Origin of the sequence: Tessaracoccus massiliensis (assembly GCF_000826065.2) — a bacterium.
GTDB classification, from domain to species: Bacteria; Actinomycetota; Actinomycetes; order Propionibacteriales; family Propionibacteriaceae; genus Arachnia; species Arachnia massiliensis_A.
The window spans coordinates 1-56,230 of sequence record NZ_LN623541.1 but is presented as its reverse complement, the minus strand read 5'-3'; the positions used below and the strand labels follow the sequence as shown (position 1 = coordinate 56,230).

At 69.5% G+C, this 56,230-nt stretch carries 55 protein-coding genes and 1 pseudogene (1 of these 56 cut by a window edge); 30 read left to right on the top strand and 26 right to left on the bottom strand.

Annotated elements, in window-relative coordinates:
* From BN1186_RS04455 to BN1186_RS04430, 6 genes are all read right to left on the bottom strand, one after another.
* Positions 1-363: the start of an ABC transporter permease gene (locus tag BN1186_RS04455; RefSeq protein ID WP_040282894.1), read on the bottom strand. It extends 810 nt beyond the left edge of the window; the window shows 363 of its 1,173 coding nt (coding positions 1-363); the start codon lies at positions 361-363; its stop codon lies off the left edge, out of view.
* A gap of 156 nt (positions 364-519) precedes the next feature.
* Positions 520-1,269 (bottom strand): succinate dehydrogenase/fumarate reductase iron-sulfur subunit, encoded by a 750-nt coding sequence (locus BN1186_RS04450; RefSeq protein WP_040282892.1) that lies wholly within the window; start codon positions 1,267-1,269, stop codon positions 520-522.
* Positions 1,266-3,266, bottom strand: a complete 2,001-nt coding sequence (locus BN1186_RS04445) for a fumarate reductase/succinate dehydrogenase flavoprotein subunit (protein WP_082031112.1) — start codon at positions 3,264-3,266, stop codon at positions 1,266-1,268. Before BN1186_RS04445 ends, BN1186_RS04450 begins: the two co-directional genes overlap by 4 nt.
* Positions 3,176-3,826 (bottom strand): succinate dehydrogenase cytochrome b subunit, encoded by a 651-nt coding sequence (locus tag BN1186_RS04440; protein WP_040282939.1) that lies wholly within the window; start codon positions 3,824-3,826, stop codon positions 3,176-3,178. Before BN1186_RS04440 ends, BN1186_RS04445 begins: the two co-directional genes overlap by 91 nt.
* A 112-nt stretch (positions 3,827-3,938) precedes the next feature.
* Positions 3,939-4,529 (bottom strand): uridine kinase family protein, encoded by a 591-nt coding sequence (locus tag BN1186_RS04435; RefSeq protein WP_040282938.1) that lies wholly within the window; start codon positions 4,527-4,529, stop codon positions 3,939-3,941.
* Positions 4,530-4,550: 21 nt separating this feature from the next.
* On the bottom strand, positions 4,551-6,350 hold the full coding sequence (locus tag BN1186_RS04430; protein ID WP_052459785.1) for a DUF2207 domain-containing protein: 1,800 nt from the start codon (positions 6,348-6,350) through the stop codon (positions 4,551-4,553).
* Positions 6,351-6,440: 90 nt separating this feature from the next.
* On the opposite strand from BN1186_RS04430, the gene BN1186_RS04425 reads away from it, so the two are divergent.
* Positions 6,441-7,082, top strand: coding sequence for a LuxR C-terminal-related transcriptional regulator (locus tag BN1186_RS04425; RefSeq protein ID WP_040282891.1), 642 nt, complete (start codon positions 6,441-6,443; stop codon positions 7,080-7,082).
* On the opposite strand, the gene BN1186_RS04420 is transcribed toward BN1186_RS04425, so the two are convergent.
* Together BN1186_RS04420 and BN1186_RS04415 are read right to left on the bottom strand one after the other, a co-directional pair.
* Entirely contained in the window at positions 7,079-8,743 is a 1,665-nt protein-coding gene (locus BN1186_RS04420; RefSeq protein WP_040282890.1) for a phospho-sugar mutase, read from the bottom strand. The genes BN1186_RS04425 and BN1186_RS04420 overlap by 4 nt on opposite strands.
* Positions 8,743-9,552, bottom strand: coding sequence for a purine-nucleoside phosphorylase (locus BN1186_RS04415; protein ID WP_040282888.1), 810 nt, complete (start codon positions 9,550-9,552; stop codon positions 8,743-8,745). The genes BN1186_RS04420 and BN1186_RS04415 overlap by 1 nt, the downstream gene beginning before the upstream one ends.
* A 43-nt stretch (positions 9,553-9,595) precedes the next feature.
* Here BN1186_RS04415 and BN1186_RS04410 point away from each other — a divergent pair, with 43 nt between their 5' ends.
* Positions 9,596-10,999 (top strand): NAD(P)H-quinone dehydrogenase, encoded by a 1,404-nt coding sequence (locus BN1186_RS04410; protein WP_040282882.1) that lies wholly within the window; start codon positions 9,596-9,598, stop codon positions 10,997-10,999.
* A 217-nt stretch (positions 11,000-11,216) separates the two neighbouring features.
* Here BN1186_RS04410 and BN1186_RS04405 read toward each other — a convergent pair whose 3' ends face one another.
* The 5 genes from BN1186_RS04405 to BN1186_RS04385 form a co-directional block, all read right to left on the bottom strand.
* A complete protein-coding gene (locus BN1186_RS04405) occupies positions 11,217-12,890 on the bottom strand; it encodes an AMP-binding protein (protein ID WP_040282881.1) in 1,674 nt (557 codons plus the stop codon).
* 302 nt (positions 12,891-13,192) lie between these two features.
* Positions 13,193-14,047 (bottom strand): hypothetical protein, encoded by an 855-nt coding sequence (locus BN1186_RS04400; protein ID WP_139650839.1) that lies wholly within the window; start codon positions 14,045-14,047, stop codon positions 13,193-13,195.
* A gap of 147 nt (positions 14,048-14,194) precedes the next feature.
* Entirely contained in the window at positions 14,195-15,973 is a 1,779-nt protein-coding gene (locus BN1186_RS04395) for an acetyl-CoA carboxylase biotin carboxylase subunit (protein ID WP_246043237.1), read from the bottom strand.
* Between the two features lie 94 nt (positions 15,974-16,067).
* On the bottom strand, positions 16,068-17,525 hold the full coding sequence (locus BN1186_RS04390) for a mechanosensitive ion channel family protein (protein ID WP_052459782.1): 1,458 nt from the start codon (positions 17,523-17,525) through the stop codon (positions 16,068-16,070).
* Between the two features lie 10 nt (positions 17,526-17,535).
* Positions 17,536-17,958 (bottom strand): hypothetical protein, encoded by a 423-nt coding sequence (locus BN1186_RS04385; RefSeq protein ID WP_040282879.1) that lies wholly within the window; start codon positions 17,956-17,958, stop codon positions 17,536-17,538.
* Between the two features lie 73 nt (positions 17,959-18,031).
* Between BN1186_RS04385 and BN1186_RS04380 the strand changes: the two genes are divergently transcribed.
* On the top strand, positions 18,032-18,736 hold the full coding sequence (locus tag BN1186_RS04380; protein WP_040282877.1) for a hypothetical protein: 705 nt from the start codon (positions 18,032-18,034) through the stop codon (positions 18,734-18,736).
* A gap of 32 nt (positions 18,737-18,768) precedes the next feature.
* On the opposite strand, the gene BN1186_RS04375 is transcribed toward BN1186_RS04380, so the two are convergent.
* The 3 genes from BN1186_RS04375 to BN1186_RS04365 are packed head-to-tail and all read right to left on the bottom strand — an operon-like array spanning position 18,769 to position 21,165.
* A complete protein-coding gene (locus tag BN1186_RS04375; RefSeq protein ID WP_040282875.1) occupies positions 18,769-19,380 on the bottom strand; it encodes a Maf family protein in 612 nt (203 codons plus the stop codon).
* Positions 19,381-19,384: 4 nt separating this feature from the next.
* Positions 19,385-19,594, bottom strand: a complete 210-nt coding sequence (locus tag BN1186_RS04370; RefSeq protein WP_040282874.1) for an acyl-CoA carboxylase epsilon subunit — start codon at positions 19,592-19,594, stop codon at positions 19,385-19,387.
* Entirely contained in the window at positions 19,591-21,165 is a 1,575-nt protein-coding gene (locus tag BN1186_RS04365) for an acyl-CoA carboxylase subunit beta (RefSeq protein WP_040282873.1), read from the bottom strand. Before BN1186_RS04365 ends, BN1186_RS04370 begins: the two co-directional genes overlap by 4 nt.
* 93 nt (positions 21,166-21,258) lie before the next feature.
* Between BN1186_RS04365 and BN1186_RS04360 the strand changes: the two genes are divergently transcribed.
* The 4 genes from BN1186_RS04360 to purE are packed head-to-tail and all read left to right on the top strand — an operon-like array spanning position 21,259 to position 24,243.
* The gene (locus BN1186_RS04360; protein WP_218975400.1) at positions 21,259-22,047 is read left to right on the top strand and encodes a biotin--[acetyl-CoA-carboxylase] ligase; all 789 of its coding nucleotides are present in this window, start codon (positions 21,259-21,261) and stop codon (positions 22,045-22,047) included.
* A gap of 26 nt (positions 22,048-22,073) precedes the next feature.
* Complete coding sequence (locus BN1186_RS04355; RefSeq protein WP_040282868.1) at positions 22,074-22,580, top strand: PH domain-containing protein; 507 nt, start codon at positions 22,074-22,076, stop codon at positions 22,578-22,580.
* A gap of 9 nt (positions 22,581-22,589) precedes the next feature.
* Positions 22,590-23,750: a 5-(carboxyamino)imidazole ribonucleotide synthase gene (locus BN1186_RS04350; RefSeq protein WP_040282866.1), complete on the top strand. Its 1,161-nt coding sequence runs from the start codon at positions 22,590-22,592 to the stop codon at positions 23,748-23,750.
* Positions 23,743-24,243 carry a 5-(carboxyamino)imidazole ribonucleotide mutase gene (gene purE, locus BN1186_RS04345; RefSeq protein ID WP_040282865.1) on the top strand — a complete coding sequence of 167 codons (501 nt, stop codon included), beginning with the start codon at positions 23,743-23,745 and terminating at the stop codon, positions 24,241-24,243. Before BN1186_RS04350 ends, purE begins: the two co-directional genes overlap by 8 nt.
* A gap of 113 nt (positions 24,244-24,356) precedes the next feature.
* On the opposite strand, the gene BN1186_RS04340 is transcribed toward purE, so the two are convergent.
* Both BN1186_RS04340 and BN1186_RS04335 read right to left on the bottom strand, forming a co-directional pair.
* A complete protein-coding gene (locus BN1186_RS04340) occupies positions 24,357-25,715 on the bottom strand; it encodes a hypothetical protein (RefSeq protein ID WP_040282864.1) in 1,359 nt (452 codons plus the stop codon).
* Between the two features lie 291 nt (positions 25,716-26,006).
* Positions 26,007-27,098, bottom strand: a complete 1,092-nt coding sequence (locus BN1186_RS04335; protein ID WP_052459781.1) for an LCP family protein — start codon at positions 27,096-27,098, stop codon at positions 26,007-26,009.
* Positions 27,099-27,229: 131 nt separating this feature from the next.
* Here BN1186_RS04335 and BN1186_RS04330 point away from each other — a divergent pair, with 131 nt between their 5' ends.
* From BN1186_RS04330 to BN1186_RS04315, 4 genes are all read left to right on the top strand, one after another.
* Positions 27,230-28,765: an LCP family protein gene (locus tag BN1186_RS04330; protein ID WP_052459780.1), complete on the top strand. Its 1,536-nt coding sequence runs from the start codon at positions 27,230-27,232 to the stop codon at positions 28,763-28,765.
* A gap of 70 nt (positions 28,766-28,835) precedes the next feature.
* Complete coding sequence (locus BN1186_RS04325) at positions 28,836-29,792, top strand: glycosyltransferase family 2 protein (protein WP_246043257.1); 957 nt, start codon at positions 28,836-28,838, stop codon at positions 29,790-29,792.
* A gap of 57 nt (positions 29,793-29,849) precedes the next feature.
* Entirely contained in the window at positions 29,850-31,229 is a 1,380-nt protein-coding gene (locus tag BN1186_RS04320) for a coiled-coil domain-containing protein (protein ID WP_139650837.1), read from the top strand.
* Positions 31,226-32,317, top strand: a complete 1,092-nt coding sequence (locus BN1186_RS04315; RefSeq protein ID WP_052459779.1) for a coiled-coil domain-containing protein — start codon at positions 31,226-31,228, stop codon at positions 32,315-32,317. The genes BN1186_RS04320 and BN1186_RS04315 overlap by 4 nt, the downstream gene beginning before the upstream one ends.
* Here the strand turns inward: BN1186_RS04315 and BN1186_RS04310 are convergent.
* A complete protein-coding gene (locus tag BN1186_RS04310; protein ID WP_052459778.1) occupies positions 32,314-32,961 on the bottom strand; it encodes a TIGR03089 family protein in 648 nt (215 codons plus the stop codon). The genes BN1186_RS04315 and BN1186_RS04310 overlap by 4 nt on opposite strands.
* 32 nt (positions 32,962-32,993) lie before the next feature.
* Between BN1186_RS04310 and BN1186_RS04305 the strand changes: the two genes are divergently transcribed.
* From BN1186_RS04305 to BN1186_RS04285, 5 genes are all read left to right on the top strand, one after another.
* Positions 32,994-34,073: a mannose-1-phosphate guanylyltransferase gene (locus BN1186_RS04305; protein WP_040282925.1), complete on the top strand. Its 1,080-nt coding sequence runs from the start codon at positions 32,994-32,996 to the stop codon at positions 34,071-34,073.
* Between the two features lie 45 nt (positions 34,074-34,118).
* The gene (locus BN1186_RS04300; RefSeq protein WP_218975399.1) at positions 34,119-34,538 is read left to right on the top strand and encodes a hypothetical protein; all 420 of its coding nucleotides are present in this window, start codon (positions 34,119-34,121) and stop codon (positions 34,536-34,538) included.
* A 96-nt stretch (positions 34,539-34,634) separates the two neighbouring features.
* Positions 34,635-34,889, top strand: a complete 255-nt coding sequence (locus BN1186_RS04295) for a WhiB family transcriptional regulator (protein WP_040282856.1) — start codon at positions 34,635-34,637, stop codon at positions 34,887-34,889.
* 6 nt (positions 34,890-34,895) lie between these two features.
* The gene (locus BN1186_RS04290; protein WP_139650835.1) at positions 34,896-37,874 is read left to right on the top strand and encodes a glycosyltransferase family 2 protein; all 2,979 of its coding nucleotides are present in this window, start codon (positions 34,896-34,898) and stop codon (positions 37,872-37,874) included.
* Positions 37,871-39,118 (top strand): DUF5719 family protein, encoded by a 1,248-nt coding sequence (locus BN1186_RS04285; RefSeq protein WP_040282853.1) that lies wholly within the window; start codon positions 37,871-37,873, stop codon positions 39,116-39,118. The genes BN1186_RS04290 and BN1186_RS04285 overlap by 4 nt, the downstream gene beginning before the upstream one ends.
* A 15-nt stretch (positions 39,119-39,133) precedes the next feature.
* Here the strand turns inward: BN1186_RS04285 and BN1186_RS04280 are convergent, their stop codons facing one another.
* Positions 39,134-39,571 (bottom strand): metallopeptidase family protein, encoded by a 438-nt coding sequence (locus tag BN1186_RS04280; protein WP_040282852.1) that lies wholly within the window; start codon positions 39,569-39,571, stop codon positions 39,134-39,136.
* 19 nt (positions 39,572-39,590) lie between these two features.
* Between BN1186_RS04280 and BN1186_RS04275 the strand changes: the two genes are divergently transcribed.
* The 7 genes from BN1186_RS04275 (at position 39,591) to BN1186_RS04245 (ending at position 44,829) form a co-directional block, all read left to right on the top strand.
* Positions 39,591-39,986 (top strand): DUF3499 domain-containing protein, encoded by a 396-nt coding sequence (locus tag BN1186_RS04275; RefSeq protein WP_040282850.1) that lies wholly within the window; start codon positions 39,591-39,593, stop codon positions 39,984-39,986.
* Between the two features lie 22 nt (positions 39,987-40,008).
* Positions 40,009-41,355: a phosphohexomutase domain-containing protein gene (locus BN1186_RS04270; protein ID WP_040282848.1), complete on the top strand. Its 1,347-nt coding sequence runs from the start codon at positions 40,009-40,011 to the stop codon at positions 41,353-41,355.
* Between the two features lie 40 nt (positions 41,356-41,395).
* On the top strand, positions 41,396-41,584 hold the full coding sequence (locus tag BN1186_RS04265; RefSeq protein WP_040282846.1) for a Trm112 family protein: 189 nt from the start codon (positions 41,396-41,398) through the stop codon (positions 41,582-41,584).
* Positions 41,581-42,600 carry an SIS domain-containing protein gene (locus BN1186_RS04260; RefSeq protein ID WP_040282844.1) on the top strand — a complete coding sequence of 340 codons (1,020 nt, stop codon included), beginning with the start codon at positions 41,581-41,583 and terminating at the stop codon, positions 42,598-42,600. The genes BN1186_RS04265 and BN1186_RS04260 overlap by 4 nt, the downstream gene beginning before the upstream one ends.
* Complete coding sequence (locus BN1186_RS04255) at positions 42,593-43,021, top strand: type II 3-dehydroquinate dehydratase (protein WP_040282842.1); 429 nt, start codon at positions 42,593-42,595, stop codon at positions 43,019-43,021. Before BN1186_RS04260 ends, BN1186_RS04255 begins: the two co-directional genes overlap by 8 nt.
* Before the next feature lie 67 nt (positions 43,022-43,088).
* On the top strand, positions 43,089-44,513 hold the full coding sequence (gene ahcY, locus BN1186_RS04250) for an adenosylhomocysteinase (RefSeq protein ID WP_040282841.1): 1,425 nt from the start codon (positions 43,089-43,091) through the stop codon (positions 44,511-44,513).
* 25 nt (positions 44,514-44,538) lie between these two features.
* Positions 44,539-44,829 carry a DUF4342 domain-containing protein gene (locus tag BN1186_RS04245; protein ID WP_052459776.1) on the top strand — a complete coding sequence of 97 codons (291 nt, stop codon included), beginning with the start codon at positions 44,539-44,541 and terminating at the stop codon, positions 44,827-44,829.
* A 62-nt stretch (positions 44,830-44,891) separates the two neighbouring features.
* Here BN1186_RS04245 and BN1186_RS15705 read toward each other — a convergent pair whose 3' ends face one another.
* From BN1186_RS15705 to BN1186_RS04230, 4 genes are read right to left on the bottom strand one after another with little or no spacing between them, the layout of a single operon-like run.
* Complete coding sequence (locus tag BN1186_RS15705) at positions 44,892-45,338, bottom strand: cation transporting ATPase C-terminal domain-containing protein (RefSeq protein WP_040282839.1); 447 nt, start codon at positions 45,336-45,338, stop codon at positions 44,892-44,894.
* Complete coding sequence (locus BN1186_RS15700; protein ID WP_281278435.1) at positions 45,293-45,790, bottom strand: HAD-IC family P-type ATPase; 498 nt, start codon at positions 45,788-45,790, stop codon at positions 45,293-45,295. Before BN1186_RS15700 ends, BN1186_RS15705 begins: the two co-directional genes overlap by 46 nt.
* 12 nt (positions 45,791-45,802) lie before the next feature.
* Positions 45,803-46,045, bottom strand: a complete 243-nt coding sequence (locus BN1186_RS04235; RefSeq protein WP_180349016.1) for a DUF3039 domain-containing protein — start codon at positions 46,043-46,045, stop codon at positions 45,803-45,805.
* Between the two features lie 32 nt (positions 46,046-46,077).
* Positions 46,078-47,196 (bottom strand): serine/threonine-protein kinase, encoded by a 1,119-nt coding sequence (locus tag BN1186_RS04230; RefSeq protein ID WP_180349015.1) that lies wholly within the window; start codon positions 47,194-47,196, stop codon positions 46,078-46,080.
* A gap of 69 nt (positions 47,197-47,265) precedes the next feature.
* On the opposite strand from BN1186_RS04230, the gene BN1186_RS04225 reads away from it, so the two are divergent.
* The 5 genes from BN1186_RS04225 (at position 47,266) to BN1186_RS04205 (ending at position 53,339) form a co-directional block, all read left to right on the top strand.
* On the top strand, positions 47,266-48,033 hold the full coding sequence (locus BN1186_RS04225; RefSeq protein ID WP_052459774.1) for an RDD family protein: 768 nt from the start codon (positions 47,266-47,268) through the stop codon (positions 48,031-48,033).
* 10 nt (positions 48,034-48,043) lie between these two features.
* Entirely contained in the window at positions 48,044-50,194 is a 2,151-nt protein-coding gene (gene malQ / locus BN1186_RS04220; protein ID WP_040282918.1) for a 4-alpha-glucanotransferase, read from the top strand.
* Between the two features lie 158 nt (positions 50,195-50,352).
* On the top strand, positions 50,353-51,276 hold the full coding sequence (locus tag BN1186_RS04215) for a PfkB family carbohydrate kinase (protein ID WP_040282917.1): 924 nt from the start codon (positions 50,353-50,355) through the stop codon (positions 51,274-51,276).
* An 18-nt stretch (positions 51,277-51,294) separates the two neighbouring features.
* On the top strand, positions 51,295-52,797 hold the full coding sequence (locus BN1186_RS04210; RefSeq protein WP_040282837.1) for a purine-cytosine permease family protein: 1,503 nt from the start codon (positions 51,295-51,297) through the stop codon (positions 52,795-52,797).
* On the top strand, positions 52,794-53,339 hold the full coding sequence (locus tag BN1186_RS04205; RefSeq protein WP_040282836.1) for a cysteine hydrolase family protein: 546 nt from the start codon (positions 52,794-52,796) through the stop codon (positions 53,337-53,339). The genes BN1186_RS04210 and BN1186_RS04205 overlap by 4 nt, the downstream gene beginning before the upstream one ends.
* Here the strand turns inward: BN1186_RS04205 and BN1186_RS04200 are convergent.
* Positions 53,326-54,687 (bottom strand): nicotinate phosphoribosyltransferase, encoded by a 1,362-nt coding sequence (locus tag BN1186_RS04200; RefSeq protein ID WP_281278444.1) that lies wholly within the window; start codon positions 54,685-54,687, stop codon positions 53,326-53,328. The genes BN1186_RS04205 and BN1186_RS04200 overlap by 14 nt on opposite strands.
* Positions 54,688-54,708: 21 nt before the next feature.
* On the opposite strand from BN1186_RS04200, the gene clpS reads away from it, so the two are divergent.
* Both clpS and BN1186_RS04190 read left to right on the top strand, forming a co-directional pair.
* Entirely contained in the window at positions 54,709-55,002 is a 294-nt protein-coding gene (clpS, locus tag BN1186_RS04195; RefSeq protein WP_040282833.1) for an ATP-dependent Clp protease adapter ClpS, read from the top strand.
* Positions 54,999-55,598 (top strand): DUF2017 family protein, encoded by a 600-nt coding sequence (locus BN1186_RS04190; protein ID WP_040282831.1) that lies wholly within the window; start codon positions 54,999-55,001, stop codon positions 55,596-55,598. The genes clpS and BN1186_RS04190 overlap by 4 nt, the downstream gene beginning before the upstream one ends.
* Positions 55,599-55,841: 243 nt before the next feature.
* Here BN1186_RS04190 and BN1186_RS04185 read toward each other — a convergent pair.
* Positions 55,842-56,230: pseudogene (locus BN1186_RS04185) on the bottom strand (IS1380 family transposase); the annotation flags it as partial.

Here is a 56,230-nt window from a genome sequence, read left to right as displayed (position 1 = left end):
TGCGGCATGGACGGGAATGCCGGTCGGCGGCTTCCCCAAATCATCGGAGGGCACCGTGCGACTGACCCACAGTGGGGTCTCCGACGATACCTGCCACGTCCACCCGGCGGAGTCGACACCGTCGATTCGGATGATCCGGGCCAACCCCTCCGGCGTGAAGCCGACAGTGCCGAAGCTGGGGTCCTTGGGCTGGATCTCGAGCAAGGTGGCGCGCAGAAACGAGAACCGATCGTCGATCTGGCCTTGGGCGCTGGTGGTCAGGCCGAGCACCGCCACCAGCGTGGCGATGCCGACGACAGTGCCGGCGACGGTGAGCGCGACACGCAGCGGTCTGGTGCCGACGACACGCGTTCTGTCCAGCACCGAGGGCCTAGGCCCCCAGATTCGGCCGAAGAAGAACCTCGACGCCGAGCGTCCGGGGATACGCGAGCGGATCTACCGCACCGTCGCGATGGGCACATGGCCGAGGCGTCGAACATGCTGAGAGGTTTCGACGTGGGCTCAACCAGCGTGCGGGGGTCAACTAGCGCGGCCGCGGAAAGCGGCGCGAAGCTTTTCGCGGTGGACCGCGGCCACTGCGGTCAGCGGGATCCCCGCCGGGCAGACCTCGACGCACTCCCCATAGCTGGAGCACGGGCCGAACTCGCCGTCGAGCTGATCGACGACGGCCTTGGCTCGCCTGCCGCGTTCCTGTTTGCCGTGGGGGAGCAGCGCCAGGTGCGCGAGCTTTGCGCCGGCGAACAGGTGCGCCGCCCCGTTGGGGCAGGCCGCGACGCAGGCGCCGCAGCCGATGCAGGCGGCGAAGTCCAGCGCCAGCTCCGCGTCGTCGTGGCCGATGAGCACGTCGTCGGCGTCCGGAGCGGTGCCCGTCATGACGTCGACATGCCCACCGGCCTGGATCAGCCGGTCCAGGGAGGAGCGGTCGATCACCAGGTCCCGCACGACGGGGAACGCGGCTGAGCGCAGCGGTTCGATTCGCAGCTTCGTGACGTTGCCGAACGCCCGAAGATGCTGGCGGCACGACGGGGTCTGCGGCACCGGACCGTGCGGCGTGTCGTTGACTGTGACGCCGCACGCCCCACAGGCACCCTCGCGGCAGTCAGACTCGAACTGGATCGGCTCAACGCCGCCCTCGGCGAGCTGGTCGTTGAGCCGGTCGAGCAGCTCCAGCAGGCTCATCTCGGGCGTGGCGTCCTCGACGACGTGCGTCTCGAAGCGGCCCTCGGCCTCTGGCGAATCCTGCCGCCAGACCTCGATCTCAACCCTCATCGGTAATTCCTCACAGCCAGCGGCACCAGGTCGAAGCTCAGTTCCTCCAGGTGCCGGATGTGGTCGCCGTCCGCGGTGGTCTCCCACGCGGAGACGTTGCACCAGTTCTCGTCGTCGCGGGCGGCCTCGCCATCGGGCAGGGCGTATTCCTCGCGGAAGTGTGCGCCGCAGGATTCGGTGCGGTCCAGCGCGTCGAGCACCATCACCTCGGCCAGCTCTAGGAAATCAGCCACGCGACCGGCGCGCTCCAACTCCTGGTTGAGGCGGTCCGCCGCCCCCGCAACGCGCACGTCGCGCCAGAACTCCTCGCGCAGCCCCCGCACCGCACCGAGGGCCTCGCGCAGCCCGGCTTCGGCGCGGGAGACCCCGCAGCCGCGGTAGAGGATCTCGCCCAGCCGGCGGTGGAACTCCACGGGGCGCACGGTGCCGTCGTTGGTGCTGAGCCGTTCGATGCGGGCGTTGACCTCGCGCATGGCGGCGACCGCCTCCGGCGCGTCCAGATCCATGGGGGCGCTGCCGGCGAGGCCCGCCAGGTAGTTGGGCACGCTCAGCGGCAGCGTGAACCAGCCGTCGACGCAGGCGCTCAGCAGCGAGTTCGCGCCCAGCCGGTTGGCGCCGTGGTAGTTGTTGCCCGCCTCGCCGCCGACGAACAGGCCGGGGATCGTCGTCATCTGGTCATAGTCGCTCCACAGCCCGCCCATGGTGAAGTGCGCACCCGGCGCGATCCGCATGGGCTCGGTGTACGGGTCCTCGCCGGTGACGTCGACGTACATCTCGAACAGGTTGCCGTAGCGCTCCTCGATGGTGGCCCTACCCAGCCGCGCGATGGCGTCGCGGAAGTCGAGGTACACGGAGTTCTTCAACGGCCCGACGCCGCGGCCGGCCTCGATCTCGTCGCGGGCGGCGCGCGAGGCGATGTCGCGGGGGGTGAGGTTGCCGAAGGCGGGGTAGCGGCGCTCGAGGTAGTAGTCGCGTTCGGCCTCGGGGATCTCGCCCGGCGGACGGGTGTCGCCGGGTAGCACGGGCACCCAGATGCGGCCGTCGTTGCGCAGCGACTCGCTCATCAACGTGGTCTTCGACTGCCACGCAGAACTCACCGGCAGTGCGGTGGGGTGGAACTGCACGAACGAGGGGCTGGCGAACAGCGCGCCGCGGCGGTGTGCCCGCCAGGTGGCGGTGGTGTTGGAGTTGACCGCCAGCGTGGAGTGGAAGTACACCGAGCCGTAGCCGCCGGTGGCCAGCACGACGGCGTGGCCGGGCGTGAAGGACACCTCGCCGGTGACCAGGTTGCGGCTGACGATGCCCTGCGCCCTGCCGTCGGCGACGACCAGGTCCAGCATCTCGGTGCGAGTGTGGAGGTTCAAGGTGCCGCGGGCGACCTGCCGCAGCAGCGCCTGCGCGGCGGCCACCTGCAGTTGCTGGCCGGTCTGGCCGCGCGTGTAGTAGGTGCGCGAGACCTGCACGCCGCCGAACGAACGGGTGGCAAGCTGGCCGCCGTACTCGCGGGCGAAGGGTGCCCCGATGGCTTGGAGGTGGTCGATGACCCGCACGGATTCCGAGGCGAGCCGCACGACGTCGGCCTCGCGGCCGCGGAAGTCGCCGCCCTTGATGGTGTCGGTCACGAAGCGGGCCAGGGAGTCGCCGTCGACCTTCCGCGCCCGGGCCGCGTTGATGCCGCCCTGCGCCGCGACCGAGTGCGCCCGCCGTGGCGCGTCATGGAAGGTGAAGCATTCGACGTTGTAGCCCAGCTCTCCCAGCGCGGCGGCAGCGCCGGCGCCGGCCAGGCCCGTGCCCACCACGATCACGGTCATCTTCCGCCGGTTGGCGGGGCTGACCAGGCGGTACTCGGCCACCCGGCGCGCCCAGGCGGTGGCGGGGTTGCCGGCGGGGGTGCGCGCGTCGAGGATCACGCGATCACCCCCACCAGCACGAGCACCGGGATGGCGGCGTTGCCCAGGACGATCGCCAGCGCGAGAAGCGCCCCGACGGTGGCCCACGCGGCGCGGAACCTCCGGCCGGTGACACCCCAGTCCTGCAGCAGCGTGCGCCAGCCGTGCCACACGTGCACGCCGATCACCAGCATGGTGAAGGTGTAGAACGCGGCCATCCAGGGTCGGGAGAAGCTGGCCACCAGGTTCGCGTAGGCGGGGATCAGCCCGTCGGGGCCCATGTGGGAATACGAGTCAGGTGCCACGATGGCCCCGATCGTGAGATCGAGCAGGTGCACCACGATGAAGATCAGGATCACCGCGCCGCCGGGCAGCATGGTGCGCGCGCCCCACGCCATGGGCCGCGGCATGGCCCGACGGCGGTGCCGTCCACGCGCGGCACGTCCCCGGAGCCAGAGGGTCACGGCCGCCCAGACGTGCGCGACGAGACTGACCAGGAGGGTGACGCGAAGCGCCCACAGCACGCCCTTATGCGGGATGAGGGGATAGCCCACCTCGCGCAGCCACGTCGCGTAGCCGTCGAGGGATGCCTGGCCGCCGTAGACCTTGAGGTTGCCGATCATGTGGACCACCACGAAGGCCACGAACACGACGCCGGTGACGGCCATGACCTGTTTGAGCGCGAAGGTGCTCGGCCGGTGCGTCGCTGCGGCCGGTCGGTCTAGTACGGCGGTCATACCTCGACAGTAGCCGAGCCGGATCAGCCGGTGGCAACCGGGGTCATCGTCGACGCACCGAGGCCAGCGCCTTCTTCATCGACATGCCCGTGAAGCCCGCCTCGAGGGCCTGCCGACGCAGGGCGGGCTCGGCGTGGTACAGCGCCACGCCACGGCGCAGCAGCACCAGCGGGGGCTTGCGGTGCTCCTTCAGGTCGCGGCTGAGGCGGCGCACGAAGTTGGCGGCCCGGCGGCGGTCCAGCCACAGCGCGGTCACCGGGAGCCCCGCCGCCCGCGCGGCGGCGAAGGCCTGGATGGCGAAGATCCCTTCGGCCAGGACTACCTCGGCGTTGGTGATGTCCAGCGTGCGGGTGCCCACCCGGCGGGACTGCGAGATGTCGTAGACGGGTAGCTCGGCGCGGCCCTCGGTCAGCAGCACCCGCAGCGTCTCGACGGCGTACTCCAGGTCCCAGCACGCCACGTCGTCCCAATCAGGGATGCCGGTGGGGGCCATGGGGAGGCCTGGATGGCCGAGGTCGAGGTAGAAGTCGTCGAGGGAGAGCGCGACGACGCGCTCACCGTCGGCAGCCTGCGTGGTGATGCGGGACTTCCCGCTGCCGGAGGGGCCAGCGATCAGTACCAGGGTGCGCGCCATGGTCACGCATCATATCGCCGGTCACCAGCTGCCACCGCCACCGCCGCCGAAGCCACCGCCGCCGCTGAAGCCCGAGAAGCCGGACGAGCCGCCGGTGGCCTGGCTCATGCCGTCCATCCGGGCCTGGTTCATCACGTCGCTGAACGAGTGGGTGATGTTGTTCATGGCGCTGGCGAAGTAGTAGCCATGCATGAGATCCGCGCCGATGTACCAGGAGGTGTCGGCCTGGTAGATGCCCTCGGCGCCCAGTTGGGCGAACAGCTTGGACCAGCGCTCGGCCACGCCGAACACGATGGCGTAGGGGAGGTACTTGGAGAAGATGTCCTCGTTCTCCTCGAACCGGAGCGTCTCCTTCTCCGCGGTGCGCAGGTACAACTCGAAGCCCTTGGCCTGCGCCAGGTAGGCCGAGCCGGTGGCGGTGCGCTTGCGGAACCCGCCGGAGATCACCATCAGGCCGATGCCGAACACGGCCAGCGGGATGGCGAGCAGGCCCCAACCGAAGGAGCCGAGGAAGAAGCCCATGCCCAGGGCGGTGAGAAGGATCAGGACGCCGATGACAATGGGCACCATCTGGGCGGCCTGCGGGTTGTTCTTGAACCACCCCTTCGCCACCACGGCGTCGTACAGGCCCTGGCGGGCGTCTGGCAGCACGGACTGGAACTTCGCCTTGCTCAGCTCGCGGGAACGGCGCACCGGCTGACCCTTGAAGATGTTGGCCAGCAGCTTCTGCTCGTAGGGCAGCAACTGGTCCCCGCGCGGGGGCGTGGTGGCGTAGAGGGTGAAGTCCTTGCGACCATCGGATTCGATCTGCAGGTAGCCGCGCACCGCCAGGTCGATGATGGTGGCCGAGACATCCACGTTGTCCGCCGTGGCGTCGATCAGCGTGCCGATCTCGCCGGGCGTGGCGCCCTTCGGCGGGTGGAACTGCACCGTGACGGGGGCCTTGCCGCGCTGCGGGCCGACGTTGCCCTTTTCCCCGGCTGCGGGCGTCAGGCCGGGGGTGAGGCCGAGGAAAACCTCATCTCGGGTGTGCCGACGGCGCACGCCCAGGATGGCGCCAATGGCCAGCAGAAGGCCGGCGCCGGTGACCGCGCCCGTGGCGGGGGTCAGTTCGAACGGGTTGACGATCTCCTCCACGTTCTGAGTGACGCCGGGGAAGGTGCCGGCGGGGAAGCCTGTCACCACCTGCATGGGGGTGTTGGAATCCAACGCGGCCACCGAGAAGCTTGCCGTGCTGCCGCTGGAGGAGTGCTCGCAGGGCGTCTGATCGTTGTACGGGCCGTAGAAGCAGGCCGTCCGCTCGACGCCGGCGGGGCCGGTCACCGTGACCTGCACGTCGCGGAAGCTCGATTCCCAGGCAGGGCCGATGACGTCCCAGTTGAACTCGTCGAGCCCGGACTGGGGGTGGTCAGGTGCGATGAGGCCCGACACGTCGTAGGTCACGACGTAGTCCTGCGGCGTGGTGTTGACCACGTTGGGGTTGCCGATCCGCAGCCGGAAGCCGTCGCGGTTGGACTCCCGCTGGGTCTCGGTGCGCGCGCCCGTGGGGGAGTCCACGGTGATGTTGGAGTACTCGAAGAGGAAGCGTTGACCCTGGCCCTCCTGCTGGGTGGGAAACAGGAAGTAGGGGCCGCGGCCGTTGACCACGGAGAAGTCCATCGTGAAGTCCACCTTGACCTGGGCCACGCCCTGTTCGGTGAGGTTCACGTCCACGTGGTATTTGGTGATGGGGGCACCACCATCTGCGGACGCGGGCACCACCGTCCAGGCGGTGAACAGGACCAGCAGAAGAGCGGTGAGACCGGCGCGCAGCTTCAACATGATTCCAGGGTACCGAGCGGCCCCAACGCGGAAGGCGCGCAGCGCACACCCCTGGCGACGATGTCGGGTGAGAGTGGGTATTGTTTCACTGTGCAAGAAGTGTCCAGCCCCATCTCCGTGGCCATCGTCAACGACTACCCAGTGGTCGTTGAAGGCGTGGCGCAACTGCTGGCGCACGACCGGCGCCTCAGCCTCGTGGAACTGGACACGATGGCAGACCCGAAGCGAAGCGTGGACCTGGTGCTCTTCGACGCCTTCGGCCAGCGCAACGCCCACGACGATCTCGGCCGCCTGGTCCGCAACGGGAAGTACGGTCGCCTGGTGCTCTACACCTGGAACGTGGAGCCCTTTCAGGTGGACAAGGCCATTGAGGCCGGGGCGCACGGCTACGTCTCCAAGGCCGTCGACGCGCAGACCCTCTGCGACGCTCTGGTGCGCGTGCACGGGGGCGAGCAGGTGATCGAGCCCCAGCAGGTGCCTGAGGAGGTCACCACCGGAGACTGGCCCGGGCGCGCGGAAGGCCTGTCCGCCCGTGAGTCAGAGGTGGTCAGCCTCATCACGCAGGGCGTCACCAACGAGGAGATCGCCAAGACCTGCTACCTCAGCATCAACTCCGTCAAGAGCTACATCCGCTCCGCCTACCGCAAGATGGGCGTCGAGCGGCGCAGCCAGGCCGTGCTCTGGGGAGTGGAGCACGGCATGCTGCCCACCCGTCAACGCCGCGAGGTTTAAGCGTCGACGCCCAGCGCCGCGGCCATCTCCTGCCGCAGCGTCGCGAGCTTCTCCGCCGCCTTCGCCCGTGCCGCAGGCACGTCCTGGGACTCCTCGAGCCCCAGGCGCACCTCGAGGTAGCACTTGAGCTTCGGCTCCGTGCCGGACGGCCGGGCCACCACGTGCACCGTCTCACCCGTCAACTCGATCGCGTCGGTGGGTGGCAGCTTGTCCGTACCCTCTGACAGGTCCGCCACGACGACGGGCTCACCCAGCAGCGTGGCCGGCGGGTTGCCGCGCAGCCGCGCCATGGCGTCGGCGATCAGCGACAGATCCGCCACGCGCACCGACAACTGTGACGTGGCCGTCAGCCCATGTGCCTGCGCGATCTCGCTGAGCCGGTCCGCGATGGTGCGGCCCTCTGCCTTCAGCTCGGCCGCGATCCGCAGCACGGTGAGCGCGGCGGTGATGCCGTCCTTGTCCGGCACCGCGCGCGAGTCGCAGCAGTAGCCGATGGCCTCTTCGTAGCCGAAGGCGAGATCCGGCACGCGGCCGATCCACTTGAAGCCGGTCAGCGTGGTGGTGTGCTCGCGGCCGGCGGCACGGGCCATGCGGCCCAGCTCGGTGGAGCTCACCACGGAGTTGGCGAAGATGCCCGGCACGCCGCGGCGGATGGCGTCGTCGCCCAGCAGCGAGCCCAGCTCGTCGCCGGTGAGCATGCGCCACTGCCCGTCCACGACGGCGGCCACCGCGCAGCGGTCCGCGTCAGGGTCGTTGGCGATGACCACGTCTGCGCCCACCTCCTGGGCCTTGGCCAGGGCCAGGTCGATGGCGCCCTTCTCCTCCGGGTTGGGGAACGCGACGGTGGGGAAGTTGGGATCCGGCTCGGCCTGCTCCGCCACCTCGTGGCCGGCGGGCAGGGCCACGGCCTCGACGGCGGAGCGGACGGTGGCCGAACCCACTCCGTGCATGGCGGTGTGCACCCAGACCAGGTCGCGGGGGGCGTGGGTGGGGTAGAGGCTCGCGGCTCGCGCCACGTAGGCTTCGCGCAGTTCGCCGGTGACGTCCGTGCGCGCCTCACCGCGGGGGAGGTCCGTCCAGTCGCGGGCGGCGACCTTGGCGATCTCGGCGGCGATCTCCGCATCGGTGGGCGGCACGATCTGGGAGCCGTCGCCCAGGTAGACCTTGTAGCCGTTGTCCTGCGGCGGGTTGTGGGAGGCGGTCACGACGACGCCGGCCGCGCAGCCGAAGTGCTGGATGCCGAACGCGATCACGGGGGTGGGGGTGGGTTCGGTGACCCACAGCACCTCGAAGCCCGCGCCGGCCATCACCTGGGCGGTGTCCTCGGCGAAATCGGCCGACTTGTGACGCGCGTCATAGCCGACGATGACCTTGCCACCGTCGAGGCCCTGCGCGGTGAGCCACGCGGCGAAGCCTGCCGCGGCCTGCGTCACCACGGAACGGTTCATGCGGGCGGGGCCGGGGCCGATCGCGCCGCGGAGGCCCGCGGTGCCGAACTCGAGCGGCCCGGCGAAGGCCAGCGCCAGCTCATCCTCGGCGGCGGCGCGGAACGTCTCGTCGTTGGCCTGGGCCTGGACGATGAGGTGGTCCAACTGCTCGCGCGTATCCGGGTCAGGATCCATGTCGCGCCAGCGGATGGCGCGGGAGAGCAGGTCCGTCATCAGAGCCTCCCGACGATGGAGGCGAGCAGAGCGGCCAGGCGCGGGCCGGCGTCCTTACCGGTCTGGAGCACCTCGGCATGGTCGAGGTTGGTCTCGCTCAGACCAGCGGCGGCGTTGGTCACCAGGGAGAGCCCCAGCACCTCCATGCCCGCCTCGCGCGCGGCGATGGTCTCCAGCGTGGTGGACATGCCCACCAGGTCGCCGCCGAGGATGCCGGCCATGCGGACCTCGGCGGGGGTCTCGTACTGCGGGCCGCGGAACTGGACGTAGACGCCCTCGGGCAGGTCGCCCGCGGCGTCCCTCGCGACGTCGCGCAGGCGCTTCGAGTACGCCTCGGACAGATCGACGAAGTTGGCGCCCTCCAGCGGGGTGTCGCCGGTGAGGTTGATGTGGTCCTTGATCAGCACGACGGTGCCCGGCGCCCACTCAGGGTTGAGGCCGCCGCAGCCGTTGGTCAGCACCATCGTCTCGGCGCCCCACGCGGAGGCGGTGCGCACGCCGTGCGCCACAGGGGCGACCCCGCGTCCCTCGTAGTAGTGCGTGCGGCCGGTGAAGATGGCCGCCAGCTTCCCGCCAGCGGTGCGCACGAGCAGCAGCTTGCCGCCGTGCCCGCTGACGACGGGCTTGCTGAACCCCGGCACGTCGCCCAGTTCGAGCTCGCCCACGAGCTCGCCGAGCGCATCGGCGCCGGAGGACCAGCCGGAGCCGAGGACCAACGCGATGTCGATCTCCTGCTGGCCCAGACGGTCACGGAGGTACTGTGCGGCCTCATTGGCCAGATCAAATGCTTCAGTCACGCCCTTCAGCATAGAGCGGCCTCACGTTCCGCGCGGCTATGCGAGGATAGGGGCCGTGACCAAGGTTGTGATCATCGGTGGTGGACCCGGCGGCTATGAGGCCGCTCTCGTCGGCAATCAGCTGGGGGGTGAGGTCACCCTGATCGAACGCGAGGGCCTCGGCGGCGCTGCCGTCCTCAGCGACTGCGTGCCGTCGAAGACTCTCATCGCCACGGCGGAGGTGATGGTGCGCATCAAGAACGCGCGCCAACTGGGCCTGCACATCCAGGCCGAAGACCTCACGGATGTGGTCGACGTCGACCTCGCCGAGGTCAACGAGCGCGTCCTCGCGCTGGCCCACGCCCAGTCCTCCGACATCGCCTCGAAGCTGCGCCGCGAGGGCGTCGACCTGGTCTCCGGCCAGGCGCGGCTCGACGGACCCAACCGCGTCATCGCCACCACGGAAGAGGGCGAGAAGTCCTTCGACGCGGACATCGTGCTGGTGGCCACCGGCACCACCCCGCGCGAACTGCCGGACGCACAGTGCGACGGCGAGCGCATCCTGAACTGGAAGCAGGTCTACAACCTCAAGGAACTGCCGAAGCGGCTCATCGTGGTCGGCTCCGGCGTCACCGGCGCCGAGTTCGCCTCCGCCTATGACGGACTGGAGTGCGACGTCGTGCTGGTGTCCTCCCGCAAGCAGGTGCTCCCCGGCGAGGATCAGGACGCGGCCGCGGTGTTGCAGCGCGCCTTCGAGCAGCGCGGCATGGAGATCCTTTCTGAGAGCCGCGCCGTCGCGGCCCGACGCCAGGGCGGCGGGGTCGTCGTCACGCTGGAGGACGGCCGCGAGGTGGAGGGCTCGCACGCGCTGTTCGCAGTGGGCGCCATCCCCAACTCCGCGGGTCTGGGGCTGGAGGAGGCCGGCGTGCAGCTCAACGAGTACGGCTACATCCCCGTCGACCGCGTCTCGCGCACCTCGGCCCGCAACATCTACGCCGCCGGCGACGTGACCGGCGTGTTCGCGCTCGCCTCAGTGGCCGCCATGCAGGGGCGTATCGCGATGTGGCATTCGCTGGGCGACGCCGTCGCCCCGCTCAACCTGCGCACCGTCTCCTCCAACGTGTTCACCACCCCGGAGATCGCCACGGTGGGCGTGACGCAGAAGATGGTCGACGCCGGCGAGGTGCGGGTCGCCTCCGTGCTGCTGCCGTTGGCACCCAACGCCCGCGCGAAGATGCAGGGCTTCACCGACGGCTTCGTCAAGCTGTTCTGCCTGCCCACCACCGGCATCATCATCGGCGGCGTCGTGGTGGCCCCGCGTGCCTCCGAGTTGATCCACGCGGTGTCGCTGGCGGTGTCGCAGAAGGTCACCGTCGACGACTTCAGCCACGCCTTCACGGTCTACCCGTCGATGTCCGGCTCGCTGGCCGAGGCCGCGCGTCGCCTCCACAACCGCGACGACCCGCTGATGACCCAGTAGGTCCCTGAGCGTGCCCCGCGAGGCCCCGGCCACTCCTTCACGCTTGGCAGGTGCCTGAGCGTCACGCCCTGTGCTGGTTGAGACCGCGAGTTCTACGAGCGTTGTCGAAACCTCTAGGCGTGCCCAGCACCTGGGTTGTACGTTAGAGATCACCTCTGACTTTTTTCGTCTGCGCTAGCCATATCGCCAGCGACGCTCAGGGGCACCGCTAGTCAGGTCATCCTCTGAGATCGGGGAACTGCTCGTAGCGGTAGTCGACGATCTCGGTGCCGGCGTCGTGCTCGCGGGCCCGCAGCACCACGCGGCGGACCTTGCCGCTCAACGTCTTCGGCAACCCGGAGAACTCGATGCGCCGCACGCGAAGGTACGGGGCCAGCCGCTCCTTGGCGTGCTGCAGGATGGACAGCGCCGTCTCCGCCGTCGCCTCGAAGCCCGCCGCGAGCGTCACATAGGCCTTCGGGACCGCCGCGCGAATCGCGTCAGGGGCCGGCACGATGGCCGCCTCCACGACGGCGGGATGCTCGATCAGTACCGATTCCAGTTCGAACGGGGAGATCTTGTAATCGGAGGCCTTGAACACGTCGTCGGTGCGGCCGATGTAGGTGAGGTAGCCCTCGTCGTCGACGCTGACCAGGTCGCCCGAGTGGTAGCGCTCATCCTCGCCGGCCGTGGGGTGGCCGCCGACGTAGCCGGACATCAGGTTGTACGGCCACGGCTCCAGGGGCAGGGTGATCTCGCCCTGGCGGGACTCCTCGCCGGTGTCGGGGTCGATGATCTGGATCCGCACACCCGGCAGGATCTTGCCCATCGCGCCCGGCTTGACCTTCTCGCCCGGGGCGTTGCCGATGGTGCAGGTGGTCTCCGTCTGGCCGTAGCCGTCGCGGATCGTGAGACCCCAGGCATTCTGCACCGTTGAAATGACCTCGGGGTTGAGCGGCTCGCCGGCGCCGACGATGTCGCGCAGGGCGGAGGGCTTCTCGCCCAGGTTGGCCTGGATCATCATCCGCCATACGCTGGGCGGCGCGCAGAACGTGGTGACCTGCGCGCCCTCGAGTTCGCGCAGTATCGTGGCGGCGTCGAAGCGGGTGTAGTTGTAGGAGAACACCGTGGCCTCGGCCAACCACGGGGAGAAGAAGCTGGACCAGGCGTGCTTGCCCCAGCCCGGCGACGAGATGTTGAGGTGCACGTCACCGGGGCGCACGCCGATGAAGTGCATCGTGGACAGGTGGCCGACGGGGTAGCTCAGCTGCGTATGCGCCACCAGCTTCGGGTCCTTGGTGGTGCCGGAGGTGAAGTAATACAACACCGGATCCCCCGCGTCGGTCACCACCTTGCGCGGCTCGGCGGGGGAGCGGACCGCCTCCGCCATGCTCAGCCACCGGCCGTGCGCCTCGCCGGTGGTGATGAAGGTGAGGCCCTCGATGTCGTCGAACTTCGGCTCGTCGACGGGGTTGGCCAGCACGGCGCGGATTCCGGCGCGCTCCACCCGGTCCGCCAGGTCGAACGGTTGCAGCGCCTGCGCGGTGGGCAGGATGATGCCGCCGATCTTCATCACCGCGAGCATCGCGTCCCACAACTCCACCTGGTTGCCGAGCATCAGCATCACCGCATCGCCCTTGCCGACGCCCTGCGCGGTGAACCAGGAGGCCAGCCGGTCGGAGCGGGTCACCAGGTCCCCGTAGGAGTAGCGCTCGTCGGAGCCGTCCTCGTCGCGGATCCACAGTGCGAGGTCGTCGCGGTCGCGCCCGATGGCGTCGAACCAGTCGATCGCCCAGTTGAACGGGCCGCTGATCTGGGGCCACTCGAACCTGGCGCGGGCCTCGTCGCCCCGGCCTTCGAGGCTGAGCAGGAGGTCGCGGGCGGTGCGGATCTTCTCGGTGGCGGTTGACATGCGGCTCTCCTCAACACGAAACCTACGGTCGCGTAGGTTACTGCCGACGTTACTCCCGGACCCTCCGAGGAGACCTGCGTGTCTCTTCAGGAAAAGTGCGCTCGGGCTTGTGTACTTCCCACAACCCGGACCCTGAGCGTCGCAGGCGAGGAACGAGCCAGCGGTGACGAAGGGCGCCCGCAGCGTGATTCTGGCGCTAGTGGCCCTGTGGATTTCCGCAGTCTCTGATGGGGGCCTTCGCCGCCCATGCCGAAGGCGGCCACACGGTGCCCCGCGCTCGTCCGACGCTCAGGGGCCGATCCTCATTCGTCGAGGAGGCCCATGAGAAGGGAGAAACCGCCGATCATCATGGCGCCGGTGGTGATCTGACGGATGGCCGGATCGCCGTAGTAGCGGCCGTAGTAGCCCTGCGCCCAGGCGGCCTGTCGCGGGTCCTCCCAGTAGGGGACCGGCACCATCTGGCGGTTGGGCACCATGCGGATCGACGGGTCGTGGCCGGTGCGCACGCGCTGCGCGTCGGCCGCGCAGGCGGGCACCTCGCGCGTCGCGCCGCCGGGAGGGGCCCACTGGACGTTCTCGACGGAGGTGCCGTGCGCCGGGTCGAAGAAGCACGGCGGGCGGTGCTCCGGGAGGGGCTGGCCGTTGACGCGGGCCTTGACGCAGGCGATGTTGTAGCGGCCCTCCTCCAGGATGCGCGCCACCCGCTTGATGTCGGCGTTGCTGCGGGCGTGCTCGGCGCGGTGCTTGGCGCCGTCGTAGGCGTCGAGGGCCTTGCTGTAATCTGCCTGGGCCTCGGGGGTGAGCGTGCGGCCCACCACCTCCAGGTCCAGATCGCGCAGTTGGTCACCGAACGTGGTGATGTCGCTGTTGATCGCCGACAGCGCGGCCTCGGTCACGGGCTGCTGCGCCGCGGGATCGAAGCCCTGACCGTACGGCTGGCCGTACCCCGCCTGCTGGCCGTAGCCGGCCTGGGGGCCGTAGCCCGGCTGCGCCGGCCCGTAGCCGATCTGGGGCGGGCCGTAGAACTGCTCGTGGGGCCCGGCCCCGGGGTAGCGCCGTGGGTCGAGCTGGCGGTTGTCGTAGTAGCGACCGTTGATCTGGGAGTTGCCGCTCCGCGAGACCACGCTCATGACGACGGAGACGATCATTATGATCACGAAGAGTGAAAAGAAACTGACGAACACGCGTCCTCCAGAGCAGATTGTGGTGCGTCCAAGGATATGCCCGCGGCCCAAGCGCCGCAGTAGACAGCGCAATGCCGGCGACGCGTGGGCGTCGCCGGCATCGTGCCTGGTGGAAACGTACTACTCGGCGTCGACGATCTCGCAGAGCTGCTCGCCGGCGGTGACGGCCTGGCCGGCCTCCACGGAGAGGCCGACGATCACGCCGTCGCGGTGCGCGTTGAGCGGCTGCTCCATCTTCATGGCCTCGATGACCGCGATCGTGTCGCCCTCGCTGACCTGCTGGCCCTCCTCAGCGGTGACCTTGACGATCGTGCCCTGCATGGGCGAGGTCAACGCGTTGCCGCTGGGGGCCGAGACGCGCGAGCCGCCACGGTCCCGCTTGGTGGGCTTCTTGGCCGATTTCGCCGACGCCGGGCGGCCGCCGCCGAACCCGCCGGGCAGCTTCACCTGGACGCGCTTGCCGTTGACCTCGACAGTGATGACCTCGGGCTCCTCCTGATCGTCCTCCTCGCCGAGGAAGCCGGTGTAGGCCGGGATCTGCGTCGAGAAATCGGTCTCGATCCAGCGGGTGTGGACCGCGAAGTTGCCGTCCGGCGCCGCGTAGGCCGGATCATCGAGCACCACCTTGTGGAACGGCACGACGGTGGGCATGCCCTCGATCACGAGTTCAGTCAGCGCGCGACGGGAGCGGGCGATGGCCTCATCGCGGGTTGCGCCGGTCACGATGAGCTTGGCCACGAGGGAGTCGAACGCGCCGGGCACGGTCATACCGGCGTGGTACCCCTCGTCCACGCGGACGCCGGGGCCGCACGGTGCGTGCCACTTGGTCAGCGTGCCCGGTGCCGGCATGAAGTTGCGGCCGGCGTCCTCGGCGTTGATGCGGAACTCGATGGAGTGACCGCGCACCTCCGGATCGTCGTAGCCCAGTTCCTCGCCGGCGGCGATGCGGAACATCTCGCGCACCAGGTCGATGCCCGTGACCTCCTCGGAGACGGGGTGTTCCACCTGGAGGCGGGTGTTCACCTCGAGGAAAGAGATGGTCCCCTCGGTGCCGACGAGAAACTCGCAGGTGCCGGCGCCCACGTAGCCGGCCTCCTTGAGGATGGCCTTGGACGATTCGTAGAGCAGGGTGAGTTGCTCGTCGGTCAGGAACGGCGCGGGCGCCTCCTCGACGAGCTTCTGGTGGCGGCGCTGCAGCGAGCAGTCGCGGGTGGAGACGACCACCACGTTGCCGTGCGAGTCCGCCAGGCACTGGGTCTCGACGTGCCGCGGCTTGTCGAGGTAACGCTCGACGAAGCACTCGCCCCGACCGAAAGCGGTGACGGCCTCGCGGGTGGCGGACTCGAACAGATCCGGGATCTCCTCGATGGTGCGGGCCACCTTCAGGCCGCGGCCGCCGCCGCCGAAGGCGGCCTTGATGGCGATGGGTAGGCCGTACTGCTCCGCGAAGGCGACGACCTCGTCGGCGCCGGCCACCGGATCAGCGGTGCCCGGCACCTGGGGTGCGCCCACCTTTTGCGCGATGTGGCGGGCCTTGACCTTGTCTCCCAGGTTCTCGATGGCCGACGGTGGGGGACCGATCCAGATCAGGCCCGCGTCGATCACCGCCTGTGCGAACTCGGCGTTCTCCGCGAGGAAGCCGTAGCCGGGGTGGATGGCATCGGCGCCGGAGCGCTCCGCCACGGCCAGCAGCTTCGGGATGTTGAGATAGGTGTCAGCCGGGGTCGCTCCGTTGAGGGCGTAGGCCTCGTCGGCCAGTTTGACGAACAGCGATCCTGCATCGGAATCCGCGTAGACGGCTACGGAGCCGATCCCTGCATCCCGCGCGGCGCGGATGACGCGCACAGCGATCTCACCGCGGTTAGCAATCAGAACCTTTGAGATGGCGACGTTGCCCACTTCTCCTCCTGGATTCGGTTGTGCCTCGGAGTCTAGTGCGCTGAGCATCGCTCGGGCGCGTTGTCCATAACGTTGCCAAAATCTCGGTGAGCCGCTAAGTGGAGGTGTCGCGCCGTCCGGCGGTCTGCTCCCGCTCCGCCATATCGGCTGCGCTGGGGCCGGACATCTTCCGGTCGCGTTCCTCAGCCTCCGGGGAGCCGGAGTAGAGGCGTGCCTCCGGGCTGCTGGAGGACAGGGTGGTCTCCGCCGGAGATTCCTCCTCGCCGCGGATGTCCGCGGCGGGGCGGCGCCGGTTCGACAGCCACTGGTGCAGCCACTTCGGCAGCGTAGGGTCCTCCTCGGTGTCCTCCAGATTGGAGACCACGGGGATGACGTTGGTCTCCTCCAGGGACTGTTCCTGCTCCCATTCGGTCACGACCCGGTCCACGAAGCTCTCCCGCTCCTCGACGGAGGGGGCGGTCACGACCCGGTCCACGAAGCTCTCCCGCTCCTCGACGGAGGGGGCGGTGGTGGTCTCCGGCTCAAGGCGGGTGCGGGGGAGGGCGTAGACGGCCTCGTGCTGCAGCCAGGCGATCATCTCCTCGCGCACGAAACACCGCAGATCCCACAACTGCCCGGAGGTGGCCGCCGACACCACGGCGCGCACCTTCACGTGCCCCCCGGTGGCCTCGGTGACCTGCATCGACGACGTGCGGCCGTCCCACAGGTCGGTGGTGCGCACGATGCGGGTCAGCTCCACCCGCATCGCCTCGATGGGGGCCAGCCAGTCGAGGTCGAACTCCACGGTGCCCAGCAGCTTGGGTTCCCGCCGCGTCCAGTTCTCGAACGGCTTGCTGGTGAAGTAGGTGCTGGGCACGATCCAACGGCGGTCGTCCCAGGCGCGGACGACGACGTAGGTCAGCGTGATCTCCTCCACCGAACCCATCTGCTCCTCGAAGACCACCAGGTCGCCTACGCGCAGCGCGTCGGAGAAGGCGATCTGCATGCCAGCGAAGATGTTGGACAGGGAGGATTGGGCCGCTAGACCGGCGACGATGGACAACACGCCCGCAGAGGCCATCAGCGAGGCGCCGATCGCCCGGAACTGAGGGAAGGTGAGCAGCGCCCCGGCGAGGGCGCAGACCCAGATGACGGCCAGCGCTACCCGGGTGACGATCTGCAACTGGGTGCGCACCCTGCGGAAGTGGGGCGTCTCCTCGGCGTCGTCGTCGCGGTTGAGGAGGGTCTCGCCGATGGTGCGCACGATGCCGGTCAGCAGCAGCGCGGTGGCGAAGATCATCACGATCAGGAAAACCTGCATGAAGATCGGGCGCCACTCCGGGGCACCGCGGAAGACCCGGGGCCTGGTCACGAACGCGACCGCGGTGCCGGCGCCCAGCAGGATGAAGAAGATCCGTTGCGGGATCCGCAACCTCCGGATGACGAGCTTGCGGGCCCGGCGTTTCACGAACAGCCTGAGCAGGGTCCGGATGGTGAACGAGACGATGAAGCCCGCCAGGGCCCCGATCGCCGCCCACAGCAGCACCGTCAGAGTGTCCAACGTCTCCGTCATACAGGCGAGCCTAGTCGGGGGTCTCCCGGTCTGTCCGCAACGACAGCGCGGCGTATGAGCCCGACGTGGTGAAGGCGCCCTGCCAGTGCCCGTCGGTGAACAGCATCGACTGGTTCCTGTCCGCGGTGATCTCGAAGCCCATGCCTGCCAGGTTGGCGCGCAGGTAGGCGACGATGTCCTGCCCCGGCGGTGCCGTGAACACGGCGGTGACGTTGTTGTAGGCGTCGATCCGATCCGAGATCACCGAATGCAGCGGCACGGAGAAGCCCTGCGGTGCGTGGGAGTAGCCGAGTGAGCTGAGCAGCACCCCGCCGTCGGGCACTTCGCTGACCGTGATGCTGGGGGACGGCGCGGGCGTGGGTGCGACCGGCTGTGCGGCCCCGCATCCCGTGAGGGTGAGCGCGGCTACGAGGGCCAGTCCGATCCGTTGCATGCCCCGATCCTATCCGGCTGCTGGGGGTGTGAACCCCGTCTGTGTTTGTATGGAGAACGTGGAAAAGCATCGAGTGACTGCTGTCTTCCGACGTCCCTCCATCGCGGCCCTGGCCGCGGGCATGCTCATCGCCCCCATCGTGGGCTGCACGCCGGAAACCCCCACAGACCCTGCCACCGAGACCGTCACGGTGGAGCCCACGGCGACGGATGACGGCACCGAACCGACCGCCGACACAGCAACCGAAGCGCCCGGGCCGACGTCCGAAGCCACCGCGGACGAGACCGCGGCTCCCGACCCGTCCACGTCCGAGGAGCCCCCTGCGGACGGCGGGGCTGAGCGGCCGACCGGCCCCGTCGAGGAGACGCTCCAGCCGGGGGAGACCGCCCAGACGCAGTACTTCGACGTGACGATGCTAGGCCGGGAATCGAACGACGACACCACGGCGGCCGCCATCGAGGTCAACGTCTGCTACGTCGCGGAGCACCCTGACGCGAACGACGACGGCACCACCCGCGTCAGCGCCGACCCGTGGCGCTTCGGCGTCTACGACGGCGAGACCCAGTTGCCCGAGGACGTGCAGTTCCTGCCCGTGAGCGAGTTCGAGGCCAGCTCCGAGTTCACTCCCGCCTACGAGGAGAAGCAGCTGCAGGTGGGGGAGTGCAACACCGGCTGGATCGCAGTCGGGCACGGCAACCCCGATCTGGCCTGGGCGTCGGTGCGCTACCAGCCGGCCGATTTCGGTGACGTCATCACCTGGGACCTCAGCGGCAGCTGACGGATGCGGTCTCCGGCACCAGGCTGGGTCGTCTATGTTCCGGCAACGGATGAGGTCCACAGGGAATGCCAGGGGACGCCGGCGTCGATGACCATCTGCCGCACCAGCGGCAGTGAGATGCCCGAGACGTTGAACGGATCGCCCTCGATGGCCGTGACGAACGCGCCGCCCAGCCCGTCGATCGTGAAGCCGCCGGCCACCCGCTGGGGTTCTCCGGTGGCGGCGTAGGCATCGATCTCCTCATCGGTGAGGTCGGCGAAGCGCACCACAGTGGACCTCACCCGGGTCTGTTCCGTGTACCGCTCGCCCTGCTTCACGGCCACGTAATGGCCGGTGTGCAGCAGGCCCTCGTGGCCGCGCATCCGCCGCCAGCGTTCGGTGGCCGCCTCGACGGAACCAGGCTTACCGTGCGCCCGCCCCTCGAACTCCAGGACGGTGTCGCACGCGAACAGCACGAAGTCACCGACGACCTGGGAGGCGACGGTGTGCCCCTTCTCCTCCGCCAGCCTTGCGGCCAGGCGAGGGGGCATGACGTCGACGATCTGGCTCTCGTCGTAGCCCGAGACCATCACCTCGGGAGAGAGCCCGGCGTTGCGCAGAACCTGAAGCCGCGCCGGCGACTTCGATGCAAGGATCACCCGCATCTGATCACATGCGGTGGAACGTACGCCACGCTTCGCGGCCGGTGATCAACGGGCTGCGCACCGTGCGGTAGTAGGACTTCCACCCGCCCGCCAGAGGGCGGTCGTCGGCCGAGCGCAGCGTATCCCGACGCGACGCGGCGGCCAGCACCGCTGTGACGGCGGCCACCTCGTCGTCGGTGAGGTTGGCCTTCGTGAACTGCAGCGCGTCGGTCATAGGGGAATGTTCCCATGCTTCTTCGGGGGCAGCACCTCGCGCTTCGAGCGCAGCAGGCGCAGCGCCCGGATGACCTGGGCCCTGGTCTCGTGCGGGTAGATGACCTGGTCCACGTAGCCGCGGTCCGCGGCCACATACGGGTTGGTGAGCTCGTCGTCATACTCCTGGATGAGGCGCGCGCGCTCCTCCTCGGGGTTCTCGGCGGCCGCCAACTGCTTGCGGTACAGGATGTTGACCGCGCCCTGGGCGCCCATGACGGCGATCTGTGCCGTGGGCCAGGCCAGGTTGATATCGGCCCCCAGGTGCTTGGAGCCCATGACGACGTAGGCGCCGCCGTAGGCCTTGCGCGTGATGACGGTCAGCAGCGGGACGGTGGCCTCGGCGTAGGCGTAGATCAGTTTGGCGCCGCGGCGGATGATGCCGTTGTGTTCCTGGCCGACGCCGGGGAGGAAGCCCGGCACGTCGACGAAGGTGAGCACGGGGATATTGAACGCGTCACACGTGCGCACGAAGCGGGCGGCCTTCTCCGCCGAGTCGATGTCGAGGCAGCCGGCGAACACGGTGGGCTGGTTGGCCACGATACCGATGGAGCGCCCCTCGATGCGGCCGAAGCCCACGATGATCGAGCCGGCGAACAGCGGCATGACCTCGAGGAACTCCTCGTCGTCGAGCACGTTGCGGATGACCTCGCGCATGTCGTAGGGCTGGTTCGCCGAATCCGGAATCAGCCGGTCGAGTTCGCGGTCGTGGTCCGTGATGGTGAGGTCCACCTCATCGTCGTCCCACACCGGGGGATCCTCGAGGTTGTTCTGCGGCAGGTAGCTCAGCAGGTCACGCACGTACTCGATGGCGTCGTTCTCGTCCGCGGCGAGGTAGTGCGCGTTGCCGGATTTGGTGTTGTGGGTGCGGCCGCCGCCGAGTTCCTCCATGGAGACGTCCTCGCCGGTGACGGTCTTGATGACCTCCGGGCCCGTGATGAACATCTGCGAGGTCTTGTCCACCATCACCACGAAATCCGTCAGCGCGGGCCCGTACACGTGGCCGCCTGCGGCTGCGCCCATGATGAGCGAGATCTGCGGGATCACGCCGGAGGAGACGGTGTTGCGTTTGAAGATCTCGCCGTACAGCGCGAGCGAGACCACGCCCTCCTGGATGCGGGCCCCGCCGCCCTCGTTGATGCCGATCAACGGGACGCCGGTCTTCATGGCGAAGTCCTGGATCTTGACGATCTTCTCGCCGTACACCTGGCCCAACGCGCCACCGAAGATGGTCACGTCCTGGCTGAAGATGCACACGGGGCGGCCATGGATGGACCCGGTTCCGGTGATGACGCCGTCGCCGAAGGGGCGGCGGGCGTCCATTCCGAAGGCGCTGGTGCGGTGGCGAGAGAACTGGTCGAATTCCGCGAACGACCCCTCGTCGAGAAGGGCCATGACGCGTTCGCGGGCCGTCATCTTGCCCTTGGCATGCTGCTTCTCAACTGCTGCGGCAGAACCGGCGTGCACGGCTTCATCGATGCGCACTCCGAGATTCGCGATCCGACCGGCAGTGGTGTGGATGTCGATCTCCATGGGGCTCACCATAGCGGGGTTCGCTATCGCTCAATCGGGTTGCTCATGTTTCTCTTCGGCGCGCGGTCCCGCGGGGTCCCTACGATGGGGCGGGTGACCGCTCACCTGCCCGACGCCCAGCGCATCCGCACCCTCCTCCACCCGGGGACCCCGTTCACCAGAGTGGAGGTGGTGGAGTCCACCGGTTCCACCAACGCGGACCTCTCTGAGCGGGCGCACGCGGGCGAGGGGGAGGGCGTCGCGCTGGTCGCGATGGAGCAGACGGCCGGCCGGGGGCGGCTCGACCGGCAGTGGGTCTCGCCCCGCGGTTCCTCGATCTCCCTGTCGATGCTGCTCAAGCCGCGGCCGGAGTTCCAGCACTGGGGCTGGCTCTCGCTGCTGGCGGGCATGGCGGTGTCCTCCGCGTTGGCCGAACTCGCGCCCGATCCGGCGCGCATCAGCCTCAAGTGGCCCAACGACGTGTTGATCGGCGGGCGGAAGGTGTGCGGCATCCTCTCCGAGCGCATCGAGCAGCCCGACGGGGCGCGCGCCGTGGTGGGGCTCGGCATCAACGTGACCCTCGCCGAGGATGAACTGCCGGTGCCCACCGCCACGTCCCTGATGCTGGAGGGTATGGACACGGATCAGAGCAGGGTGGTGGCCGGGGTGCTCAACCATTTCGCCCGCCACTACGCCGCCTGGCAGCTCACCAGCACGCTGCGCGACGAGTACGCGGCGCGCTGCGCCTCGATCGGCGCGCAGCTGCGCGTGGTGGTCGACGGGGAGCACACCGTCGAGGGGACGGGCCGGGGCGTCGACGAGTTCGGCCGCCTCCAGGTGGCCACCGCGACGGGTGTCCAGACGTTCGCAGTGGGAGATGTGATCCACGCGCGGCTCGGATAGTCCCCCCGGCGTGCCAGACTGATCCCATGGCGATCTCACCGGACCAACTCGGCCGCGACGAGCACGTGGTGCTGTCCATGCGCACGCATGCCAAGGCGCTCATCGTGCCCGCGCTGGTGCTCATCCTGATGGGCGCCGCGCTGGGCTTCACCATCGCGTTGCTCCCACCCTCCTGGCAGCCGTGGGGCACGTACGTGGCGGTGGGTGTGTTCCTCATCGTGTTCATCTTCGCGGCGCTGCTGCCCTTCCTGCGCTGGCTGACCGCCACGTACACCATCACGGACCGCCGCATCGTGACGCGGCGCGGCATCATCAACAAGACCGGCCACGATCTGCCGCTGCGGCGTATCAACAACGTCAACTACGAGCGCTCGCTGACGGACCGGATGCTCGGTTGCGGCACGCTCATCCTGGAGACGGCCGCCGGGCAGCCGCTGACGCTGCCGGATGTGCCCGCCGTCGGGCGGGTGCACGTGACGATCAACGACCTGCTCTACGACGTGCATGAGGCCGACGCCAACGCGGACGAGTAGTCTGCGGGCGTGACTCGACGCTACTCACTCGCCATCGCCGGGGGCGGGCAGCTCGCCCGCATGATGCAACAGGCCGCGATCCCGCTGGGCATCGACGTGCGGCTGTTGGCCGAAGGGCCTGACGTTTCGGCCGCGCAGGTGATCCCGGACCACACCGTGGGCGACTACCGGGACCTGGACACCCTGCTGCGCTTCGTCGACGGCGCCGATGCGCTCACCTTCGACCATGAGCACGTGCCCACCCGGCACCTTGACGCGCTGGCGGAGAAGGTGGCGGTGCGGCCCGGCTCGGCGGCGCTGCGCTTCGCCCAGGACAAGGCGGAGATGCGCGCCAGGATGCGGGAGCTGGGGGTGGCCTGCCCCGCGTTCGCCGTCGCCGATACATCCGAGGCGCTCGCCGCGTTCGGGGAGGAGCAGGGCTGGCCGATCATCGCCAAGACCTCCCGCGGCGGCTACGACGGCAAGGGCGTCTGGAAGCTCGACGGACCCCACGAGGCCGGCCTGCCCTTCGAGGATCTGCCGGAGACCTCCGCGGGGGAACGCGTGCGGATCGTCGCCGAGGAGTTCATCGACTTCGCCCGCGAACTCTCCGTCATCGTGGTGCGCTCCCCATCGGGCCAGGTGGTGGCCTACCCCATCAGCGAGACCATCCAGGACAACGGCATCTGTGTCGAGACCGTCACCCCCGCACCCGGGCTCGACGGCGAGGTCGCGGCCGGGCTGCAGGAGATGGCGGTGCGGATCGCCACGGAGCTGGGCGTCGTGGGTGTGCTCGCCGTCGAACTCATGGAGGCGCGAGACGGCCGCATCGTCGTCAACGAGTTGGCCATGCGCCCCCACAACACCGGGCACTGGAGCATCGACGGGGCACTGACCAGCCAGTTCGAGAACCACCTGCGGGCCGTGCTCGACCTGCCGCTGGGGTCGCCGTCGCTGCGCTCCGAGGTGGTGGTGATGACCAATGTGCTGGGCGGCGCAGAGGAGGACCTCACCGGCGCGCTGCAGCACGTCTTCGCCCGTGACCGGGAGGCGCGTGTGCACCTCTACGGCAAGGAGGTCAAGCCCGGCCGTAAGGTGGGCCACGTCACGTGCCTCGGCACGGATGTCGACGACGTGCGGCGCCGCGCCCGGCACGCCGCCAACTACCTGATGGGAGATCCCGATGCCTGAGCCGCTCGTCTCGATCGTGATGGGGTCGGATTCCGACTGGCCCACGATGTCGGCCGCCGCTGATGCGCTGGCCGAGTTCGGCATCGCCTACGAGGCAGATGTGGTCTCCGCCCACCGGATGCCGGAGGACATGGTGCGCTACGGGCGTGAGGCCCACGAGCGGGGGATCAAGGTGATCATCGCCGGTGCCGGCGGCGCCGCCCACCTGCCCGGCATGCTCGCGTCGCTGACCCCGCTGCCCGTGATCGGTGTGCCGGTGGCGTTGAAGTACCTCGACGGCATGGATTCGCTGCTGTCCATCGTGCAGATGCCGGCGGGCGTCCCCGTCGCCACGGTGGCGATCGGGAACGCCCGCAATGCCGGCCTGCTGGCCGTACGCATGCTCTGCGTGGGCGACAAGGCCCTCACCGAGCGGATGCTGGACTTCCAGGAGCAGCTCCGGGACGCGGCGCACGCGAAGGGCACCGTCGTTCGCGAAGCCGCAGGTTCCTAGGGAAGCGCTGATTGACTCCCGGCTCCCTACCCGGCGCCCCACGCTGCGGGGCCCTTCGACCAGCCGCGAACGGCTGGCAGAAGGGCCCCGCGAATCAGCGCTTCCCCTGGTTGTCAGTTGAAGGTGACGTGGAACTCTGAGGTGCTGTAGTCGTCGCCACCGTTGGTGGCGACGCCGCCCATGGTCCTGAGCGGTTCCAGCCATTTGGCCATCTCCGCATCGGAGGAGCTGCTCACAGCCTCCTGGTAGAAGGAGAGCTGCTTGATGGCGTTGAAGTCGACGAAGAACACCGAATCGGCGTCGCCGTCGACGACGTCCTTGTAGGCGTCCGAGTCGCCGAGCGTGCTCGACGGGTTGCGCACCGCATCGATGCCCTGACCGAACGCGAGGTACGCGGCGTCGCCATCCTGCTCGAGGGTGAACGGGGCCTCGCCCATGCCGGACTGCGCCATGAGCTCGTTGAGGTTGTCCAGGATCTCCTTCTGCTTGGCCGGGTTCTCCGTGACGAAGCGGGCGCCGATGATGGGCGTACCCGCCTGTTCGTCCATGGCCACGCTCACGCCGACCTCCTTGCCGATGAGGGCGTAGAGATCCGCGGCGGACGTGATGCCCAGGTCGTTGGCCGCCTGTACCATGCTCGGGTCCTGCTGGACGACGTCCCACAGCTGGGTGAAGGACTCCTCAGCGGTGGCGATCGCGAAGGCGCCCAGCGCGTTGCCCGGGAGGGCGGAGGCGAAGTCGCGCACGTCGTCGACGTCCACATCCGGGGCGTTGGGGGTCTTGATCTGCGACTCGAGGGTCAGCTTGTTCTCCTCCACCTTCACTCCCATGGCGCCGTGCATGCCGCGCAGCATCTCCAGGTCCGCGGTGGGGGTCACGCCCGTGGTCTCGCCGGCCTCGTCGATGAGCATCTCAGCCGCACCGGAGCCGAACCAGACGGTGGCGAGGCTGCCGCCGCGGAGCTTGGCGAGGTCTGCCTGGTACTCCTCGTCATCGGCCAACGGAGCCGCCTGGATCGAATCGGCGGTCACTGAGTCGGAAGCGTCCGCGACGACCATGATGTCGTCGACGAAGAAGACCTGCGTGTCGTCGCCGAACTCCGCCGCGGCGAAGGCCACGGCCCTGCCCTTGTCCTTGGTCTCGATCGCCAGGATGAAGCGGTCTCCGGAGGCGCTGGAAGTCAGCGCGTTCTCGCGGAAGCCCATGGCCACGGAGTCGCCCAGCCAGGGCTCGATCTCGGAGAACGGCGGGGCGTCAGCGTCGTCGGGCAGGAGGTTCCACAGGGCTTCCTTGTAGTTGTCGGTCTCAGACATCTGGTCATCGACCGGGAACTTGTTGACGATGCGCGCCAGCGCCAGCTGGTCGGCGGCGGCCGGCGCGAGGTTGAGTTCGACGGCGACCACGACGTCGGAGGGCAGGCCCTGCGCCGCGGCCGGGGACGAGCCGCGGAAGAAGCTGAGACCGAAGTACACACCGCCGATGATCAGCGCCAGGGCGAGAATGCCGGCGACGACGAGGGGGACCTTCGACTTCTTCTTCGGCTGACCCTGCGGCGCGGCGGGCCGCTCTGCTGCCAGGGCTGCTGCGCCTGCGGCGGCTGCTGGGGGCCTCCGGGCTGCCAGCCGGGGGGTGGGTTCTGCGTCACGGTTGACTCCTGCCGTGTGGAACGGGTGGACCTATCGAGGATAAAGGCAGAGGGGGCCACGCCCGTCAGACTGAGGTCTCTGCCTGGGTAACGAATCGGTCACACACGGCAGGGCAGGCTACCTGCGGTACTTCTCCAGGCTGGTGGTGTCGCCGGCCGCCATGGCGCCGAAGATCTCCTTGCTGGCCGCCTCATCCCAGATGACGGAGGAGCCGACGCTGGTGTTCGCGGTGCCGCCCGGGACGGTGAGGCTCAGCCCGGAACCGGTCATCACGCTGACGAAACCGGAGCCCACCTGCGTCATCGCGCCGAGCCCCGTGTCCTCGCCGCGCGCGAGGGACTTGGAGGCGGCCATGTTGACCTGCCAGTAGCGCACGGGGTTGAGCACCGTCAGCGGATGCGCGACCTCCTTCATGATGGCCCCGATCGTCTCGCGCTGGCGCTCCACACGGCCGAAGTCACCCGTCGGGTCGGCCTTGCGCATCCGGACGTAACCCAGCGCGGTCACGCCGTCGACCATCTGGCACCCCTCCGAGAGGGTCAGGTGCGAGTCCCTGTCGTCGATGTCGAACTTGGGGCACACCTGCACGCCGCCCACCGCGTCGACCACGTCGACGACGCCGAGCATGCCCACCTCGAGGAAGCCGTCGATCCGCACGCCGGTGTTGTGCTCGATCGTCTCGACCAGCAGCGGTGCGCCGCCGAACGCGTAGGCGGCGTTGATCTTGTTGCGGTTGCGGCCCGGGATGTCGACCAGGGAGTCGCGCGGGATGCTCAGCAGCACGGGCTTGCCCTCCGTGGGGGTGTGCAGCAGCATCATCGTGTCCGTGCGACGCCCCTCGGTGGAGCCGGTGCCCAGGCGGGAGCGGTCCTCCGGGCTGATGTCGTCGCGGCCATCGGAGCCCACCAGGAGGATGGTGGTGCCAGGCTGCTCCGCGGGCCGGTCACCCGAGGGGGCGGCCTCCACCGTGGTGCCGGCCGTCCACGCGTAGAGCGGCGTGCCGATCAGGAACAGCAGCCACACGAAGATGAGGGTCAACAGGAGCCGCAGCACCGGGCGTCGGCGCTTGCGCCTCTTCGGCGGGGGCGGCGCGCCCCGGCGGCGGTCACGGCGACGAAGGTCTTCCACCTCTTCGGGGCGCAGCACCGAGGTGGGCTCCACCTCGTCTTGGCGGTAGAGCCAGTTCAGATCGTCGTTGTCGCGTGGCACCGGCCACCTCCTTACAGAGCGTCCAGACTACCCATCCTCTCCGCAATCGCTGATGTCGCGGCGTGGCGCACCACGACGGCGGGGAGCCGCAGGCGAGACTGGGGCCAAGCCTTCCCCGAGGAGATCCGCCCGTGCCGTCCACCAAGACCGTCAACGCCAGCGCTCTGCAGGCGCGCCGCTCGTTCGGTTTCGTCCTGATGTCCGCCCTCCTGCCCGGCTCCGTCCAGTGGTTCGCGGGCAACCGCAGGGTGGGCAGGGTCGCCGGACGGTTCTACGGCGCCTTCGGCGTGCTGGTGGCGCTGACCGGGCTGGGCCTGTTGCTGTTCCGCGGCGCCACCGTCGGGTTGCTGCTCACCCCCGCCGTCGCCGCCACCGTGCGCGTGGTGCTGTGGCTGCTGTTCCTCGGCTGGGGGCTCCTGCTGCTGGATTCCTGGCGGCTCGCCGCCCCCCTACGGCTCGGGCAGCGCACGCGACTGGGCCTGACTGCCACCACGCTGGCGCTGGCGCTGGGCGTCGGCGGGATCACCAACGTGGCCGCCAGCGGCTTCCAGGCCGCCGAGAACGTGGGCACCGTGCTGCAGGGCGGCGGGGACGTGGAGGAGAAGGCCGGGCGTTACAACGTGCTGCTGCTGGGCGTCGATGCGGCCGACGGTCGCGACGGCATCCGCCCCGATTCCATCAACGTGGCCTCCGTCGACGCCGAGACCGGGCGCACCGTCCTGTTCGGCCTGCCCCGCAACCTGCAGAAGGTGCGCTTCCCGCTCACCTCGCCGCTGCACTCCCTCTACCGCGACGGCTACCACTGCGAGGACAACGCCTGCCTCCTCAACGGCATCTACACCCTGGGCCAGGAGCACGCCCACCTGTTCCCGGAGGATGTCGACCCGGGCCTGGAGGCGATGAAGCAGGCCGTCAGCGAGACCCTCGGTCTCGAGCTGAACTACTACGCGATGATCGACATGTCCGGCTTCCAGAACCTCATCAACGCCATGGGTGGCATCCGGCTCAACGTGGGCAAGCCCATCCCGTTGGGCGGCGGCGGCAGCCGGATCCACGGGTACATCGACCCGGGCGAGAACGTGCAGCTCGACGGCTACCACGCGCTGTGGTTCGCCCGCTCCCGCGCGGAGAGCAGCGACTACGAGCGCATGGTGCGGCAGAAGTGCGTGATGTCGGCCATGGCCATGCAACTCGACCCCATGACGGTGGCCACCAAGTTCGTCGAACTCTCGGAGGCAGGCGGCGACGTGCTGCGCACCGACGTCGGCACCGGCGAGATCGCCGAACTGGCCCAGTTGGCGCTCCGGGCCAAGGACCAGACCATTCAGTCGGTGAACTTCACGCCCCCGCTGATCGTGACGGGCGACCCGGATTTCGAGCTGATCCGCACCACCGTCGCCGAGCGGATCGCCGCGTCCGAAGCCCTCGACGTAAAGGCACCCTCTCCCGAGGCGGAGGCACCCCCGACGACCGAGGCCGCAGCGCCCGCCGAGGCGCCCCAGCCCGCCGAGTCGCCAACGGAGGCGTCGCCCGTCGAGCAGTCGCCGAGCCAGGCCGCCGAGGCTACGCCCACACAGGCGCAGGACCCGGACCCTGCCGGGGACGGTCAGGAGGAGGAGCCGGCCTCCGCGGAGGATGAGGCGGAACTCGTCTGCTCCGTGCCGTGACGCCGGGCCACTAGAGTGGTGGGCATCAATGGGAAGGAAGCCGCCCGTGCAGCAGAGTGTCAGCGTCGTGATGCCGATCCGCAACGAGGAGCGGCACCTCAAGGCCGCCGTCGAGCGGGTCCTGGACCAGGGCTATGAGGGCGGGGTGGAGATCCTCCTCGCGGTGGGCCCCAGCACGGACCGCACCCGCGAGATCGCCGACGCGTTGGCCGCCGCCGACGACCGCATCCGCGTGCTGGACAATCCGGCAGGCTTCACGCCCGCCGGCCTGAACATCGCCATCGCCGCGGCGCGCCATCCCGTCATCGTGCGGGTCGACGGGCACGGCGAGCTGAGCCCCGGCTACATCGACACCGCGGTGCGGCTGCTGGAGGAGACCGGAGCCGCGAACGTCGGCGGGCTGATGGACGCGCAGGGCACCAGCCCGCTCTCCGAGGCCATCGCCGCCGCCTACAACTCGCGCCTCGGCCTGGGCGGCGGGGGTTTCCACCTTGAGGACACCCCGCCAGGCCCGGCGGACACCGTGTTCCTCGGTGTGTTCCGCAAGGACGTCCTGGAGGAAATCGGCGGCTTCGACGAGTCCCTGCACCGCGCGCAGGACTGGGAGCTCAACTACCGCCTGCGCACCGCCGGCCACCTCGTCTACTTCTCGCCCGACCTGCGGGTGGTCTACCGCCCCCGCGACAGCTACCGGGCCCTGGCGCGGCAGTTCTTCACCACGGGACAGTGGCGCCGCGAGGTCGTCCGCCGCCACCCCGATACCCTCTCGCTGCGCTACCTGGCGCCGCCGCTGGCCGTGCTGGGCGTGGGCAGCGGGCTGCTGTGCGGGCTTCTGGGCCTCGCGCTGCGCAACCGGTTGCTCACCGCCATGCTCGTGGCGCCGGCGGTCTATCTCTCGTTCCTGACCGTGGCCACGGCCACGATGGAGGCGACCCCGCGCTCCCGCTCGCGCCTGCCGCTGGTGCTGGCGATCATGCACACGGCCTGGGGTGCCGGCTTCGTCCGTGGGCTGCCGAACGAGCCCTGACAAGTGGCGACGTGGGGGCTTGAAAAACCGTCCGAACAACGTGCGAAGATGGACCCCATGAGCGCCTGGCAGAACCCGGATCCCGCAGGGCGCGGGACGGATTCCACGGCCGCCACGCACGTGCTGCTGCAGGCTCAACGGCTGGCTGACCGCCTCCGGGAAGAGGCGCAGGCCGAGGCGGACCGCATCCGTGTGGCGTCAGCCGAACTGGCGCAGCAGCGAGACGAACTCGCCGGGGAGGTGACCTTCGCTCGGCACCGCCTGGAGGAGGCCAACGCAGACGCCGAACGAACACTCTCCGAGGCCATCGCCCAGGCCGGGCAGATCACCGCCAACGCCCAGGAGGCTGCCGATGGCGTGCTCGCCGAGGCACGCACCGATGCCGAACGGATCGTGGAGGATGCCCACCGGCAGGCCGAGCGGTTGGTGACGGATGCCAGGCAGGAGGCGGATCAGGTGCGCGCCGACGCGGTGGCGTGGCGCGAACAGATCGAGGTGGAGGGTCACGCGGCCCGCGCCCTCGTCGAGGACGAGCTCGCCGCTCAACGCAGCGCCCAGGCCGACGAACTGGCCCGGCTGAAGGTAAAGGCCGACGGTGAGGTGGCGGCCCGGCGCGCGGAGCTGGAGCGCACCGAGGAGGAGACAGTCGCCCGCCTGGTGGCCGCTGAGGAAGCCGCACAGCTCGAGACGGATCGGGTCCGGGCCGAGGCCGCCGCTGAGGTGGCAGAGCTCAGGCAGGAGGCCCGGCAGGAGGCTGACGCCCAGTTGGAGGAGGCCGCCAGCCAGATGGAGTGGACGCAGGCCACCGTCGCGGCGCTCCTCGACGGCGCCCGCGCAGACGTGGCCCGCCGGAAGCGGCAGGGGCACCTGGAGCAGGCCCGGCGTGCCGCAGAGCTCCGTGCCAAGCTCGCCACCGTCACCCAGCGCGCCACAGACACGGCCCGTCAGCGGCTACGCACCGCGGAGGTGGGCGCTCACGATGTGCGCGGCCGCGCAGATGCCGAGCTCTCCGCAGCCGTGCATCACGCGCAGCGTGCCAGGGCCCAGGCGGACCAGCAGGCCGCGGACATCGTCGAGCGCGCCCGGCGCGAGGCCGAGGCCATCGTGCAGCGTGCCGAGGAACGGGTCACCCACTCCGAAGTCAGCTCCCGGAAGGTGCGGGAGCAGCTGATGGAGGAGCTGGAGCGCAGCCAGAAGGCCTCCTACGAGCGCGCCCGCGCCACCCGTGAGGAGGCCGTGCAACTCCTCGCGGATGCCCGCACCGAGGCCGAGACCATCCGCACGCAGGCCCGCGAGATGCTCGCGTCCGCCCGCAGCGAGGTGGCCAGCCTCGCCAAGCGCCGCGACGACATCACGGTGCAACTCAACTCTCTCTCCGGCGTGATCGAAGCGCTGTCAGTGCCAGGACAAACAACTCGAGACGAGGATGACTCATGACCTCCACCTTCCGTACCGTGCTGCGCGGCTACGAGCCCACGCAGGTCGACGCAGAGATCGCCACACTGCAGCAGTCCCTCGACTCGGCCCGCGCCGAGCTGGGTGAGCTGACGGTCAAGGTCAAGGAGGCAGTCTCTGAGCGCGAGCGGCTGGAGCAGGAGTTGGCCGAGGCCACGAGCCGGGCGGAGGAGACGTCGCGGGCCACGTCGATGGCCTCGCGGCCCAGCTTCACGGATCTCGGGGAGAGGGTGGGCCAGATCCTCACGCTCGCCGAGGAGGAGGCCGCAGAGCTCAAGCGCGAGGCCGAGGCCGAGGCGACCCGGCTCGTCGAGGACGCGCAGAAGAAGGCCCAGGCGGCGCTGACGGAGGCGGATCGCTACGCCGTCGATACCCGCAGCGCGGCAGACGCAGATGCGGAGGCCAAGCTCACCGGAGCCCAGCGCCGCGCGGATGAGCTCATTGACAACGCCGACAGGGAGGCCGCCGCACGCCGTGAGGAGGCAGAGGCCGTCTACGAGTCGCAGCAGGCCCGTGCCGCCCAGGCCGCCGCTGATTTCGAGCGCACCCTCGCGGAGCGCCGCGATGCCGCCGCGGCAGATTTCACCGTGGTCATGACGCAGCGCGAGGAGCAGCTCAGCGCAGCGGAGGAGAACCTGCGGGGCGCGGAGAACGACGCGCTCCGTGTGCTCTCAGATGCCAACTCGCAGGCCGAGGCCATCAAGGCCAAGGCCCAGGCGGAGGCAGATGAACTGCTGGCCGAAGCGCGCACTCAAGCTGAGCGGATCCGTCGCGACTCGGACCGGGAACTCTCGGCGCTGACGCAGAGGCGGGACTCGATTACCGCCCAGCTCTCCAACGTGCGTGAAATGCTTGCCACACTGGGGGGCGGGGCCGCGTTGGCGGCCGTCACATCACAGCAGGAGGAATCCATGACGCAGAACCAGATCGATCCCGAGAACCAGGGCCAGCCCGGCGACGAGGAGCGTCAGCACGCCCAGGAGGCGGCTGAAGGCGCCAAGAACAAGGGCGAGACACACCCGGACGTGCGCGAGCACGCCCAGGGACCCGCAGAGGGCGAAGAGCGCTAAAGCGTCTTTTCATCTGCCGCGATGCGCGCGGCCCCTGCGTCGTCCACGTTGACCGCGATCACCGTCGAGCCCGTGCCCAGCACGGGTGAGACCAGTGCCTCGGCGACGGTGTCCCATCCGACGGCGGGGTCGCGCAGCAGCACGCGGCTGTCGCGGGCCGGCACCTCAGGGGCGGGGTGGCCGCCCCACCAGTACGCCTCGCCGTCGAGCGCGACGTCGTGCAGATCCGGCTGGCCGAACACCTCCCGGTAGTCCACGGCATCCGGCGGGGGAGTGGGGAAACCCCGGCCCAGCGGATGCAGGGAGCAGGCCACGGTGAGCTCCGCCCGACGCTCGTCGCCGGGCCCCACCACGAGCAGGTCCGCCCCGGTGTCGCCGGGGTGCACCGGGCAGCCACGCTGCCAGGCCGCAGCGATCCACACGAGCGTGACCCAGTGCGCGGGGTGGGACTCCGCCAGCGCGAGATCGATGGCCTCGCCGTCGTCGTGGCCGAGATCGGCGATGAGGTTGGCCGTCTTGTCCACCCAGTTGGCGAACGTGATGGCCGACAGTTCGATGCGGGAGCCATCCGCGCCGTCGTAGTAGGTGATCAACGGCTGCGCGCCCTGCCGGGCCACGCGCCTCTGCAGCGCGGAAATCAACATGTCTGTCAGCTTAGGCGGCTAGGGTCATGGCCATGCGCTACGTGGTGATCATGGCCGGGGGATCCGGCACCCGTCTCTGGCCGCTGTCGCGGCACGGCAGGCCCAAGCAATTGCTGGAACTCTTCGAGGGCAAGTCGCTGCTGCGGATGGCCTACGAGCGGCTCGTCGGCCTGGTCGACGACGAGCACATCCTCGTGTGCACCGGCCGCGCCTACGCCTTCGACGTGGCCGAGCAGATCCCTGAACTGCCGGCCGAGAACATCCTGGGCGAGCCGGAGGGCCGCGACTCCCTCAACGCGGTTGCCTGGTCCGCCGCCGTCGTCGCCGACCGCGATCCGGACGGCGTGGTGGCCATGGTGACCGCAGATCAGATCATCGAGCCGGTAGACGAGTTCCAGCGGTCACTGAACACCGCGTTCGAGGTGGCGGAGGCCCGCCCCGACGCGCTTGTCACCCTGGGCGTCGTCCCCACCTCGCCGCACACCGGCTACGGCTACCTCCACCGGTCCGAGGCCGTCGAAGGCTTCACCGACGTGTTCCGGGTGGCGGAGTTCAAGGAGAAGCCCCATCGCGAACTCGCGCAGAGCTACCTGGATTCCGGGGAGTACTGGTGGAACGCCGGCATGGTCGTGTGGCGCGCCACCACCCTGCTGGGCCAGCTCGATCAGCTCCTGCCCGAGACGGCAGCCACCGTGCGCGAGATCGTCGCCAGCCCGGAGCGGATCGACGAGCTGTTCCCCAGGCTGCAGAAGATCTCAGTGGACTACGCGGTGATGGAGCCCGCCTCCGCCGGGCGCACAGATGCGGAGGTCCTCAGCGTCGGGCTCAGGATCGACTGGAAGGACGTGGGCGGGTTCCTCTCCCTGGCCGAGCTGTTCACCCGCGACGAGCACGGCAACGCCGTGGACGGCCGCACCGTGACGCTGGACTCGTCGGGCTGTGTGCTGGTCAACGCCGTCGGCCCGGATCACGTCGTCGCCACGATCGGGCTGACCGACGCACTGGTGGTGGCCACGGAAACGGCCACCCTGGTTGCGCGACTGGAGGATTCTGAGCGGATCCGCGAGCTGGTGGCCCTGGTGCGAACCCATGCTGGGGCACAATACGCCTAACCGTCCGCCGTCCCCAGGAGTCCTCCCATGCCAGACGCCCGCCCCATGAGGCGTCAGATCGCCATCGTGGTTGTTGCCGCGGTGGTGCTCCATGTCAGCAGCCTGCTGCTGGTAGCCCTGCTCGTGCTGCCCGCCGACGAGACCGGCCGCAGCCTGCCGCTCTGGCTGCTGGCAGGCGCCGGTTTCGTGCTCAGCGTCGGAGGGGTGCTGTGGGGAGTGCTGTCCCTGCCGCGCGGGAGGCAGGAACCTCCGCGCGCTCAGCCAGCCCCGGTGGCGTCGCCGGCTGAGCAGGGCAACTCCACCGTGATCAACCCACGCCGCCAGCAGCCGCCGGGTTCGCCGGCCACGCCGGCGGACGCGGAACTCCAGCACCGCACCGGGCGCTGGCAGACGGTGGCCACCCCGTGGCCGCGCGCCAACGAGGACGATCCCAACGGCACGCTGATCCGGCCGCCGCACCGCTGAACACCCCCAGTGAGCGAATAATCGACTCTGATCCCACGCTCCCGCTTGACCGATCAAAATCACTCGTGTGTAATTCAAGGCAAGAAAGGAGGGTGCATGGACGAGACATGGGAGCTTTTCACCGATGAAGGGGCTTTTGCCTGGCAGGCGGAGGCGCTGTGTGCCCAGACCGATCCCGAAGCCTTCTTTCCGGAGAAGGGCGGCTCGACCCGGGACGCCAAGCGGGTCTGCCTGAGCTGCACAGTGCGCGCCGAGTGCCTCGAGTACGCCCTCGCTCACGACGAGCGGTTCGGCATCTGGGGCGGTCTGTCTGAGCGGGAACGCCGCAAGCTCAAGCGCGCTGCCGGCTAGGTCCCCGTGACCGAGGGGCCCCAGCGTGGGGTGATCGACGACGACCTGTGGTCGTGGATCAATGATGAAGACCCGGCCGCAGACGTTCCGGAGGTGGATCCGGAATCCGTGCTGGCGGTCATGGTGGCGCACAACGCCGCCGAGTGGCTGCCCCGTCAACTCCTCTCGCTGGCGATGCTCACGACGCGTCCCGGCCGCATCATCGTCGTCGATACTGGATCCACGGACGACACGGCAGACCTGCTGGCCAAAGCCCACCGGGAGGGGGTCATCGACGACGTCCTCACCGCGGACGCTGAGACCACCTTCGGCGGCGCTGTCCACCTGGCGCTCGGCGAGACGGAGCCGGACTGGATCTGGCTCCTCCACGACGATTCCCAGCCTCACAAGGACGCCCTGCAACACCTCCTCGACGGCGCCCGCCAGGCAGACGTCGTGGTGCCGAAGTTGCTGCAGCCCAAGCGGCGCAACTATCCGGAGACCCTCTCAGAGGTGGGCCAGGCCATCACCGCCGGCGGCCTGCGCGTGCCGATGGTGGAGGAGGGCGACCTCGACCAGGGCCAGACCGAGTCGCACGACGTGCTCGGCGCCTCCACGGCCGGGCTGCTGATCCGGGGCGACACGTGGCGTGAGGTGGGCGGGCTCGCCCCCGAGGTGGCCCGCCACCGCGACGGCGTGGACTTCTGCTGGCGCGTCAATGCCGTGGGCTACCGCGTGCTGACCTGGCCGACCGCATCGCTGCACCACCGCCGCGCAGGCCGGACGGGGGAGCGGCCCGGAGGCCTGCACCCCCACGTCGACGACAGGCTCGCCGCGCTCCGGGTCGCCGGGTCCCGCGGCGCCTCCGGCTTCGGACTGGCGCTCTCGTCGTGGGTGAGGGCAGCGGGCTTCCTGCTGGCCAAGTCGCCGTCGTACGCCGGCGCCGAACTCCGGGCGTTGAGCCGATACCGCCGCAGCCCGGAACTGACCCGGTCCCTGAAGGAGAGGCTGCCGGACGAGGACCTCACCCCGCCCGAACTGCTGCCCAACCGCTGGTGGCCCGTGCGCAACGCGGCCGACAAGCTCGGCCACGGTCTCTCCGAACGCTACCGCGACATCACCGAGACCCAGACCGACACTTCGATCGACGAACTCACCGGCGACGACTTCGCCGACATGCAGGTGCGCCGCCGTCGCCTCTCCCCGGTCGCCGTGCTCGTGACCGTGCTGTTCATCGCCGCCTTCGTCGCCGGCCGCACGCTGTGGGGTGACGGCCCGGTCTCCGGTGGCGGGCTGCTGCCTGCTCCGGCCTCGTTCACCGACGCGTGGCAGGGCTATCTCACCGGTGGGGCGCCGTGGCTGGGGTTCGCGGCGTTCGCCACCGTCGGCGCGCTCGGCAGCCCCGGCTGGTTCAGTTTTTTCGCCGTGCTGCTGGCGCCGCTGCTGGCCGCGGTCTCCGCGATGGCGCTGCTGCGTCGGCTCGACGTGCCTGCCGGTCTCGCCGCCGCCGCCAGCGCCACCTGGGCAGGGGCCACGCTCCTGCTGGGGCTGGTCACCGCGGGCGATCTCAGCGGACTGGTGCTCGCAGTGGCCGGGCCCCTGTTCGTGCGCGCCGTCCTCGCCGTCGTGCGCAACGAGGCGGCCGGGGCGGAGCGGCTCCGTGCTCCCGCCGGGGCCGGTTTCTGGCTGATCGTGCTGGCGGTCATGTGGCCGATGGCCCTGCTCATCGCCACCGTCGCAGGCCTCGCGTGGGCCCTGCGCAGCAGGCACCGACTCGTCGACGTGGCGGTGGGGCTGTTGCCGGCCTGGCTCTTCCTGGCCCCGTGGTTGCCCGTCCTCGTGCGGTATCCCGGACGGCTCCTCACAGGGGTCGACCCGCTGGCCTGGCCGGATTTCCCACCGGCTTCCTACGCGCTGATCGTCGGGCGCATCCTTCCGTCGGGCCTGCCCGTGTGGACCAACGTGGTGTTCTTCGCGGTGCTGGGTGTGGCCGCGCTGATCGCGGTAGCGCGACTGCCAAAGGTGGCGTGGGCCTGGGCGATGACCGCCATTGCGGCGCCGCTGATTCTCGGCACGCTGCTGTCGAGGTTGACCTTCGATGTCGACGGCGGCACGGCCCGCGCGCTGTTGTCGCCCTGGGCGCTGCTCGTGGTGGGGGCGCTCCTTGCGCCGGTCGTGCTGACCCACCGGGAGCGCGGCCGGCGCCCCCTGGTGTGGGCCCTCGTGGTGGCGGCTGCGCTTGCCGTGGGCACCTGGATGTGGGTGGGCTTCGACGGGCCCGTCCGCCCCACCACCAGCGTCCTGCCCGGCTACGTGCACGACGTGATGGCTTCGCCGCGCGACACCCGCACCCTCGCCGTCGACCTCGCGGCGGATGGCGTGGTCCGCTGGAACGTCATCGACGCGCGCCAGCCGCGCTGGGGCAGCGCCGAGCGCAATCCGGTCGGCGGGTTCGACGCCCAGCTCAACTCCATCTCCCAAGCCGTGGCCTCGGGGTCGGCGCCGGACGACCTCGCCGAGCGGTTGCGCCTGATGGGCGTGGCGCACCTCTGGGTGCGGGGCCTGGACGAGGACCAGCGCGCCGTCCTCGACAACCTCGAGGGCCTGGTGGGTGCCCCGCACGACCGTGACTCGGTGGTGTGGACCGTCAGCGGCCTGGTCTCCCGCGTGACCTGTGCGCAGGGCGACGAGACGATCCCGGTGCCCGACGGCCAACTGGGTGAGGGTGACCACGGGCGCCTGCTCGTCGTCGCCGAACCTGCCGGCAGCATCTGGCGGGCCACCCTCGACGGCCGGGAGTTGGAGCGCCACACCGGCTTCAGGTGGCCCCTCCTCGATGCGGAACTGGTCACCTTCCACGCCGGCGCGGACGCCGGCACGCTCGTCGTGGAGCCGGAGCCCCGCTGGGGCAGGTTCGTGCTCCACCTGCTGGTGATCCTCGGCGTGGCGCTGCTCGCCGCGCCCACCCTGGGCGGCACCACCGTCGCGAAGCGAGGCCAGGAATGAACCCGAAGAAGCTGCTGCTCTCCCTGATCGCCTTCCTGGTCATCGGCGGCACCGCCGTGGGCCTGTCGCTGCTGACCCCGGCGGGGCTGCCCGCCTCGGTGACGGCAGATCTTCCCCGCACCACCCGCCTGACCTGCCTGCAGACCGGGGATGTGCTCGCACACGCGCCCGGAAACTGGACGGCAACCGCCGTCGGAGCGAGCGATGAGATCGCGTCCGGCACCGGGCCCGCGCTCCTTGCCGGCGTGCAGGGGCCCTCCGTCCTGACCGCCGATTCGCTTGCCGTGGCAGGCGTGTACGCCGCGGGCACGGAGCGCACCTTCGCCCCCTGCTCGCCAGCCGCCACCTCTGGCATCATCACGGTGGCCGAGCCCGGCGAAAGTGCGCTCATCATCACCAACAGCGACGCCGGCGAGGCGGTCGTCGACCTCACCCTCCTCGGCCCCGACGGCGAGGTCACTGCCGTCGGCGCCCGCGGCATCGCCGTCGCGCCCGGGGTCTCGCGCCGCATCGCGCTGTCCGTGCTGGCCCCCGACGGGCCGGTGGGGGTGGCCTTCACCGGCAGCGAGGGCCGCGTGGCGATGGCCGCGGTCAACGTGGAGGGTCGTGCCGCCCGCTTCGTGGCGCCCACCACGCCGGCCCAGACGCAGGTCATCGGGGGAGTGCCTCCGGGCGCGGCGGACGTCCAGCTGATCGTCAGCAACCCGCGGGAGGAGCGCGCGGAGGTCACGGTCACGGCGTTGGGCGCGACCTCCTCCTATGAGCCTGCCGCGACGGCTGACCTTCTCGTCGAGCCCATGTCGAGCGTCGCCATCCCCATCGCCGAGTCGCTGGGCGGGGAGGCCGCCGCGATCCGCGTCGACGCCACCGTGGAGGTGGCGGCCGCGGTGACGGTGAGCGGCCCTGTAGGCAGCCCGGCCACCCTGGTGGCGATGGAACCGGGCGCCGAGCTGTCCGCCACCACCCTGGGTGGGGCGCTGCAGATCACCAACCCTGGGATGGAACCGGTGACCGCGCAGGTGTCCGCAGACGAGGAGGCGACGCTGACGATCGCGCCGGGGACCACCCTTGTGCAGGTGCTGCCGCTGAGCCCACAGCAACTGATCACGGTCACCGCGGACGGGCCCGTCGTCGCGTCGGCGGCCACGTCCGATCCCACCGGCACCATCATCATTCCCCTCGGCGCGGTGGCAGACGAACCCGGAGCAGCCGGCGTGATCAGACTCGATCCCCACCTGCGGTGACCCGCCGGGGGAGGCCTACTCCCACTCGCCCCAGTCGTCGTCCCCGCCCAACTCGTCGATGCTGCGGCCGGTGAGCGTGCTGAGCTGCTCGACGATGGTGCGGTGCACCAGACGACGCAGTTGGCTTCGGGAGGAGGAGCGGTGTTCAAGGGGACGTTGGTAAATCACGACTTGGGCCTTGCGGCCCCGGCTGGCGTCGACGCCGGCCGACAGCGGCACGCGATCCCCGGTCCAGCCGCCCTGCAGGTGGGGGACGTCCTCGACGCCCACCACGATGCCGTTGAGCGCATCGGGGCAGGCGTCGGCGATGTCTGCCATGGCCGAGGTGACGCAGTCGTTGAAGTACTCCACCCGAGAGGGGCGCCCTATCGGCACCGGCCTGCCCGTGAACGGGTTGGGCGCCGCCAGCGGGCCGCGCATCCCGCGGTCATGTCGGTCTCGTCTGCGTGGCATACCGCCACTGTAGTGGCGCGTGGGATACCTTGCTCGGGTGCGATCCTGTTCCCGTACCGCGTGCGTCGCGCCCGCCGTGGCGACTCTGACGTACGTCTATGCAGACTCCACCGCGGTGCTCGGGCCCCTCGCGCTCGTGGACGAGCCCGGCACCTACGACCTGTGCATGCGGCACGCCGAGCGCACCAGCCCGCCGGTGGGCTGGGAGATCATCCGGCTCCCGCTCAGCGGCGCTCCGCCGCCCACCCCTCAGGGGGAGACCGACGACCTCATGGCCCTGGCGGACGCCGTGCGCGCCATCGGGTTGCGCCATGACGACGCCACCCCGCCCCCCGCACTCGGAATGCCCGCTGCCGATGGGGGCCCGGAAACCGGCCGCGGTGGACATCTCAGGCTGGTTCCGACGGGGGAGTGACCCGGTTCGCTAGTCTGGGCCGGTGCTAGAGCAGGAGATCTTCAAGGCCAACGACATCCGGGGCATCGTCGTAGGCGACGATCCGCAATGGGACCTCGACGGCGCGCGTGCCCTGGGCGCCGCCTTCGTCGAGCTGATGGGGCCGGGCGAGTTCGTCCTCGGCCGCGACATGAGGGCACTCGGCCGTGAACTGTCCTGGGCGTTCATCGACGGTGCCCGCCGCGCCGGCGCCTCCGTCGTCGACATCGGCCTCAGTTCCACCGATCAGCTGTGGTTCGCGTCGGGCCATCTGGGGCTGCCGGGGGTGCAGTTGACGGCCAGCCACAACCCCGCCGAGTACAACGGCATCAAGTTCTGCCTGGCCGACGCCAAGCCGGTGCCGCCGGATTTCATGACCAGGCTGCGCGACGCGGCCGCGACCGTCGAGCTGGGCGCCGAGGTGCAGGGCGAGCTACGCGAACTGGACCTCCTCGAGGATTACGCCGACAAGCTCTCCGAGCTGGTGCCGCAGGCCGGTGCGCGTGAGCTGACCGTGGTGGTCGACGCCGGCAACGGCATGGCCGGGCACACGGCGCTGACCGCGCTGGCCGGACGCTCGCTGGACATCGTGGGTCTCTACCTGGAGCTGGACGGCACGTTCCCCAACCACCCGGCCAACCCGCTGGAGCCCGAGAATCTCGTCGACGCGCAGCGCGCCGTGCGGGAACACGACGCCGATCTCGGCCTGGTCTTCGACGGCGACGCCGACCGCTGCTTCATCATCGACGAGCGCGGCGACGTGGTGGACCCGTCGGTCATCACCGCGATGATCGCCGTGGCGGAGCTCGACAAGCACCCCGGCTCCACCATCGTGACCAACACCATCACCTCCTGGAGCGTGGCCGAGGCCGTGGAGAAGGCCGGCGGCACCATCCGCCAGTCACGCGTGGGGCACACCTACGTCAAGGCGCTGATGGCCGAGACGGGCGCCGTGTTCGGTGGCGAACACTCGGCGCACTACTACTTCCGCGAGTTCTGGTCCGCCGACACGGGCATGTTGGCCGCGCTGCACGTCCTGGAACTCCTGCGGGTCTCGGGGCAGCCGCTGTCCGAGTTGGCGTCGGTGTACGACTCCTACATCCGTTCCGGTGAGCTGAACTCCACCGTCGACGACGCGCAGGCCTGCATGGACAAGGTGGCCGAGGCGTTCGCAGGTAGGGGAGAGGCGGACAGGCTCGACGGGTTGAGCGTGCGCAACCCCGCCGAGGGCTGGTGGATCAACCTGCGCCCCAGTAACACCGAGCCGCTGCTGCGGCTCAATGTGGAGGCCCGCACTGAGGAGAAGATGTGTTCCCTCCGCGACGAGGTCCTCGCTCTCGTGAGGCATTGAGTTCCGGGCGGCTAAGCTGAATCCACCCCGAGGAGGAAATATGGCCGAAACTCTCGATCTGTCGCCCGAGTTCCTGGCGATCGCCGCATGCCCGTCGTGTCACGCGAAGTTCGCCGTCGACTACGACGAGCAGGAACTGGTGTGCACCAACAACGACTGTGCGCTGGCCTACCCCGTGCGCGACGGGATCCCGGTGCTGCTCATCGACCAGGCGCGCAGCACGCAGTGAACGGCCCGCAGTTCGACGACGCGCGCCTCGAGGCTGCCGATCTCGAGCAGCATGAGGGCCTGCGCAACCTCGCCACGGCGGGTGCCCGCATCCGTCGCGCCGCGCTGTCTGAGCCGCACGGCCACTTGGAGCAGCTGGAGCGACCCCGCGGCGTGCTGGCGATGGGCGCGGAGTCGCGCCTGGTGCGCGCCGTGCTGGAGCCCGCCTGCCCCGTGCCGTTCATGGCGTGGCCCGGCCCCGGCCTGCCCGCCTGGGTGGGGCCGCTCGACTTCGCGGTCATCCTCGGCGGCGTGCACACGCCCGCCTGGGTGGTCCAGTGCGCCGCGGAGGCCAACCGTCGCGGCGCCACGCTCATCGTCGCCGCTCCGGAGGACTCGGAACTGGCGCAGGTGACCGCCTCGTCGTCGACCACGCTCATCCCGCTGCTGGAGGACGACCCGGTGGCCGCCGCGGTGGCCATCCTGGCGCAGTTGGGGGCGCTGGGTTTGGGCCCTGTCGTCCATCCGGAACACGTCGCGGACGCGGCGGACCTGGTGGCCGAATCGTGCGCGCCGGGCCGTGACCTGTCGGAGAACCCCGGCAAGGAACTCGCCCTCGCGCTGGCCGACAGGCTGCCGCTGATCTGGGGCGGCACCACCCTCGCGGCCCGCGCGTCGCGCCGCATTGCGGAGGCCGTGCGCCGCGCCTGCGGCCGCCCCGCGCTGGCGGCAGACGCCAACGAGATCCGCACGCTGCTCACCGCAGCGGAGGCCTGCGACCCGTTCGCCGACCCGTTCGACGGCGAGTCCCAGACCCAGCCCGTCCTGGTGATGCTCGACGACGACAAGCTGCCGGATCGCCTGAGTGGTGTGGCGATGGATCTGGCCGATGTGGCCGAGTCACGCGGCCTGCGCGTCGCCCGCATCTCGTCGGGCGATTCAGACCTGGGCGCCACGGACGTGGAGCGCTACATCACCTTGCTGCTGAAGGGGCTCTACGGCGCCGCATACCTCGAGATCGGCCTCACCGATGCGTAAGGTGCTCGTCCTCAACGGCCCCAACATCGGCCGGCTCGGCACGCGCCAGCCGGAGATCTACGGCGGCGGCGTCACCTACGAGGCCCTGGCCGAACACCTCGTCGAGACGGGTCAGGGGATGGACCTCGATGTCGAGGTGCGTCAGACGGAGCTTGAGGGCCAGTTGATCGAGTGGCTGCACGAGGCCGCCGACGGTGAGATCCCCGTCGTCCTCAACGCCGGGGCGTGGACGCATTACTCCTACGCGGTCGCCGACGCCGCCGCTCTGACCACCTACGTGGAGGTGCACATCTCCAACGTGCACGCGCGCGAGGAGTTCCGCTCGAAGAGCGTGCTGTCGGCGAAGGCCGCGGGCATCATCGTCGGCTGCGGCGTGGGTGGCTACGACCTCGCGCTCGCCCACGTCGCCGCCAGCCTCTGAACGTCGCGCACTGAGGGAGCGGGTGCTGCCGACGCTCAGGGAGCGACCAGACGGTAGACTCGGCGCTGTGGATTATCGCGTAGCAGACCTGTCCCTGGCCGAGTTCGGGCGCAAGGAGATCACCCTGGCCGAGCATGAGATGCCCGGCCTCATGGCGATGCGGGAGCGCTACGGCGACTCCAAGCCGCTCAAGGGGGCCCGCGTCGCCGGGTCGTTGCACATGACCGTGCAGACCGCGGTGCTCATCGAGACCCTCGTCGCGCTGGGCGCCGAGGTGCGCTGGGCCTCCTGCAACATCTTCTCCACTCAGGACCATGCGGCCGCGGCTATCGCGGTGGGCCCCGACGGGACCCCGGAGGACCCGAAGGGCGTGCCCGTCTTCGCGTGGAAGGGCGAGACCCTGGAGGAGTACTGGTGGTGCACCCGCCAGATCCTCGACTGGCCCGGGGGGCAGCTGCCCAACATGATCCTCGACGACGGTGGCGACGCCACCCTCCTCGTCCACCAGGGCGTCGACGCCCAACGCGCCGGCGAAGTGCCCGCCGATGATGACGGCGACTCCCACGAGTTCCGCGTCGTCAAGCAGACCCTCCGCGACGCCCACGGCACCGTCGACTGGGTGGCGCTGGCCCAGTCCATCCAAGGCGTGACGGAGGAGACCACCACCGGCGTCCACCGCCTCTACGAGATGGCGAAGAACGGCACGCTGCTGTTCCCCGCGATCAACGTCAACGACTCGGTGACCAAATCCAAGTTCGACAACAAGTACGGCTGCCGCCACTCCCTGATCGACGGTATCAACCGGGCCACGGACGTGCTGATCGGCGGCAAGGTCGCCGTCGTGTGCGGCTACGGCGACGTCGGCAAGGGCTGCGCGGAATCCCTGCGCGGGCAGGGGGCCCGTGTGATCGTCACCGAGGTCGACCCCATCTGTGCTCTGCAGGCCGCGATGGACGGCTACCAGGTGGCCACACTCGACGACGTGGTGGAGGTTGCGGACATCTTCGTCACCGCCACCGGCTGCTTCGACGTCATCACACACGAGCAGATGGCCAGGATGAAGCACCAGGCCATCGTCGGCAACATCGGCCACTTCGACAACGAGATCGACATGGCGGGCCTCGAGGCCCGCACGGACGTCGAGAAGATCGAGATCAAGCCGCAGGTCCACGAGTGGCGCTTCGCGGACGGGCACTCCATCCTCGTGTTGAGCGAGGGGCGCCTGCTGAACCTCGGCAACGCCACCGGCCACCCGTCGTTCGTGATGAGCAACTCGTTCACCAACCAGGTGCTGGCCCAGATCGAGCTGTTCACCAAGCCGGAGGAGTACCCGGTCGACGTCTACGTGCTGCCCAAGCACCTCGACGAGGAGGTGGCCCGCCTCCACCTCGACGCGCTGGGCGTCCGGCTCACCGAGCTCACGCAGGCCCAGGCAGACTACCTGGGCATCCCCGTCGAGGGTCCCTACAAGTCGGAGTACTACCGCTACTGACCGCCGGGGCGGCTATCGTCGAGGCATGACCAAGAAGACCTTCACGGAGAAACTGACCGTCGCCGGAATCAACCTGGCCGACACCGTCAAGCAGATCCTCTCGGACCCCAGCGTCGAGCGCGTCACGATCCGCTCCAAGTCCGGGAAGGAACTGCTGGCCATCCCGGTCACGTGGAGCGTCATCGGAGTGGGCGCAGGTTTGGTCTTCGCGCCCATCCTCACCGCGGTGGCCGGCCTCGGCAGCGCCGCGGCGGAGCTCACCCTCGAGGTGCAGCGCCGCGAGGCACCGGAGGTGGATGGCCAGGAGTCAGGCTAGCCGTCACCGGCTGCGGAGCTTGAGCATGATGGTCTTCTCCGCCTCGACGATCAGCAGGATGCCTAGGCCCACGCCCACTGGAAGGCCACCAGGGCGCCCACCGACGCCCAGGCCACCCAGTTGCTGAACAGCACTGATGGGCGCAGCACCGAGCCGTTCAGCACGCGCACGTTGAACAGGTAGAACGCCTGGACCAGCACCAGCACGTTGACGGTCATGGTGCGCGCCACCTCGATGTTGCTGCCGTCGTACAGGCTGAGGAAGATCGCCAGCGTGGTGCCGCCCATCCCGGGGTCGTCCTCGTCGAGGGAGTCGCCCTCGCGGACAGCGGCGGCGAGCACACGCAGGCCCTCGTTGCTCAGCTCGTCGATGAGCTCCTCCCAGCGGTCCCGGTCGAGCTCCTCGTGGTCGTCGAGCGTGCCCTGCGTGCTGCACATCTCCAGCACGCGGCCGGGGGCGCCCTTCAGGTAGACGCGTTCGCCGTCGTCGGCTCCCGCGACGACGGCCATGAACTTGTTGTCCGAGTTGAACGGGATCTCCGCGGAGCGGTTGTACTCCGAGAGATGGCGCCCTCCGGAGCGTAGCCCTCGCCGTCCACCTCGAAGCGCTGGCCGGGCGTGGCGAGGGCGCGCACCGTCATCTCGTTCTTGGTGAGGGTGCCGGTCTTGTCGCTGCAGATGACACTGACCGAACCCAGCGTCTCGATGGAGTTGAGCTTGCGGGTGATGGCGTTGCGCTTGGCCATGCGCTGCACGCCGCGGGCCAGCGTGATACTGAGGATGGCGGGGAGGCCCTCCGGCACGGCGCCGACGGCGAACCCGATGGCCGCTTGGAACAGGTCCTCGAGGTCCTGGCCGTGCAGGAACCTGCCGGCGAGGAAGAGCAGCACGGCGGCGACGAGGATCAGCAGGGTCAGCCGCTTGCCGAAGCTGTTCATCTGTTTGGTCAGCGGCGTCTCCAAGGTCTCCGATGGTCACTTGCCGGATTGCAGCGACTCCCAGATCTCCTTGCACTCCGGGCAGACGGGGAACTTGTCCGGGTTCTTGGTGGGCACCCAGACCTTCCCGCACAGGGCCACCACCGGGGTGCCGGTGACCATCGCCTTCATCAGCTTGTCCTTGGGCACGTAGTGCGAGAAGCGGTCTTGATCCCCGTCCTCGAACAGCTCGGTGCGCTCGTCAACAACAGTCTGTGATCCGGGGGCCAGTTCGCTCATGCGGTCAGTCTACGACGGGCGGCGCTGCGCGGTCAGCGGGTCAGCACGTAGATGGTCAACCAGATCGTCAGGCCCAGCAGCAGGATGGCCGAGCCGGTCACCCAGACGTAGAACCAGGGGGAGTGCGTCTCGGTGGACTTCTTCGGGGCGTAGCGCCCGCGCCCGATGTAGTTATCCAGCATCGAGACGGGGGTTTCGCTGCGCGCGGACAGGCTGCCGGCGCTCTGGCGGCCGCCGCTGATCAAGACACCGATGGGCTGAGGGGCGGTGGGTAGCTGTCCCACCGACGGGGTACCCGCCGTCGTCGAGGTGATGGGGCGCGGCTGATAGGACTCCCCACCGGGCAGCTGATCTGCCAGCCGGTCCAACACCTCGGCGAACTGGGCCGCGGTCTGGGGACGGCGGTTCGGATCCGGGGAGAGCGCCGAGGCCATCACCTGATCCAGGAGTTCGGGGGCGCCCACCTGCTCGGCGATCGCCGCCGGGCCGATGTTGTGGTTGCGGCTGAGCAGCTCCGCGAGGGTCTTGACGGGAAACGGCGGGCGGCCGGTCAACAGCGCATAGGCCACGCACGCCAACGAGTAGATGTCCGAGCGCTGATCGAGCTGCGTCGAATTGGCCTGTTCGAGGGCCATGTAGGCGGGGGTGCCGGCAGTCATGGTGTCGCGGTACTCGTCGAGCAGGGATTTCGCCACGCCCAGGTCAGCCAGCATCACGCGCACACCGGTGGGCGTGTTGCTCAGCAGAATGTTGCCCGGCGTGATGTCGCGGTGCACCAACTGGTTGCGGTGCAGCACCTCCAACGCCCGGGCAGCCTCGGCGCACAACCGCAGCGCCAGCCCCGGGGCGACCATCCGCTTGCGGAGCTGCTCCAGGGAGCCCCCGTTGGCCAGGTCCATCACGAAGTAGGGCTGGCCGCGGTCCGTGGTGCCGATGTCGTAGACCCGCACCACGCGCTCGTCGGAGAGCCGACGCAGCAGGCGGGCCTCGGCCAGGAAGCGGGCCCGCACGTCGTCGTTGGTGGCCCAGTTGTCTGCCAGCACCTTGACAGCGACGGGCACGTCGAGGGTGTCGTCGTGACCGCGGTAGACCGTCGCGAAAGAACCGGACCCGATTCGTCCGGTGATCCTGTAACGCCCGATCATCTCCATGCCGATGGACATTCTCCCCCATCAGGGCGTATTCCGGGAACTTCATCGAAGTCTGGCATTCTTGGAGCCATGACGAACACTCCGCAGCAGCCCCCCGCCGGTTGGTACCCAGATCCCGCCGGGTCCGGAGGCGAGAGGTTCTGGGACGGTGTTGCCTGGTCCCAGTCGACCCCCGCCCCGTCCGCCGGCGCTCCTGCGGGCTACGGCTCGCCCTCGCCCCACGTCGGCCAGCAGCAGCCCTATTCCGGCTACGGTCAGCAACCCTACGCCCAGAACTACGGCCAGCAGCCCTACGGGGCGCAGCAGGGCTACGGGTCCGCCGACAGCGGCCGCATCCCCCGGCTCGCGGGCTTCTGGTGGCGCGTCCTCGGCTACTTCATCGACGGTCTCGTCGTCGGCGTGGTCAACTGGATCGTCGTCTCGGTGATCGGGCTCAACGCCCGCATGATGCCCCTCATCGAGCAGTGGCTCAACGACGTGATCATCTGGTCGGAGAACCAGTCCGGCCCCGCGCCGGAACTGAGCCCTGAGCTCACCGGGATCGTCTGGCAGGTGGCGATGGTCCAGACGGTCATCTGGATCATCTACCGCATCCTGATGTACCGCACCAAGGCCGCGACCCTCGGAATGATGGCCGTGGGTACCCGCCTGGTGCCGGCGTCGGATGAGAACGCCACGCTGAGTTGGGGCACCATCATCGTGCGCGCCATCGCCTCGCCGGTGCTGTACGCCATCACGCTGGTCAGCCTCGTCAACGGCATCATGGCGGCCTTCACTGCGCGCAAGCAGACCCTGGCCGACATGATCGCGAAGACCCTCGTCCTCAAGATCCGTTAAGGTCGTGCCGGTGAGCGACGTGTACCCCAGCCTTGCCCTGCTGGCAGAGAAGTTCGGTATCGCCCAGGAATTCTGGGACTGGAAGGGCCGCCATCAGGCCATTTCCGCTGAGACCATCACCGAGGTGTTGAAGGCCTTCGACATTGATGCCTCCAGCCCGCAGGCCGCCGATGACGCCCTGACCCGCCTGGAGGACGACCGGTGGCGCCGCACGCTGCCCGCCTGCACCGTCGCCGAAGAGGGCCAGGGGATCTACATCAACGTGCACGTGCCGGCAGGCACCCACGTCGAGGTCTACATCCGCCTGGAATCCGGGGAGACCCGGCCCGCGTGGCAGGTGGAGAACCACGCCCCTGACCGTTGGGTCGACGGCGGGCACATCGGAGAGGCCACGTTCTGGCTCGGCGCGGACCTGCCCACCGGCTACCACCGCGTCATCGCCAACTCGTTCACCGGCTCGCATGAGGCCTCGCTGATCGTGACGCCGTCGTTCGTCGGGTTCCCCGGGAAGATGCGCGGTGAACGGATCTGGGGCTACGGGACCCAGTTGTACTCCGTCACCTCGGACCGCTCCTGGGGCATCGGCGACCTGGGCGACCTGGCGGACCTCATCACCTGGTCCGGCGCCCGGCAGTTCGCCGGCTACGTGCTGATCAACCCGCTGCACGCGGCGGAGCCCGCCCCGCCGATCGAGCCGTCGCCCTACCTGCCGGCCAGCCGCCGGTTCATCAACCCCATCTACATCCACCCAGAGTCCATCCCTGAGTACGCCACCCTCGGCAAGGAGGAACGCCGCCGGATCAAGGCGCTGTTGCGGCAGGCGCAGGAGGCCGCGGAGGCCTCGGGCATCGTGGACCGCAACGCCGTGTGGCCGCTGAAGCTGGAGGCGCTGCGGATCATCCATGCCGCCGGCATGCGCCCGGCCCGGCACATCGCCTACCAGGATTTCCGCAGCCGCGAAGGGGTGGGGCTGCGCTACTTCGCGCTGTGGAGCGCGCTGAGCCGGGCCCATGGCCAGTTCTGGAGCGACTGGCCCGACGAGTTCCAGTCACCCCAGTCGCCCGCGGTGGCCGCGTTCGCGCAGGAGCACGCCGACGAGGTCTCGTTCTTCGAGTGGCTGCAGTGGATCGCGCAGACCCAGGTCTCCGCGGCCCAGACGGTGGCCGACGAGGTGGGCATGCCGGTGGGCATCGTCACCGATCTTGCGGTCGGCGTGCACCGCCACGGCGCCGAGACCTGGATGATGCCGGAGGTATTCGCGCAGGGCATGAGTGTGGGCGCGCCGCCTGACCAGTACAACCAGTCCGGCCAGGACTGGGGCCAGCCGCCCTGGCGCCCCGACAAGTTGGAGGAGTTGGCCTACGAGCCGTTCCGCGCCATGGTGGCCGCGGCGCTGCGCCGCGTCGGCGGGCTCCGCGTGGACCACATCATCGGCATGTTCCGCCTCTGGTGGGTGCCGCAGGGCGCCGGTCCCACGGGCGGCACCTATGTGCGCAACAACCACGAGGCCATGATCGGCATCCTCGCGCTGGAGGCGCAGCGCGCCCAGGCCCTCGTCATCGGCGAGGACCTCGGCACCGTCGAACCCTGGGTGCGCGACTACCTCTCCCGCCGCGGCCTGCTGGGCACCTCCGTGCTCTGGTTCGAGGCGGACCACCAGGGCCAGCCGCTCGACGCGGGCCACTGGCGCGAATACTGCATGGCTTCGGTGACCACGCACGACCTGCCACCCACGCTCGGCTACCTCGCCGGCGACCATGTGCGGCTGCGCGACGACCTCGGCCTGCTGACCGAACCCCTCGACGAGGAACTCGCCGCGTCGCACCGCGAGCAGGAGGACTGGCTGAACAAGCTGGTCGACTACGGCCTGCTCAACCCGGAGGACCGGGATGAGCCGGTGGAGGTCATGCTGGCGCTGCACAAGTTCCTGCTGCACACGCCGTCGAAGGTGCTGCTCGCCGGCCTCACCGACGCGGTGGGGGAGCGCCGCGCCCAGAACCAGCCGGGCACCATCAACGAATACCCCAACTGGCGTGTCCCGCTGGGCGATGAGGACGGCAATCCCATCCACCTCGAGGACATCTTCACCGCTGAACTGCCGAACCGGCTCGCCGCGGTGATGAACGGCATCCAGCAGCAGCCGGAATCCCGCTGGGGCTGAGGTCCCGGCCCCCTCACCTCGGCACGCATCTACGCCACAGAGCTTGGCGCCCTGTGTGGGCCGGGGGAGTCAGTGGTGTGCGCCGAGTTGGTGACTACATGCCCGGCGCCGCCCGACGGCTCGCCGCCGCATGGCCCGATCAGGCATATGATGCGCCCATGCCTCGCGTGATCCACACCGCCCAGGCCCTCGTCGACGCGACGGCGCTCATTCCGGACCTGCCCCGCCGCGGGCAGAACGTGATGGCGGCCGACTGGAGCCAGCAGGCCGGCGGCGCGGTCAACATCCTGGTGGCCGCGGCGCGGTCCGGCGCCGAATGCGTGCACGCCGGAGCGATCGGCACCGGCCCCAACGGAGACCTCATCCGCGCGGCGTTGGCTGCGGCCGGCATCACCTGGTCCGCGCCGGCGGTGGAGGGGCTCGACACCGCGCTGTGCGTGGTGCTGGTGGAACCCACGGGCGAACGCACGTTCGTCACGCTGATGGGAGCCGAGCGGCAACTCTCCGTCGAGGGGTTGGCCAGCAGCGACCCGCGCCCCGGCGACCTCGTGTGCGTCAGCGGCTACTCGCTGCTCGTCGAGGCCACCCGCGTGCCGCTGGAGGAGTGGCTGGCCGCGCTGCCCGACGGTGTGGAGGTGGTTCTGGACCCGGGAGCGGTCTTCGCCACCCTGCCCGCCGCCACCCGCGACGCGATGCTGGCGCGCACCACCGTGTGGACCTCCAACCAGGAGGAGGCCACCGATCTCACGGGCATCGACGGTATGGCGGCCGCGGCCGAAGCCGTGGCACCCCTGCTGGCGCACGGCGCGGTCGCGATCGTCCGCGACGGGCAGGAGGGATGTGCCGTGTTCGGCGAGGGCCGGTCGACGACTGTCCCGGGCTTTCCGCAGACGCCCGTGGACACCAACGGTGCGGGCGACGCCCACACCGGCGTCCTCGTCGCAGAGCGGGCGCGGGGCACCGGCTGGGTGGAGGCCTGCCGGCGCGCCAACGTCGCCGGCGCCATCCAGGTCACCAGGCACGGACCGGCCAGTTCCCCCGCATCCGCCGAAATCGACGAGTTTCTGGCCGCCCGGGGCTGAGCGTGCCAGACTTCGGCAATGACCGATAGTACGCAGACCGGGTTCGACGCGGCCACCAAGGCCCGCCTGATCGAGACCAACGGCATCGACATCATCGACGAGGCCGAACGCACCGCCAAGCCCCGCGACCTCCTCTGGCCCTGGTTCGCCGCGAACGTGTCGGTGTTCGGCATGGGGTACGCGGCGTTCATCTACGGCTTCGAGGTTTCGTTCTGGCAGGGCCTCCTCGTCGCGGTCATCGGCATCCCCATCTCGTTCGCGCTCTGCGGCATCATCGCGATCGCAGGCAAGCGCGGCTCCGTGCCGACGATGGTGATCTCCCGCGCCGCGTTCGGCGTGCACGGCCAGAAACTGCCGGGCATCGTCAGTTGGTTCCTGTCGATCGGGTGGGAGACGTTCCTGTCGATCATGGCGGTGCTGGCCACCGCCACGGTCTTCGGCCGGCTCGGCCTGGGCGGCGGCACCACCACGATGGTCATCGCCGCGGTCGCCGTGGCCGCACTGATCATCGTGGCCTCCGTGCTGGGCTACCACACCATCATGAAGCTGCAATCGGTGCTGACCTGGATCACCGGCGCCATCACGATCGTCTACATGATCCTCACCTTCAGCCACATCGACTGGTCCGCCGTGCAGTCGATCCCCTCCGGCTCGCCCGCCCAACTGATGGGCGCGCTGACGATGGTGATGACCGGCTTCGGCCTGGGCTGGATCAACATCGCCGCGGACTGGTCGCGCTACCAGCGCCGCGACGCGTCGAACGGCTCCATCGTGTTCTGGAACACGTTCGGCGGCTCGGTCGCCCCGGTCATCCTGGTGCTCTTCGGCCTGCTGCTGGCCGGTTCGGACCCTGAGCTCAGCGCCGGCATCGCCGACGACCCGATCGGCACGCTCGCCACGATCCTGCCGGTGTGGGTGCTCATCCCCTTCTGGATCACCGCGGTGCTGGCGCTGGTCTCGGGTGCGGTGCTGGGCATCTACTCTTCCGGACTGACCCTGCTGAGCCTGGGCATCCGCATCCCGCGCCCCGCCGCCGCCGGCATCGACGGCGTGCTGCTGACCATCGGCACCATCTTCGTGGTGTTCTTCGCGGAGAACTTCCTCGGCCCCTTCCAGAGCTTCCTGCTGATCCTCGGCGTGCCGATGGCCTCCTGGGCGGGCATCCTCATCGCCGACATCATCACCCGCAAGCGCCCCTACGACGAGCAGGCCCTGTTCGACGCGACCGGCCGGTACAAGGCGTTCGACTGGGTCTCCATCGCCACGTTGGTGGTCACCACCATCCTGGGGTGGGGTCTGGTGATCAACCAGTTCGCCGGCGACGCGCCGTGGGCCAACTGGCAGGGTTACCTGCTGGAGCCGTTCGGCCTGGGCACCCGCACCGTCGTCGACGGTGTCGAGGCCTGGGACGGCGTGTGGCCGTGGGCCAACCTGGGCGTGCTCATCGCGCTGGTGCTGAGCTTCGTGGTGACGCTGATCGCCCGCCGCGGCACGATCGCCCGCCAGGAGGAGCGCGCATGAGCGCCCCCTGGCTGGTGATCATCGACCCGCAACGGATCTTCGCCGATCCGGATTCCGACTGGGGATCGCCGATGTGGAGCGATGCCGCCGCGACGATCTCCGGGTTGCTCGCGCGGTACCGGGGGCGCACGATCATCACGCGCTGGGTGCCGCTCGAGCCTGGCGCCAGAGTGGGGTCCTGGGACGCGTACATGAAGGCCTGGCCCTTCGCGGACCGCCCCGCGGAGGACCCCTACTTCGATCTGGTCGACGAGTTCGCCGATGTGGAGGCCACAGTGCTCGACGCCCCCACCTTCGGCAAGTGGGACGTGCTGGCCCCGGTGGTGGGGGAGGCCGCGGAACTGATCGTGACCGGGGTCTCGACCGACTGCTGCGTGGTCTCCACCGTGCTCCCCGCCGCCGACGCTGGCGCGACGATCACGCTGGTCACCGACGGCTGCGCGGGCTCGACGCCGGAGAACCACGCGGCCGCGCTGCAGGTGATGGGCCTCTACCCGCCCCAGGTGACGTTGAAGACAGCCGCCGAGCTCAGAGGTTCGTGACGACGGGGGCGGCCTGGTAGGGGTTGGTCGTCTCGTCGCCGGTCTCGTCGAGGATGATCGTCTCCAGCGCGGGGTCGCCGTCGGAGATGCGGCGGGCGGCCAGTGGGAGTTCGGCGAGGGACTCGGCGTGCCGGCGGCGCGCGTCGTCGAGCGTGGCGTGGTAGACCAGCTCGCCCTTCTCGTAGATGGGCACCAGCAGTTCGCGGTCGTTGCCGTCGTTGACCGGGGGAGTGCCCAGGCCGATGACCTCGGATTCCGCCCGCCCGTTCTCGCCGAGGCGGCGCATGGCGAACTTGCGGCCGCCGAGGGTGTTCTTGCCCTTGGACTTTTTACCCACGGGCACCCACGGCGCGTCCGGATCCTCCGACTCCGCGCGGGCCACCAGCTTGTAGACGAACCCACAGGTGGGATGCCCGGATCCGGTCACCAGCGAGGTGCCCACGCCATAGCCGTCGACGGGGGCGCCCTGCAACGCGGCGATCTGCCACTCGTCGAGATCCGAGGTGACCATGATCCTGGTCTGCGTCGCGCCCAGGTCGTCGAGGAGGTCACGGGCCTGGCGGGCCATGATCGCCAGGTCGCCGGAGTCGAGGCGGATAGAGCCCAGCCGGCCCTCCGTCAGTTCGACACCGAGGCGGATGGCGGCCTCCTCATCGTAGGTGTCGACCAGCAGCGTGGTGTCCTCACCCAGCGCCGCGAGCTGGGCGCGGAAGGCGTCCTCCTCGGTGTCGAACAGCAACGTGAACGAGTGCGCGGCGGTACCGATCGTCGGGATGCCGTAGGTGCGGCCCGCCTCGAGGTTCGAGGTGGAGGCGAAGCCCGCCACGTAGGCGGCGCGGGCGGCGGCGACGGCGGAGTGTTCCTGCGTGCGACGCGCGCCCATCTCGGCGCAGGCGCGGTCCCCGGCCATCGCCGTCATCCGCGATGCGGCCGCGGCGATCGCCGAATCGTGGTTGTAGATGCTCAGCAGCACCGTCTCCAGGAGGCAGGCTTCGGCGAAGGTGCCCTCCACCGAGAGCACGGGCGAGCCGGGGAAGTAGATCTCGCCCTCCGGGTAGCCCCAGATGTCGCCGCTGAACCGGTAGTTGGCCAGGTACTCGGCCAGGTTGTCCTTGATGATCTTCTTCTCCAGGAGGAAGCTCAGCTCCTCGTCGCCGAAGCGGAAGTTCCCGATCGCGTCGATCGCGCGGCCCAGGCCCGCCGAAACCCCGTAGCGCCGACCGCTCGGGAGGCGACGGGTGAACAGGTCGAACAGGCTGCGTCGGTTGGCCGTGCCCGCCTCGAGGGCGGCCTGCACCATCGTGAGCTCGTAGTGATCGGTCAGCAGAGCGGTGGTCATGCGCCTCAGCGTAGTGGCAGAGTAGGGGGCATGAGCCAAGCACCAGCAGGAGGGGCCCAGGTCATCGAGCAACCCACCGAGGCGCCGGAGAGCACCTCGCCGTGGGTGACCATCGTGTGGGACGACCCCGTCAACCTGATGAGCTACGTCACCTACGTGTTCCAGGAGTACTTCAAGTACCCGCTGGAGAAGGCGGAGGAACTCATGCTGCAGGTGCACCACGACGGGAAGGCCGTGGTGTCCTCCGGCAACCGGGAGACGATGGAGCGCGACGTGCTGGCGATGCAGGGATACAACCTCTGGGCCACGATGGAGCAGTCGTGACGCTGGAGCCCACCGACATCATCTGGGAGTTCGACGGCGCGGACGGCCGCGACCACGGCCTGGCGTCCATGGTGCGCTTCTACATCCAGCACCTCGAAGGCCTCCTGCCCGCCGACAGCGACGATGCGTTCGAGCAGATCGTCGCCGACATGGCCGACGACCCCACCAACCGCATGCTCGCCAACCCCCGCCTGGCGCGGCTCTACCCGGCGGCGCTGAGCGACGCGAAGCAGGCCGACGAGTTCTGGCGCGATTCCATCCACACGCAGACCCGCGCGCGCATCGCGGCGGCCCACACGGTCGTCGACAACATCGACGCCTACCGCGACTACATCCCCGTGCGGCTGGGCGCCGTCGACGACTGGGCCAAGACGCTGGGGGCGCTGCGGCTGTTCTGGTGGGCCGAGTTGGCCGGCAGCGACCGGATGGCCGAGCCGACGTCGGCCGTCGTCGCCGCCAACCCCGGCCTGGTGGACCTGGTGGAGTGGCTGGGCTACATCCTGGAGGACATGATGGACTCCCGGGAACGGTGCCTGCGCACCGGTTCTGTCTACGATCCCGACGATTACGAACCCATCGGGGGCGAAGGTCTCTAGGATCGCGGCAGGGGAAAGCCACCAACGCCCCCCCGTGCCCGGCGGACGATGACGCGCGCTACCTGCGGTTCTTCCAGGCCAGGTTCGAACCCGGTCCCTGAGCCTGGATCCACCGTTGGTGGTCTTGGAGGCTGGTTGTGGCCAGGGGTGGGTGTTCGTGTGGGGTCAGGGCGTGGGGTATCTGCCGGTCTGCCCGGCTTTTCTACTGGGTTCCTTTGGTTGGGCCCTGCGGGGGCTGGGTGGTCAGAGAGTGCCGCGTAGTGGTGGGCTGGTGGCTGTCCAGAGTTGGTCGAGGGCGGTTTTCCAGGCCCATCGGGTCGGTAAATGGAGCCGCAGGCGTCTGGCGGATCGGGTGACCCGGGCGGGGATGGTGATCAGGTGTCGGGTCAGGCTGGGCCATCGGGTGGTGGGACGCTGGGCTGCGTGGGCTGCGGCGCGGGAGATGTTGAACGCGATGACTGCGTAGCCGACCCATGCGGTGTTAGCGAAGTACTTCCCGGAGGGAAGATGCTTCAGTGCCATGGTTTTCACCTCGGCGATGACTTGCTCCACGATCGCGTGGTCACGGTGACGTTGGTCGGCCTCGATCATGGGTAGGTCACTGTTGGTGATGAACCCGTGGTAGCGCCAGT

Bases quoted from the DNA above. Each gene is read 5' to 3' on its own strand.
- BN1186_RS04450 (WP_040282892.1), bottom strand. From the start codon at position 1,269: ATGAGGGTTGAGATCGAGGTCTGGCGGCAGGATTCGCCAGAGGCCGAG.
- BN1186_RS04440 (WP_040282939.1), bottom strand. From the start codon at position 3,826: ATGGCCGTCACCGGCGTCGTGTTCGTGGCCTTCGTGGTGGTCCACATG.
- BN1186_RS04435 (WP_040282938.1), bottom strand. From the start codon at position 4,529: ATGGCGCGCACCCTGGTACTGATCGCTGGCCCCTCCGGCAGCGGGAAG.
- BN1186_RS04430 (WP_052459785.1), bottom strand. From the start codon at position 6,350: ATGTTGAAGCTGCGCGCCGGTCTCACCGCTCTTCTGCTGGTCCTGTTC.
- BN1186_RS04420 (WP_040282890.1), bottom strand. From the start codon at position 8,743: ATGACGGACCTGCTCTCCCGCGCCATCCGCTGGCGCGACATGGATCCT.
- BN1186_RS04415 (WP_040282888.1), bottom strand. From the start codon at position 9,552: ATGCTGAAGGGCGTGACTGAAGCATTTGATCTGGCCAATGAGGCCGCA.
- BN1186_RS04405 (WP_040282881.1), bottom strand. From the start codon at position 12,890: ATGTCAACCGCCACCGAGAAGATCCGCACCGCCCGCGACCTCCTGCTC.
- BN1186_RS04390 (WP_052459782.1), bottom strand. From the start codon at position 17,525: ATGACGGAGACGTTGGACACTCTGACGGTGCTGCTGTGGGCGGCGATC.
- BN1186_RS04385 (WP_040282879.1), bottom strand. From the start codon at position 17,958: ATGCAACGGATCGGACTGGCCCTCGTAGCCGCGCTCACCCTCACGGGA.
- BN1186_RS04375 (WP_040282875.1), bottom strand. From the start codon at position 19,380: ATGCGGGTGATCCTTGCATCGAAGTCGCCGGCGCGGCTTCAGGTTCTG.
- BN1186_RS04370 (WP_040282874.1), bottom strand. From the start codon at position 19,594: ATGACCGACGCGCTGCAGTTCACGAAGGCCAACCTCACCGACGACGAG.
- BN1186_RS04365 (WP_040282873.1), bottom strand. From the start codon at position 21,165: ATGGAGATCGACATCCACACCACTGCCGGTCGGATCGCGAATCTCGGA.
- BN1186_RS04355 (WP_040282868.1), top strand. From the start codon at position 22,074: ATGGCGATCTCACCGGACCAACTCGGCCGCGACGAGCACGTGGTGCTG.
- purE (WP_040282865.1), top strand. From the start codon at position 23,743: ATGCCTGAGCCGCTCGTCTCGATCGTGATGGGGTCGGATTCCGACTGG.
- BN1186_RS04325 (WP_246043257.1), top strand. From the start codon at position 28,836: ATGCCGATCCGCAACGAGGAGCGGCACCTCAAGGCCGCCGTCGAGCGG.
- BN1186_RS04320 (WP_139650837.1), top strand. From the start codon at position 29,850: ATGAGCGCCTGGCAGAACCCGGATCCCGCAGGGCGCGGGACGGATTCC.
- BN1186_RS04315 (WP_052459779.1), top strand. From the start codon at position 31,226: ATGACCTCCACCTTCCGTACCGTGCTGCGCGGCTACGAGCCCACGCAG.
- BN1186_RS04310 (WP_052459778.1), bottom strand. From the start codon at position 32,961: ATGTTGATTTCCGCGCTGCAGAGGCGCGTGGCCCGGCAGGGCGCGCAG.
- BN1186_RS04305 (WP_040282925.1), top strand. From the start codon at position 32,994: ATGCGCTACGTGGTGATCATGGCCGGGGGATCCGGCACCCGTCTCTGG.
- BN1186_RS04300 (WP_218975399.1), top strand. From the start codon at position 34,119: ATGAGGCGTCAGATCGCCATCGTGGTTGTTGCCGCGGTGGTGCTCCAT.
- BN1186_RS04295 (WP_040282856.1), top strand. From the start codon at position 34,635: ATGGACGAGACATGGGAGCTTTTCACCGATGAAGGGGCTTTTGCCTGG.
- BN1186_RS04285 (WP_040282853.1), top strand. From the start codon at position 37,871: ATGAACCCGAAGAAGCTGCTGCTCTCCCTGATCGCCTTCCTGGTCATC.
- BN1186_RS04280 (WP_040282852.1), bottom strand. From the start codon at position 39,571: ATGCCACGCAGACGAGACCGACATGACCGCGGGATGCGCGGCCCGCTG.
- BN1186_RS04265 (WP_040282846.1), top strand. From the start codon at position 41,396: ATGGCCGAAACTCTCGATCTGTCGCCCGAGTTCCTGGCGATCGCCGCA.
- BN1186_RS04255 (WP_040282842.1), top strand. From the start codon at position 42,593: ATGCGTAAGGTGCTCGTCCTCAACGGCCCCAACATCGGCCGGCTCGGC.
- BN1186_RS04245 (WP_052459776.1), top strand. From the start codon at position 44,539: ATGACCAAGAAGACCTTCACGGAGAAACTGACCGTCGCCGGAATCAAC.
- BN1186_RS15705 (WP_040282839.1), bottom strand. From the start codon at position 45,338: ATGGCCGTCGTCGCGGGAGCCGACGACGGCGAACGCGTCTACCTGAAG.
- BN1186_RS04235 (WP_180349016.1), bottom strand. From the start codon at position 46,045: ATGAGCGAACTGGCCCCCGGATCACAGACTGTTGTTGACGAGCGCACC.
- BN1186_RS04230 (WP_180349015.1), bottom strand. From the start codon at position 47,196: ATGGAGATGATCGGGCGTTACAGGATCACCGGACGAATCGGGTCCGGT.
- BN1186_RS04225 (WP_052459774.1), top strand. From the start codon at position 47,266: ATGACGAACACTCCGCAGCAGCCCCCCGCCGGTTGGTACCCAGATCCC.
- BN1186_RS04215 (WP_040282917.1), top strand. From the start codon at position 50,353: ATGCCTCGCGTGATCCACACCGCCCAGGCCCTCGTCGACGCGACGGCG.
- BN1186_RS04210 (WP_040282837.1), top strand. From the start codon at position 51,295: ATGACCGATAGTACGCAGACCGGGTTCGACGCGGCCACCAAGGCCCGC.
- BN1186_RS04205 (WP_040282836.1), top strand. From the start codon at position 52,794: ATGAGCGCCCCCTGGCTGGTGATCATCGACCCGCAACGGATCTTCGCC.
- clpS (WP_040282833.1), top strand. From the start codon at position 54,709: ATGAGCCAAGCACCAGCAGGAGGGGCCCAGGTCATCGAGCAACCCACC.